We start from the raw sequence: 57671 nt of genomic DNA, 5'->3' as shown, positions 1-57671 counted from the left end.
GACGTCGCTGCGCGAATTCGGCCAGTGGCCGTGGCCGCGGGACCGGATGGCTCTGCTGGTGGACCGGCTTTCCGAGATGGGTGCCTCGGCCATTGCCTTCGATGTTCTCTTCGCCGAGCCGGACCGGCTGTCGCCGCGCAATGTTGTGCGCGACGTTGCTGGTGTGGATCCTTCCTTGGCCGAGAAGCTGCCAGACAATGACGAGATATTCGCCCGTTCGATTGCCGGAAAACCCGTCGTGCTCGGCTTCGGTCTTTCCAACGAGGGCAACTACCGGCCGCCTGTCAAGGCGGGCTTCGCCTTCACCGGCGAAAGCCCTGTCTCGGCTCCGCCCTATCTCGGCGCCTCGACGCCGCTCAGACCGCAATTGGAGGCCAATGCGGCGGGGCTCGGCCATATCAGCCTCAACCCCGGCAATCCCTCGCCGGTGGTGCGGGCGGTGCCGCTGTTCCTGACAGACGGTGAACAGCTCTATCCGAATCTCGCGATCGAGGCTCTGCGCGTGGCGCAGGGGGCGTCGACCTATGTGCTGTCGGGCGCGCCCGATCGCGCCGGCATCATGACATCGGCAAAGATCGGGGATTTCGTCGTGCCGCTGACGGCGGCGGGCGAACTCTGGCTCTATGTCAGCCCCGACCGGGCCGAGCGATACATATCCGCCCGTCAGGTGCTCGCGGCCGACGGGGCCTCTCCCGAGGTCGCGGCCGCAATCGACGGCAGCATCGTCTTCATCGGCACATCGGCGGCCGGCCTGCAGGACATCCGCGTCACCGCGCTCGGCGAGAACGTTCCCGGCGTTTCGCTGCATGCGCAGGCCGTCGAGCAGATCCTCTCCGGCCATTTCCTGTCGCGGCCCGACTGGGCCGACGGGCTGGAAATCCTGCTGATCGCGGTGCTCGGCTGCCTGCTCGTCGTGGTGACGACCTTCGTCAGCCCCGCCGTCGCTCTGATCTGCGGGCTGCTGATCACGGCGATGGCGCTGGTGGCGTCCGGGATCTCGTTTCTTTATGCAGGGCTTCTCTTCGATCCACTGGCTCCGATCGTCAGCGGATCGATCATCCATTTTGCCGCGACCTCGTTCAAGATCCTGGTGATCGATCGAGAGCGACGCGAGGTGCGGCGCGCCTTCGGACATTATCTTTCCCCGTCGCTGCTCCACCGTATCGAGCATAATCGCGACGCATTGCGTCTCGGCGGAGACGACCGCGAGTTGACGATGATGTTCGTCGACGTCAGGAATTTCACCGAAATGAGCGAGCGGCTGGCGCCGACGGATGTCGTCGCTTTCCTGAACACGCTGCTCGATGCGTTGAGCCGCCATGTCGTGGCGAATGAGGGCACGCTCGACAAGTTCATCGGCGACTCGATCATGGCATTCTGGAATGCGCCCGTCGATGTGGCGGATCACGAAGCCAAGGCTGTTCGCGCAGCGCTTGCCATGCGCGAGACACTCGCCGAATTGAACGCCGGCGACGCCTTTGGCTTCGGGCCTGATCAGGAAGTCAGCATCGGCATCGGCATTCATACTGGCCTTGCCTGCGTTGGCAATATGGGCGCCAAGACCCGCTTCAACTATTCGGCTGTCGGAGATGCCGTCAACGTTGCGGCTCGAATCGAGTCCTCCTGCAAGGAGGTCGGCTTCGATATCCTCATTTCCGACAGCACGGCACGGTCAGTGCCGGGAATGGCGCTGATCGAGGCTGGCGCGCTCCCGCTAAAGGGGAAGAGCAGCCGGACACAGATCCTCGCCGTTGTCGGCGATGAGCGGGTCGCAGCATCTCTGGAATTTGCCGCGCTCAAGGTCGTCCACAATCAGTTGATGCAGGCCCTGCAATCACACTCAAGGAATAGCCGAAAGCTTATCGGTACGGCAAAGCTCAGGGCTGTGCAGGTGATCGGCGGTCTGGCTGAATTCTACGAGCGCGTATCCCGCAGGGCCGATCATTTCCGCGAGGTGCCGGAGGAGGTCGAAAAAAGCGCCGCAGATTGACAGGCCTCAGCGGCCGCGATTGAAATTATGACCCCTGTCGCGGTTCCGATCGTTGTCGTGATCTCGATCTCGATCATGGTGGCGCTCGTGCCCCCGATGATCCAAACCGTGATTTCCGGGCTTGCCATCATCGTCATGCCGGCCGTGGCCATCATGCTTGTCGGGCCTATCCGGCTTGTCATGATGGGGCTTATCGTGGTGCGGCCTGTCATGATGAGGCTTGTCGTGATGCGGCTTGTCGGGCTTGTTCGGTCGCTCCTTTTGCGGCTCGGCCTGTCTCTGTGGCGGATCCTGCCTTTGAGGAGCAGGCGCAACTGCCGGCGGAGGCCGCATTCTGTCTTTTCTTTCCGGCGCGGCTGAGGCCATATTGCAGCCGCCGAGCATGCCGATGCCGCCCGCAAGTCGCTGATTGCCGGAGAGGAAGGGTAGGGCGCGCTGATTTCCGAGCGTCGCGAGGATACTGGGGTCAACCCGGCGTGCCGCGGACATATCGCCATTCGGCTTGGCCACCACGCAATCGCAGCGTTGCTGCAAATGCCGGCAGCCGCCCGGGCCGCAGAAACTGGCAGCACCATTCAGCAGCACGACGGCGGTCGTGCCATCCGGGCCGACGTAGAAATCGAAAGCGGTGCCGCGCACGCCGATCGTGCCGGCCGGAGTCAGGATCTGGTAGGCCGAGGAATTGGAATTGCCGCTGACCCAGCGGAATGTGCCCTTTGCCGCCCGGATCGTCAGTTTCTTGACCGATTGGGAATCATCGAACACATATTTGTCGATCACGACCGACGAACCCCAGCCGACCGCGAGCTTCGTGCCGTCACGAAACACGAATTGGCCAAGCCCGGATTGCGATGTCTTGATGCGCTCGTTGCGATGAACGCGGGTGTCGACCTCGATCGGCCCGCTCTGTCCCGTCACCTGCGTCTTGATGACGACAGCCTGGCCAACCGGCTCAGCGGCGAGCGCCGGCCATGCGCCGCTTAACGCGATGCAAAGCATCGCGACTGATACTGAGCGCCAACCCCTCATGATACACGTACCCCGGGAACGTGCGATTGTTAACATTTTAGCAATTGCTTGTCTTCTCACCCTCTTGGGTTAGGGGCGGTCCGGCGGCTCAGCGGAAATGCAGACGCTTGCGTCATCCGCCTGGAACGGCATTCTCGTCTGCGTGTCGAAAGCAAAGCTCTCGCGCGTCGCAAAAGAACCGTTGTGCCGCATTTGGATTTGCGATTTGTATGAGCGCGGAGAACAAGCCCTTTCCCGAAGGAGAAGAAGGCGGATGCGGAAATATTCGGTTTTTGCCGTGGCACGGGAGGCCCTTCGCGGCCACAAGGGCTGGGAGAAGCAGTGGACTTCGCCTGAGCCGCGGGCCGAATACGACGTCGTCATCATCGGCGGCGGCGGCCACGGGCTGGGCGCTGCCTATTATCTCGCCAAGGAGCACGGCATCACCAATGTGGCGGTGATCGAGAAGGGCTGGCTCGGCGGCGGCAATACCGGGCGCAACACCACCATCATCCGCTCGAACTATCTCTATGAAGAGAGCATGCACATCTACGAGCATTCGATGAAGCTCTGGGAGGGGCTTTCCCAGGAGCTCAACTACAATGTGATGTATTCGCCGCGCGGCGTGATGATGCTCTCGCACAATATTCACGACCAGCAGTCCTTCAAACGGCATATCCATGCCAACCGGCTCTACGGCATCGACAATGAATGGCTGACGCCGGAGCAGGCGAAGGCCTATTGTCCGCCGCTCGATATCTCGGCCAGCGCGCGCTACCCGATCAACGGCGCAGCACTGCAGCGGCGCGGCGGCACGGCCAGGCACGACGCGGTTGCCTGGGGTTATGCGCGGGCGGCCTCAGACCGCGGGGTGCATATCATCCAGAATTGTGAAGTGACCGGCATCCGGCGTGGCCCCGATGGACGGGTGACCGGGGTCGAGACCTCGCGCGGCTTCATCGGCGCCAGGAAGGTCGGCGTGTCGGCGGCCGGCCATACGACGACAGTCATGCAGATGGCTGGTGTGCGTGTGCCGCTGCAATCGAGCCCTCTGCAGGCGCTGGTCTCCGAGCCGCTGAAGCCGATCTTTCCCTGCGTCGTCATGTCGAACACGGTGCATGCCTATATCTCCCAGTCCGACAAGGGAGAGCTCGTCATCGGCGCCGGCACCGACCAGTATAATTCCTATTCCCAGACCGGCGGACTGCAGATCATCACCCATACGCTCGACGCCATCTGCGAGCTCTTCCCGATGTTCCGGCGCGTCAAGATGATGCGGCAATGGGGCGGCATCGTCGACAATACGCCGGATCGTTCGGCAATCCAGTCGAAGACGCCGGTTCCCGGGCTTTACGTCAATTGCGGCTGGGGCACCGGCGGCTTCAAGGCGACGCCGGGCTCGGCCAATCTCTTCGCCCATCTGATTGCTCGCGACGAGCCGCACAAATTCAATGCCGGGCTGACGCTGGAGCGCTTCCGCAGCGGCCGGCTGATCGACGAGGCGGCGGCGGCGGCGGTGGCGCACTGATGTGGATGGCGGCTCTCCTGACGATCGGGATCAGCGGCGCGGCAATGCCGGCCGGTGACGTTTTTCCCGGCGTCGGGGATTTCCGCCTGCAGAAGATCCACAGGGCTGCCGGCGAAAGCGAATGGCCCTTCGTTGCCGAGAGCGGCACGCTGCTTTGCGCGATGATCCTGCGCCAACCAGCCGTCTATTTCGTGCCCGAGGTCGGCGGAGAGCCGGGACGTGCCTTCGTGATCGACAACGATATCACCATGATGGCTTTTGCGAATATCGGCATGACCGGTGTGCTGGAGCCCTATGACAATTTCGAACAGCTTCTCAAGCGCCTCGTTCCCTATGTGACGATGGGAAAGCGCCTTTGCAATCAACCTCCCGGAACCAATGTTTCCGGATCGGAACTCTAAGACGGGTAACACATGCTGCAGATCTATTGCCCCTACTGTCAGGAAGAGCGCTCCGAGCTCGAATTTCGTGGCGCGGGTGACGCGCATATCGCGCGGCCCGCCGATATCGCCTCGATTTCGGACGAGGAGTTCGAGTCCTATTTCTTTATCCGCGACAATCCGAAGGGGCTGATCTTCGAACGCTGGCGGCATATTCACGGCTGCGGGCGCTTCTTCAATGCGGCGCGCGATACGGTGACCGACAAGTTCATCGTGACCTACAAGGCGGGTGAACCAAAGCCTGAGATCGGTGCGGCGGCCGCGCAGCATGGGCCTGTCGAGACATATGAAGCCGTGGAAGGAGAGGCGCAATGAGCGGCGTGAACCGTATCGCCGGCAAGGGGCGCCTGACACCGGCCAGGACCGCGCGTTTCAGCTTCGACGGCAAGAGCTATACGGCGCTCGAAGGTGATACCGTGGCCTCGGCGCTGATCGCCAACGGCGTGCATCTTCTGGGACGTTCGTTCAAATATCACCGGGCCCGCGGTATTCTGTCGGCAGGGGCCGAGGAGCCGAACGCGCTGATCGACGTTTCCCGCGATACGGCGCGCAAGCAGCCGAACGTGCGCGCCACCGTGCAGGAAGTCTTCGACGGCATGATCGTCAGCTCGCAGAACCGCTGGCCCTCGCTTGCCTTCGACGTCGGCGCGGTCAACAACCTGATGTCGCCGTTCTTCGCCGCCGGTTTCTACTACAAGACCTTCATGTGGCCGCGCGCCGCCTGGAAACACGTCTACGAACCGCTCATCCGTCGTGCCGCCGGCCTCGGCGTCGCCCCGACGGAGGAGGATCCGGACCATTATGCCAGCCGCTATGCCCATTGCGACGTGCTGGTGGTCGGCGCCGGTGTTGCCGGGCTTTCGGCGGCGCTGGCTGCGGCCGAGACCGGCGCGCGGGTGATCCTTTGCGACGAACAGGCGGAAGCCGGCGGCGCGTTGCGCTACGATGTCGGGGTAAGGATCGACGGACAGGACGGCAATAGCTGGGCACAGAAGGCTGTGGCGCGGCTGAAGGCGATGGACAATGTCGAGGTGCTGGTCCGCACGACCGCCTTCGGCTACTACAACCACAATTTCGTCGGTCTTGCCGAGCGCGTCACCGATCATATCGCCAAGCCTGCCCGCGATCTGCCGCGCGAGCGGCTTTGGCAGGTCCGGGCGAAGCGCGTGATCCTCGCCACCGGCGCGATCGAGCGGCACATGGTATTTCCGAACAACGACCGGCCGGGCATCATGCTCGCCTCGGCGGGGCGGATGTATCTCAATCATTACGGCGTTGCGGTCGGGACCAAGGTCGGCATCTACACGGCGCACGACTCGGCCTATGAGGCGGCTTTCGACCTGAAACGATCAGGCGTGTCGATCGCCGCCATCGTCGATTGCAGGCAGACGCCGGGGGCGGCAGTGCTGGAGGAGGCGCGGGCGCTCGGCATCGACGTTCTGGCCGGCCAGTCGGTCGTCAACACGTCAGGGCGGCTGCGTATCTCGTCGATGACGGTGGCGCGCAACGGCGGCGGTTCGCCGCGCAAGATCGCGGTCGATGCGCTGCTGGTTTCGGCCGGCTGGACGCCGTCCGTCCATCTGTTCTCGCAGTCGCGCGGCAAAGTGGCCTTCGATGCAGAAAGCCAGCGTTTCCTGCCCGGCTCCTATGCGCAGGACTGCCTCTCGGTCGGCGCCTGCAACGGCACCGACGATCTGCAGCGGACGATCGAGGAATCGCTTGCCGCCGGCGAGCTGATGGCGCAGGCCACCGGCAGAAGCAGCGGCGAGAAGATCGCAATTTCGGCCGAACAGGCCTATGACTGGACGGGCGGCATGATCGGCGCGGCCGAAGGCGCCGGGCCGAAGACCAACGCCAAGGCCTTCATCGATTTCCAGCATGACGTCTGCGCCAAGGATATCCGCCTTGCCGTGCGCGAGGGCATGCATTCCATCGAGCATATCAAGCGCTTCACGACCAACGGCATGGCCTCGGACCAGGGCAAGCTGTCCAACATGCATGGCCTGGCGATTGCCGCCGAAATGCTCGGCAAGGAAATCCCGCAGGTCGGGCTTACCACCTTCCGTGCGCCCTATACGCCGGTCACCTATGGTACGCTGATCGGTCATTCGCGCGGAGAGCTGTTCGATCCGACGCGCAAGACGCCGCTGCACGGCTGGGAAGAAGCCCATGGCGCGGTCTTCGAGGATGTCGGCAACTGGAAGCGTGCCTGGTTCTATCCGCAGGCTGGCGAGACCATGCATCAGGCGGTTTCTCGCGAATGCCGGACGGCACGCGAGGCGGCCGGTATCTTCGACGCCTCGACGCTCGGCAAGATCGAGGTGGTGGGGCCGGATGCGGCGGAGTTCCTCAACCTCATCTACACCAATGCCTGGGATACGCTGAAGCCCGGCAAGGCCCGCTACGGCATCATGACCCGCGAGGATGGCTTCGTTTATGACGACGGCGTTGTCGGACGCCTGGCGGACGACCGTTTCCATGTGACGACCACGACCGGCGGTGCGCCGCGCGTTCTGCATCACATGGAAGATTACCTGCAGACGGAATTCCCGCATCTGAAGGTATGGCTGACCTCGGTGACCGAACAATGGGCTGTCATCGCCGTGCAGGGGCCGAAGGCGCGCGAGATCGTCGCGCCGCTGGTCGAAGGGCTCGACCTTTCGAACGAAGCCTTCCCGCATATGAGCGTTGCCGAGTGCACGGTCTGCGGCGTGCCGGCGCGGCTCTTCCGCGTCTCGTTCACCGGCGAAACCGGCTTCGAAATTAACGTCCCGGCCGATTACGGCCAGTCGGTGCTCGAAGCGGTCTGGGCCAATGCCGAGCCGCTCGGCGCCTGCGTCTACGGCACGGAGACGATGCACGTTCTTCGCGCCGAGAAAGGCTACATCATCGTCGGGCAGGATACGGATGGGACGGTGACCCCCGATGACGCCGGGCTTTCCTGGGCGGTTTCGAAGAAAAAGACGGATTTCGTCGGCATTCGCGGGTTGAAGCGGCCGGATCTCGTCAAGGACGGGCGCAAGCAGCTCGTCGGCCTCGTCACCAAGGACCCGAAGCTGGTGCTCGAAGAAGGCGCGCAGATCGTCGCGAGCCCGAACGAGCCGAAGCCGATGACCATGCTCGGCCACGTCACATCAGCCTATTGGTCGGAAAATTGCGGCCGGTCGATCGCCTTCGCGCTCGTCGCCGGCGGCCGGGCGCGGATGGGCGAGACGCTTTATGTGCCGATGCCGGACCGGACGATCGCCGTCGAAGTGACGGATCTTGTATTCTTTGACAAGGAAGGGGGCCGCATCCATGGCTGATGTCGCAATTCGCAAACCGGTGCTGGCCGGACGTCTCGGCGGCTCCGCAGCGGTGCGGCTGACGACCGCTCCCACTGCCAGCCGGGTGGCGCTGCGCGCGCCGGCCGAATCGCGCGCGGCACTTTCCTCTGCTCTCGGTCTGACGTTGCCGGATGCCCCGAAGACATCCGGCCGGGCCGGCGCCCGATCGGCGCTCTGGATTGGCCCTGACGAGTGGCTGGTGATCGATGAGGCCGGCGCCGATCTGATGGCAGCACTTTCCGACGCCGGCACGCTACATTCGGCGACCGACGTTTCCCACCGCAATGTCGCGATCATCGTCTCGGGACCGGGTGCCGAGGCGACGCTTTCGGCCGGCTGCCCGCAGGACCTGTCGCTTTCTTCCTTTCCCATCGGCGCCGCATCGCGCACGATTTTCGGCAAAGCGGAAATCGTGCTTTTCCGTACGGAAGAAGACACGTTCCGGGTGGAGTGCTGGCGGTCGTTTTCGGATTATGTCTTCGGGCTGCTGAACGAGGCGGCCGAAGACGCGGGGCACTGAGTCTCAGCGAATCGCGGGCGCGCGCTCATTCAAGAGGTAAGCGAATGCTGCACCGTGCCTCCCTCGGCGTTTCCGACATCGAGCGATCGGCGGCATTTTACGATGCCGCCCTTGCCGCGCTCGGTTATATCAGGGTCTGGGACGATATCAGGCCAGGACAAACGGGACAGGCCGTCGGCTATGGCCTTCCCGGCGGCGGAGACAAACTGGCGATCAAACATCGCCCGGACGGCCAGCGTGCGCCCGGTCCCGGCTTTCATCTCGCTTTTGCCGCTCCGAACCGGCAGGCGGTCGATCGGTTTCATGCGGCGGCAATCGCGCATGGCGGCGGTGATAATGGCCGTCCCGGGCTGCGGTCCCATTACGGTGAGCACTATTATGCGGCGTTCGTCATGGATCCCGACGGACACGCTCTCGAAGCCGTGTTCAATTCGGCCGAGTAACAAAAGCAACGTTGCTCAGACGTCGTCGGGACGGTCCTTCGGGTCGAATTGGATGATGGTGATCCATTTTGCCGTCAGCGCCGGCTTCTTCTCGTTTTCGATCTCGATCGTGACGTCATAGGTGGTCATCAGCATGCCGGCGCCGCGGAAGCGGGCTTCGGAAAGCAGGAAGCGGCCGCGGACGCGGGCGCCGCTTTTCACCGGCGTCATGAAGCGGACGCGATCGAAGCCGTAGTTGATACCGAGGGTCTGCTCACGCACTTTCGGCAGGCAGTTGTAGTTCATCGTCGACAGCAGGGACAGGGTCAGGAAGCCGTGGGCGATGGTGCCGCCGAAGGGGCTCTCGGCCGCCGCGCGCTCAGGATCGACGTGGATGAACTGATGGTCGTCGGTCGCCGACGCGAAAGCGTCGATCATCGTCTGGTCGACGGTGACCCAATCCGAAAGGCCCGTTTCCATGCCGATCAATCCCCGCACGTCGGAGAGTGAAATTTCCGTGACCATGAATTCCTCGTGAAATAAGCCGCCGCGGCAAAGCCTTATCGTGCATTTGTGACGATTGCGACAAGGATTTGCGCGAGGGAGGGGAGGCGGTCAATTTTCTACGAAAAAGGCAATCGAGCGCGGCTCGACGGTTGCGCGGCCACCAGTTTTCTTCGCTCCATCGGGGGTCAACTGGCGCCAGCCCGGTTCGCCCTCAGACGGCAGCGTGAAAAATTGGCGGCTCCCCGAGCGATTGAAAAGCACACCAAGCCGGGTCTGCCTGCCGCTAGAGGAGCGGTCGCCGGTCGATAACAGCATGCCGAGGGTGGAAAGCGACGGCGTCTCCCATTCGGCAACGGTCATCGGCTCCCCGGAGAGCGAGATCCATTCGACATCGCCGTTTCCTGACAGGAAGTCCCTTTCGGAGAAGACGGTGAAGCGGCGCCGCAGCCCCGCCACGAAGGTGGTGTGGGCGATGAGATCCCCGTCCAGCGCCTTCCAGTCCAGCCAGGTGATCTCGTTATCCTGGCAATAGGCGTTGTTGTTGCCGTGCTGGCTGCGGCCGCCCTCGTCGCCCGCCGTCAGCATGATGCTGCCGCGGGTGACAAAAAGCGTTGATATCAGCGCCATCACATCGTCCCGGCGACGCTTGCGGATCGTCGGATAGACGGTTTCCCCCTCGACGCCGTTGTTCCAGGAGTGGTTCTCGTTATGGCCGTCGCGATTGTGTTCGCCGTTGGCGTCGTTGTGCTTTCCGGCATAGGAGACGAGATCGATCAGCGTGAAACCGTCATGGGCGGCGAGGAAATTGACGCTGCGCGTCTCCTTGCCCTCATTGCGGGAGAAGATGTCGGAGGAGCCGGCGAGTGCGGTTGCCAGCGCGCCGGTCTTCCAACCGTCGCCGCGCCAGTAGCAGCGCAGGTCGTCACGAACCCGGTCGTTCCATTCAAGGAAGTGGGGCGGGAAATTGCCGAGCTGGTAACCGCCCGGGCCGATATCCCAGGGCTCGGCGATCATGATTCGGTCGGCAAGCACATCGTCGGAGAGGATCGCGGCCAGTGTTCCGTCGCGTTCGAAGCCGGTCGCGGTGCGGCCGAGCACCGGGGCGAGATCGAAGCGAAAACCGTCGACGCCGGCGTTGAGCACGAAATGGCGCAGGCTGTCGATGACGAGGCGGCGAACTTCGGGATGATCGCAGGCGAGCGTGTTGCCGGTGCCTGTGTCGTTGACGAGTTCGCCCGGGCAATTCTGCGCATGGCGATAATAATGCAGGTTGTCGAGGCCGCGCAGCGACAGCGTCGCGCCATAACGGTCGCTCTCGCCGGTGTGGTTGAAGACGAGGTCGAGGATGACGGCGATGCCTTCGGCATGGAGGGCCGCGACCGTCTCGCGCAGCTCCGTCATGCCGCCAGGGACGAGCCGCGGATCGAGCGCCATGAAGGCGACGGGATTGTAGCCCCAGCCGTTGGTGAGGCCGAGCGGCGGCAAGTGGCGTTCGTCGATCCAGGCGGTGATCGGCATCAGTTCGACGGCATCGACGCCGATGCGCTTCAGATGCGCGACGACGGAGGGATGGGCAAGCGCTGCGACCGTGCCGCGCTCAGCCTCCGGCACATCTGGATGGAGAATGGTGAAGGGCCGCACCGCCACCTCATAGATAAAGCCGCCCGGCTTGAACAGCGGCTTGCGGATCGCGGCTCGGGTATCGGTGGTGACGATTGCCTTCGGCATCAGATCCTGGCTGTCCTCGCCATAGATGCCGAGGCGGGGATCGTAGCGGAACGGCCGGTCGATCTCCTTGGCGTAGGGATCGATCAGCAGTTTGGAAGGATCGTACCAGAGGCCGTTATCGGGCGCATAGATACCGTCGGCGCGATAGCCGTAGCGCGCGCCCGCCTTCAGTCCGTCGACAAAGAGACGATGGAAGTAGTTGCTGTCGCGTGCCATCGGCAGGCGCGCGAATTCCCTGTTGCCGTCATCCTCGAAGAGGCAGAGTTCGATCTGTGCGGCATGATGCGACCATACGGCAAATTCGACGCCGGTCTCGAAGACGATCGCGCCGGCCTGCGCCGAACTGTTCCCCCGCATGTTCCCCCCGGATCAGGTGATCACGGTTGGCGCATCGCGTCCCGTGCGTTCACGAATGCTGGCAATGCTTTCGGCGGCGGCGATCAGATCGGCGAGCGCTTCCTGCGTTTCGATGTTGTGGCGAGTCGAATCCGGCTCGTAGCGCTCGATATAGACACGCAAGGTTGCGCCAGACGTGCCGGTGCCGGACAGGCGGAAGACGACGCGCGAACCGCCCTCGAAGAGCACACGGACCCCTTGATGCTCACTCACCGATTTGTCGATCGGATCGTGGTAGGCGAAGTCGTCGGCCTTCTCGACCTTCAGGCTGCCGAAGCTCTTGCCGGGCAGGGTGGGAAGCTGGCTGCGGAGATTGTCCACCAGGCCGTTCGCCGCATCGGTGTCGAGGCCTTCATAATCGTGGCGTGAATAATAATTGCGGCCATAGGTCTGCCAGTGCTGGGTGACGATGTCGGCGACGCTCTCGCCGCGCACGGCAAGAATGTTCAGCCATAGCAGCACGGCCCACAGACCATCCTTTTCGCGGACGTGGCTGGAGCCCGTGCCGGAGCTTTCCTCACCGCAGATCGTCGCCATGCCGGCGTCGAGCAGGTTGCCGAAGAATTTCCAGCCGGTCGGCGTTTCATACATGCCGATGCCGCGCTTTTCGGCGACGCGGTCGGCAGCACCCGATGTCGGCATCGAGCGGGCGATGCCGGCGAGGCCGCCGGAATAGCCGGGGGCGAGATTGGCGTTGGCGGCGAGGATCGCCAGGCTGTCGGAAGGTGTGACGAAGATGCCGCGGCCGATGATCAGGTTGCGGTCGCCGTCGCCGTCGGAAGCGGCGCCGAAATCGGGCGCGTCATCGCCCATCATCTCATCGAAGAGTTCCTTGCAGTGCACCGGGTTCGGGTCCGGATGATGGCCGCCGAAATCCGGCAGCGGCATGAAATTGCGCACCGAACCCGAGGGAGCGCCGAGACGATTTTCGAAGATTTCCTTGGCATAGGGACCGGTGACGGCGCTCATCCCATCGAAGGCAATGCGGAAGCCGAGGCTGATCAGGTTGCGGATGGCGCCGAAATCGAACAGCTCTTCCATCAGCGTGGCATAGTCCTCGACCGGATCGATGACCGAGAGGATCGTGCCGCCGGGAAGCTCGTCCTTGCCGATGCGGTCGAGATTGACGTCGGCGAAATCGGCGATCTTGTAGCTGTCGATCGTCTTGGAGCGCGCATAGATCGCGTCGGTGATCTTTTCCGGCGCCGGGCCGCCATTGTTGATGTTGTATTTGATGCCGAAATCTTCGGTCGGGCCGCCGGGATTGTGGCTGGCGGAGAGGATGATGCCGCCGAAAGCCTTGTATTTGCGGATAATGTGGGAAGCGGCCGGCGTCGACAGGATACCGCCCTTGCCGACCATGACCTTGCCGAAGCCATTGGCCGCGGCCATCTTGACCGCCTTCTGGATGACTTCGCGATTGTAGTAGCGTCCGTCGCCGCCGATGACGAGGCACTTGCCCTGATAGCCTTCCAGCGAATCGAAGATCGACTGGATGAAGTTCTCCGCATAGTTCGGCTGCTGGAAGACCGGAACCTTCTTGCGCAGGCCCGACGTGCCGGGTTTCTGGTCCAGATAGGGAGTGGTGGGGACGGACTTGATCATTTTAGGTCACATGCCTTTCGAGACGAGGCTTGAATAGAGGGCAGCGTAGCGTTCGGCGCTCTTCTCCCAGGAGACATCCGATTTCATGCCCTGCTTTTGCAATTGGGTCCAGAGTTTTCGGTCCTGATAAAAATGCATCGCACGGCGGATTGCCTGTAGCATGCCTGTTTCGGTCACGGGGGCAAATTGTATGCCGGTTGCGACTTTCGCTGCAAGTGCGGCATGATTGGCGTCGATCACCGTGTCGTTCAACCCGCCGGTGCGGGCGACGATCGGCACGCAGCCGTAACGCAGGCCATAAAGCTGGGTCAGGCCGCAGGGTTCGAAGCGCGAGGGGATGATGATCGCATCGCAACCGGCCTGCATCAGGTGCGACATCGGCTCGTTATAGCCGATCGAGACGCCGACGCGGCCGGGATGGCGGCTGGCGGAGGCGAGCAGCGCGCCTTCAAGGGCGGCTTCGCCGGAGCCGAGCACGACGAGCTTACCGCCCATGGCGACGATCTCATCGGCGACATTTGCGACGATATCCATGCCCTTCTGCCAGGTCAGACGGCTGATGACGCAGAAGATCGGGGCGTCGTCATTGTCGAGACCGAAGAATTCGGCGATCGAGCGCCGGTTCTCCTCGCGGTTCTTCAGCGTCGTCTGGCCATAATGGGTGTGGACGACAGGATCGGTCGCCGGGTTCCAGATATCGGTGTCGATGCCGTTGACGATGCCGTGCAGATCGTCGACGCGGCTCGCGATGACACCCTCCAGTCCCATGCCGAATTCCGACGTCAGGATCTCATCGGCATAGGTCGGGCTGACCGTGGTGATCGCATGGGCAGTCTTCAGGCCGCCCTTAAGGAAGCCGACAGTGCCGTAATATTCGATGCTTTCGGTGGTGAAGGCGTGGGCAGGCAGGCGCAGGCCGGCAAAGATTTCGGAACCGAACTGGCCCTGGAAGGCGATGTTGTGAATGGTCAGCACGCTCGGCAGTTCCGGCGTCGGATAATAACGCATATAGACTGACGTCAGCGCCGCCTGCCAGTCGTGGGTATGGACGAGATCCGGCCGCCAGCCGGGCATCAGGCCGGCGGCGATCTCGGAAGCAGCGAGCGACAGGGCGGCGAAACGACGCCAGTTGTCCGGATAGTCCTTGCCGAGCGGATCGAGATAAGGCCCGCCCGGCCTGTCGTAATAGGCCGGCGCATCGAGGATGAGCAGATCGAGGCCCTCATGCTGGACCTCGAGCACGGTCGCCCGCTCACCAAGCAGGTCGGGGAATTCGAGCCTGATGACGGCGTCGCGAATGACCTTCATGACGGCGGGATAGCCGGGTAGAAGGGTCTTGGTCTCGACCCCGAAGGCTTTCAGAGCAATCGGCAGGGCGCCGGACACATCGGCCAGACCCCCTGTCTTGATCAAGGGGAAGACTTCGGACGAAACCGAAAGAACTTTCATAAGTCAGATATCCAGCTTGTCGATCATCGGTTGCGTGATCAGGCAGATGCCGCTTTCCGTCCGCCGGAAGCGCTTGGCATCGAGCTCGGCATCCTCGCCGACGACCAGGCCTTCCGGAATGACGACACCATGGTCGATCACCACATTCTTGAGCTGCGCGCGCCGTCCGATCTTCACGTTCGGCAGAATGACCGCTCCTTCCATCTTGGAGAAGGAGTTCGCCCTGACACCGGTGAAGAGCAGGCTGTTGTTCAGCATGGCGCCCGAGATGATGCAGTCGCCTGACACAACGGAGGAGGTGGCCGAGCCGCGGCGATCCTCGTCGTCATGGACGAATTTCGCCGGCGGGGTGATCTCGGCATAGGTCCAGATCGGCCAGGACTTGTCGTAGATATCGAGCTCCGGAACGATTGCGGTCAGGTCGATATTGGCCTGCCAATAGGCGTCGATCGTGCCGACGTCGCGCCAGTAGGGCTCGTGCTCGAAATCCGAACGGACGCAGGACTTGGCGAAGCGGTGGGCGACCGCCTTACCGTTCTTGACGATATAGGGGATGATGTCCTTGCCGAAGTCGCGGCTCGAGTTCGGGTCGGCGGCGTCGCGGCGCAGCGCATCGAGCAGGAACTTGGTGTGGAAGACGTAGATGCCCATCGAGGCGAGGGCGAAATCCGGCTTGTCGGGAATGGGCGGCGGATCGGCCGGCTTCTCGACGAAGGCGATGATCTCGTCCTTGTCGTTGACATGCATGACGCCGAAGCCGACCGCTTCCATACGCGGTACTTCCAGGCAGCCGATGGTGACGTCGGCGCCGGAATCGACGTGCTGCTGCAGCATCCATTCATAGTCCATCTTATAGACGTGGTCGCCGGCAAGAATGACCATGTATTCGACGCCGTAGTCCTGGATGATGTCGATGTTCTGATAGACGGCGTCGGCCGTGCCTTCATACCATTGCGTCTCGGAGACGCGCTGGCTGGCCGGCAGAATATCGAAGCTCTCGTTGCGCTCGGGGCGGAAGAAGTTCCAGCCGCGCTGCATGTGGCGGATCAGCGAATGCGCCTTGTATTGCGTGGCGACGCCGATGCGGCGGATGCCGGAATTCAGGGCGTTCGACAGGGCGAAATCGATGATGCGGGCCTTGCCGCCGAAATAGACGGCCGGCTTGGCACGCCGGTCGGTGAGTTCCTTGAGACGGCTTCCCCTGCCGCCCGCCAGAACATAAGCCATTGCATCGCGGGCAAGTGGCTGAACGCGCTTTTCTACCATTTTCTCCTCCCACCAGTCACTAATTTTCAGGTTCAAGCATGATTGTCGCCAAGGGCGGCAAGGTAATCGAGCAGGTGATGTTGCCGCCGGCATCGACGGCCTGCACGCGCCCGCCATTGCCCTTGCCGCTGCCGCCGTAGATGTCGGCATCGGTGTTCAGGATTTCCCGCCAGCGCCCTGCGGACGGCAGGCGGATCGAGTAATTCTCGCGATAGATAGGGGTGAAATTGGTGATGACGGCGACCGGCTTCTGGCCCGGCGCCTTGCGTAGCCAGGCAAAGACGGAATTCTGGTGGTCGTCGGCGACCAGCCATTCGAAACCTTCGCCCTCGCAGTCACGCGCATGCAGCGCCGGCTTGCTGCGATAGGTGAAATTGAGATCGCGGACCAGGCGCCGCATGCCCTCGTGCATGCGATACTGAAGCAGGTTCCAGTCGAGTGCCTTCTCTTCGCTCCACTCGCTCCACTGGGCGAATTCCTGGCCCATGAACAGCAGCTTCTTGCCGGGATAGCCCCACATATAGGCGTAGTAGGCACGCAGATTGGCGAACTTCTGCCAGTCGTCGCCCGGCATCTTGGCGATCAGCGAGCCTTTTCCGTGCACAACCTCGTCATGCGAGAGCGGCAGGACGAAATTTTCCGAATAGGCGTAGAGCAGGCCGAAGGTGAGTTCGTTGTGATGGTGCCCGCGATAGATGGGATCACGGCTCATGTAGCTCAGCGTGTCGTGCATGAAGCCCATGTTCCACTTGAAGCCGAAGCCGAGGCCGCCTTCATGAACGGGCTGCGAGACCTTCGGCCAGGAGGTCGATTCCTCGGCGATGGTCATGACGTTGGAATTTTTGCCATAGATGCGGATGTTGAGATCCTGCAGAAAACGGACCGCTTCGAGGTTCTCGTTGCCGCCATATTCGTTCGGGATCCACTCGCCGTGCTTGCGCGAATAATCGAGGTAGAGCATCGAAGCGACGGCATCGACACGCAGACCGTCGAGGTGGAATTTTTCGGCCCAGTAGAGCGCGTTGTTGACAAGATAGGAAACGACCTCGGTGCGGCCGAAATTGTAGATCGCCGTGCTCCAGTCCGGGTGGAAGCCCTTGCGCGGATCTTCGTGCTCGTAGAGTGCCGTGCCGTCGAACCAGCCGAGACCGTGTTCGTCGGTCGGAAAATGCGCCGGCACCCAGTCGAGGATGACGCCGATGCCGACCTTGTGGCAGCCGTTGACGAAACGGGCAAAACCCTCCGGCTCGCCGAAACGAGCGGTCGGCGCATAGAGGCCGGTCGTCTGGTAACCCCAGGAGGGGTCGTAGGGGTACTCGGTGATCGGCAGGAATTCGATATGGGTGAAGCCCATGTCTGCGCAATAGGGGATGAGGCTGGAGGCGAGCTCGTCCCAGGACAGCATCGTGCCGTCCTGCCGGCGTTGCCAGGAGGCGGCATGCACCTCGTAGATCGAGATCGGCTGGCGGCGCTTGTCGGTCTCGCGCCAGTGCTTCAGATGGGCCTCGTCTTCCCACTCCTGCTCCAGCTCGGCGGCGGTGACCGAGGCGGTCTTCGGCCGCAGCTCGCTGCGGCGCGCGAAGGGATCGGCCTTCAGCGGCAGCAATACGCCGTCCTGGCCGCGGATCTCGAACTTGTAGGCAACGCCGATCGGTACGTCAGGGGCAAAGATTTCCCAGATGCCGCTATCCGAGCGGAAGCGCATGACGTGGCGGCGGCCGTCCCAATTGTTGAAATCACCGACGACCGAGACGCGCTGCGCGTTCGGCGCCCAGACGGCGAAATGGATGCCCTGCGCGCCGTCATGCTTGATGAGGTGGGCGCCCATCTTGTCGAACAGGCGCAGGTGCGAGCCCTCGCGGGCGAAATAATCGTCCATCGGTCCGAGCACCGGACCGAAGCTATAGGGATCGGTGACAGCCCATTCGGCATCGCCGCGCCGGGCGCGGTAACGCACCGGCTGGAGCTTTGTGAGGGAAACCGGGCCGGCAAAGACGCCGTCGGCATGGAGCTGCTTCAGTTCGCCGATGACGCCGCCGTCGAGCGTCATGGCGGTCACCTCCTCGGCGCCCGGGATGAAGCATCTGGCGACGAAAGCGTCGCCGGCCTGGTGCACACCTAGGACGGCAAAGGGATTGGAATGCGAACCGGCAAGGATTGCCGTGATTTCATCTGCCGAAATTTCCCAGGAAAGCTTTACTTCAGGGACGGTTTTCGGCGTTTTCATCCGGCTCTCCAGATTTCGTCTGCATATTGCCTGATCGTACGGTCGGAAGAGAACCAGCCCATCCGCGCCGTATTGTTGATCGTCTTGGTGTACCAGGCGGACTGGTTGGTCCAGATCTGGTCGACCTCGCGCTGGGCTTGGGCATAGGCGTCAAAATCGGCTGCGACCATGAACCAGTCGTGCGAATAGATGCCGTCGATCAGCGACGTATAGCGGTTGCGGTCATCGGGCGAGAAGACGCCGGAGCCGATAGCGGCAAGCGCCTGGGCGAGTTCGCGCGATCCCTCGATGATGGCGCGTGGATTGTGGCCATCACTGCGGACTTTCGACACCTCGTCGGCCTTGAGGCCGAAGATGACGATGTTGTCCTCGCCGACATTGTCGCGCATCTCGACATTGGCGCCATCGAGCGTGCCGATCGTCAGCGCGCCATTGAGGCCGAACTTCATGTTGCCGGTGCCGGATGCTTCCATGCCGGCGGTCGAGATCTGCTCCGAGAGGTCGGCGGCCGGAACCATGACTTCGGCGAGCGAGACATTGTAGTTCGGGACGAAGACGATCTTCAGCAGGCCGCGTACCGACGGGTCGTTGTTGATCGTGCGGGAGACGTCGTTGATCAGCTTGATGATGAGCTTGGCATTATAGTAACTCGGCGCCGCCTTGCCGGCGAAGAGTTTCACGCGCGGCACCCAGTCGAGCTCGGGATGCGAGCGGATCTGGTCGTAGAGCGCGACGGCTTCGATGATATTCAGCAGCTGGCGCTTGTATTCGTGGATGCGCTTGATCTGGATGTCGAACATCGCCGACGGATCGAGCTTCACGCCCATGCGGCTGGCGACGAGGTTGGAGAGTGCCACCTTGTTGGCGCGCTTTATCGCTGCGAATTTCTGCTGGAAAGCCGGATCGGAGGAATGCACGTCGAGCGCACGCAGCTTCTCGGCATCATCGAGGAATTCGTCGCCGATCGCTTCGCGGATCAGGCCGGTGAGACCGGGATTGCACTGCTGCAGCCAGCGGCGCGGCGTGATGCCGTTGGTCTTGTTGTTGATGCGGTCGGGATAGAGCTTGTGCAGGTCGGCGAAGACCGTGACCTTCATCAGGTCGGTGTGCAGAGCCGAGACGCCGTTGATCGAATGCGAGCCGACGAAAGCGAGGTTGCCCATGCGCACGCGGCGGTCGCCGCTTTCATCGATCAGCGAGATCGAGCGGATTTCCCCATCGGAGAAGTTCTTGCCTTTGCGAGCGTCGATCAGGATCTTGGCATTGATCGCATAGATGATCTGCATGTGGCGGGGCAGCAGACGCTCGAACAGCGGCACCGCCCAGCTTTCCAGCGCTTCGGGCAGAAGCGTGTGGTTGGTGTAGGAGAAGGTGCGGCGGGTGATGTCCCAGGCCTGGTCGAAATCCATCCCGTGCACGTCACAGAGCAGACGCACGAGTTCGGCGACCGATACGGCGGGGTGAGTGTCGTTCAGCTGGATCGCCACCTTGTCCGGCAGCGAGGTGAAATCGTCATATTGCTGCAGATGGCGGCGCAGGATGTCCTGTAGCGAGGCCGACGAGAAGAAGAATTCCTGGCGCAGGCGCAGTTCCTGGCCGGCCGGGGTGGCGTCGGCAGGATAGAGAACCCGGGTCAGGCTTTCGGCCTTGTTGCTTTCGCGCAGCGCCCCGATGTGGTCGCCGGCGTTGAAGGCATCGAGCAGGATCGGATCGATCGGCTGAGCCGACCAGAGGCGCAACGTGTTGACGCGCTTGCCGCGCCAGCCGACGGCCGGCGTGTCGAAGGCGGCGGCGATGACGCGCTCGGCCGGTTTCCAGACGTAGCGCGGCTGGTCGTCATGGGTGGTAATGAATTCGACGGCGCCGCCGAAGCCGATTTCATAGGCGCTTTCGCGGCGCTCGAATTCCCAGGGATTGCCGTGGGCGAGCCAGTTTTCCGGCAGTTCCACCTGCCAGCCGTCGGCCAGTTGCTGGCGGAAAAGGCCGTGGACATAGCGGATGCCGTAGCCATAGGCCGGAACCTCGACCGTCGCCATGCTCTCCATGAAACAGGCAGCCAGTCGGCCGAGGCCGCCGTTGCCGAGTGCGGCATCCGGCTCCAGGCCGGCAATGACGTTGACGTCGACGCCGAGCGAGGCGAGCGCATCGCGCACCTCCTCCATCAGTCCGAGGTTCGAGATGGCGTCGCGCATCAGGCGGCCGATCAGGAATTCGAGAGAAAGATAGTAGACGCGCTTGGCGCCGGTCGCATAAACCTCGCGGGTGGAAGCCATCCACTTGTCGATGATGCGGTCGCGCACCACCAGGATGGTCGCGGTCAGCCAGTCATGCGGCTTTGCCACCTTGGCATCCTTGCCGATGCGGTAGGTCAGACGTTCGATAATTTCTTCAGCGAGAATTTCCGGCCTTGAACTGCGAGGGGCGGGGGAGGGGATGATCGGCTTGGAAACAGTGTTCATCGTCAGGTCTCGCCAATTTTAATTTGGTTTCAGGATGTTATGCCTGATTCAATCAATTTGTCGCTTGCGCCGCCGACAGTTTATGCATCGTTACTAAGCACTTGCAACAAAGGATTTGGACAAACAAAAAATTTGCGAAACCTTCATATTCACGCGGGTCGAGGAGGTTGATTTCAATCGCTTTTCCCGATCTGTTGGGTGAGATAGCAATAACGAAAAGCCGCTCCGGTTTGTTCCGGAGCGGCTTTTTTCTACGTTGAGCTTTGGGCTGGGCAATCAATTGGTCAGCAGTGTGACAGCCTTCGTCGCCTCTTTTGCAATGCTGGTAAAGGATGCCACCAGCTTCTCCATCGTTTCGGCTTCATAGTAGTTTCCGCCCGGCGAAGCGCAGTACTGGAGCAACTGCTTGCCCTTGTCCGGTGCCATGAAGGCGACGGTAAAGATCTTGATGCCGGCTGTTTTGGTCGCGTCGCACTGGTTGCGCACGTTCTGGTCGAACGAACTTTGCCATACGCCTGTGTTGCCGGTCATCTCGCCGTCGGTCATCAGGATGATGTACCGAGATACAATTGTGTTGCCTTTGACAGCATGCGCTTGAGTCTCAACATCCGAGCCGTCCGAGGCTTTGGCAATAGAAAGAGTTGCCTGCCTCATCGGTTCGGTGGCGTCGGTGCCCCCGCTTGCTGTAATTCCGCTTACATAAGTTGCAGTCGTCGCCGTACCCCAGGCCATACCGCTCATGCTTTTGATCTGGGTCTTTTGCGAATTGTAAATGAGACCATTATTGTAGGAATAGGCACCGGTGCGTACGAGGCTGTGATCCGGATCGGCGGTGTCCAATGCATCAAAGAGGGCATCGGCAGCCTTTTTGAGCGCGTCAATCTTCGTGACGTAGGTTTTGCAATTCTTACCATTATAAGTCGCGCAGGTGGTCGTCTTTTCGCCCATCGAACCAGATTGGTCGAGCACCAGTTCCATCGAGAGAGCGGTCTTGGTATCGCTGGTGCCGCTCGAAGTCGAAGTCGAGGCGCCGATATTCAGCGTCTTGTAGCCAAGAACGCTCATGAATGGCGTGGCGGCAATCCCATAAGAGGTCGCGACGGTAACCTTATAGCTCTTGCTTGTTGCCGTCGCGCTGACGTCGATGTCGACGCTTGTTCCAGCCTTAATGCTGCTTATGGCGTCGGTGTCGACATAGTTGGCCATCTGGCCGCTTACGAAATCTTTGGCTATGGCCTCGGCGTCAGCAGTGGTCGAAGCTGCCCCACTGGCGAGTGCGGTCGCTGCCGCGAGAGCGGCCGAGTCGGTGGCTTCCTGCAACTCGCGCTTCGACAGAGCCATGTTCGAATAGTCGATCGCCAGGCCGGCGGCACCGAGCAGGACGGGCATCATGATCGCCGTCATTATACCGAAATTACCGCCACGGTCGCCAAGCATGCGACGCAGGCAGGGATGCAAAAAGGAGGTGCTCATCATGTTCACCCGTATAGGAGGCCCTGTGAGGTGATATACGCACGCTTCTCCTTTCCGCCGTCCTTACGGCGTCAATACAATTTTAACGAATCGTCGGATCTTTCCAGTTTTGGGATTATTTCAGCGGGATCACGTCGACCGCCTGGACGGCGCGTTGGCCGCCATAGCTTTTCAATACGCCGATGACGGGAACGACGTCGGAATAGTCCCGGCCATAGGCGACGACGATGTGGTCCGTGCCGGCGGGGATGTCGTTGGTCGGGTCGAGCTCGATCCAGCCGTTCGTCTCACCGCACCAGATCCTGACCCAGGCATGCATGGCGTCCGCGCCTTCCAACCGTTCCTTGCCGGGCGGCGGGATGGTGCGCAGGAAACCGGAGACGTAGCCGGCCGGAATGCCGAGGCTTCTAAGCGCCAGGATCATGATGTGGGTAAAATCCTGGCAGACGCCGCGCTTCAATCTGAACGCCTCGACCGGCGTCGTGTCCACCGTCGTCGCATCGGGGTCGTAGGTGAAATCCTTGTTGATGCGGGTACAGAGCGCATGGGCGATCTGCAGCGCCGTCAGATCAGGCATGGCGCAGTTTCGCGCATAGTCGGCGATGTCGCGGGCTTGGGTCAGGCGCGGACTGTCACCAAGGAAATGGTGCGGCGAATCCGGGGCCAGCGACCAGATGCCGGCGACCTCCTCCGGCAGGTCGGCAAGCAGCGGCGAGAAATCGGCGGCGATCGGCTGGCTTTCCACCTGCACGCGGGCCTGCATGCGAATGTCGAGCGTCTCATGCGGCGCGCGCAGCAGGAAGGAGGTGGTGGGATGATGGAAGAAATCGACGAAATGCGACTGCTCGTCCGGCGTCGGCGAAATGGCGATCGAGCCGGCGACCAGGCGCTGTCGATTGGTCAGCGACAGCGGCATCAGGCGCATGACGTGGCGGGCGCCGGAGGCCGGCACGTCGTAAATGTAACCCATGTGGAGGGAGAGATCGTAGAGCATCGCCGTCACCCGAGATAAGTCTGGGCGAGCAGATCGGAAAGCTGTTCCAATTCGCGTTCGAGCCGTTGATAGACCTCGACCCCCATGCCCTCCGGCGTCATCACCGCCAGGCCGGAATGGAGCCGCATCGCCTCGCGGTAGAAGGGCGACATCTGGCCGTTGATCAGGGCGTTCGGCAGCTGCTCGACCTCGTGGTGGATCTCGTTCACCTGGAAGAGGACCGAGCGGGGGTTCAGGGGGTCGAGCGCCAAAAGGTCGGTGACGGTCAATCGGGCCGTGTTGACGTTGTAACGGCGACGGTGGGTCATGACGCTGTCGCCGATTTCGAGCAGCATGTCGAGCGCGCCGTCGGGCGCATCCGGGCCGGACATGTGGCCGAGCAGGCGCGTCATGTGCAGGCCGCGCTCGATATAGCGGCCGAGCGAGAGGAAGCGCCAGCCGGTGAAGCGATACATGTTCTCGTGCACGAGGCCGGCGAAGCCCGCAAGCTTGCGCAGAAGGATGGTCATCGCATGGCTGGCGTCGTCGCCGGCAGCGACGGTGACGTGGAAGCGGCGGGCGGTCTTGGCGAGATCGTTGAGTGCCAGCCAGCCGTCCGGCGAGAAACGGTCGCGGATGTTGCTCGCCGAATAAACGGCGCTGTCGATGTTGCGCAGCAGTGTTTCCGGCACGGCCTCGGCGGTATCGATATCGACGGCTGTGAGATACTCGGAGACATCGGCGAGCAGCGGCTGGCTCGGATCGGCAGCTTCGGCGTAACGCGCATGCCAGGCGCGCAGGATGCGCAGCGCCCCTTCGGCACGTTCGATGTAACGGCCGAGCCAGAACAAATTGTCGGCTGCCCGGCTTGGCAGGCTGCCCGGCATGTTGCGGGTAAAGCTGCCCTCGGCCGGCAGCAGTGTGTGGCGCTCGACCGGCTTGTCGCTCACGATCCAGACGTCGGCGGCCGCTCCGCCGGACTGCATGGCGATCGCCGCGACATCGGCGCCGGAGCCGATGCGGGCAAAACCGCCGGGCATGATCTGCCAGCCGTTTGCCGTGCGGGCAGCGAAAACGCGCAGTGACATCGGCCGCGGCACGAGCTTGCCGTTCACCCAGGCGGGCGTCGTCGACAGCGTCACGACTTCCTGGCCGACCAGTTTCGGGCCGTCCGAACTCAGCCAGTCGGTGATGGAATCCTTGGCGGCCGCACGCAGCGACGAGCCGAGTACGGACTCGCCGTTGTCGTCGAAGAAGGGTGCCCGGGAATAGGCCGGGCCGATCACCATCTTCTCGATGTTCTTTGCGACGTGCTCGCGCTCTTCCTTCTGACCACACCACCAGGTGGCGATCGAAGGCAGTTGCAGATCCTCCCCCAGCAGACGGTGGCAGATGGTCGGCATGAAGGCCAGAAGGGCCCGGGTTTCGAGAACGCCGGTGCCGAGCGCATTGACGATGGTGACGCTTTCGGCGCGCAGCGCTTCCACCAGGCCGGGCGTGCCGATATGCGAATTCTGGTTCAGCTCCAGCGGGTCGGCAAAGGCCGAATCGAGACGGCGCCAGAGCACGCCGATCGGCTTCAGGCCGGCGACGGTGCGCACCATGACGCGGCCCTTGACGACGGTCAGGTCCTCGCCCTCGAGCAGCATGAGGCCGAGATAGCGGGCGATATAGGCGTGCTCGTAGTAGGTCTCGTTGGCGGGGCCTGGCGTCAGCACGGCGATGCGGTCGTCGCCCGAATGTTTCATGCCTTGAAGTGCGTCGCGGAAGGCGCCGAAGAAGGAGGCGAGGCGGTGGACCGGGGTTTCGGCGTAGATATCCGAGAAGGCCCGGGTCGTCGCGACGCGGCTTTCCAGCGCGAAACCGGCGCCTGACGGTGCCTGCGTCCTGTCGGCCAGCACCCACCAGTTGCCGTCAGGTCCGCGGCCGATCTCGAAGGCGCAGAAATGCAGATAATGGCCGGAGCCCGGCCGGATGCCGGCGAGCGGGCGCTGGAATTCGGGATTTGCGGCCATCAGCGCCGGCGGCAGGACCCCTTCCTCCACCAGCCGGTTGTCGCCGTAGATATCGGCAACGATCGCCTCCAGCAGGTCGGCGCGCTGGACGAGGCCCGCCGACAGCGTCTTCCATTCGCGCTCGTCGATCAGCACCGGAATATGCGAAATCGGCCAGGCGCGTTCGCCGGTGCCCTTGCTGCCATAGGCGCGGTAGAAGACGCCGGCATCGCGCAGGTAGCGGTCGGCGCGGGCAAAACGTTCAGTGAGATCCTTTTCCGGCATTGCGCTCAGATGCGAGAGAAAACGCTGCCAGACCGGGCGGACCGCGCCTTTGTTGTCGACCATCTCGTCAGCGGTGCCAGGAAGCGGCGCATAGTCGAAGGCCACACCCTTGCCGATGCGGTCCTCTGCCTCTCCGCTGCGCTCCGCTGCCGGCCTCTTACCCATCAAAACTGAAACCCTAACCCCCCGGCCCTAACCTTCGGCCTTAAATTCCGGCGGGCCGCCGCAGATCCAGCGTCAGCGGGAATTCCGGCGAACCCGTCTCGACGCGCGGAATGTATCCGCCCGCCGTATGCCCCCACGGCTCGAAGCGGGTGAGTCGTCTTGCTTCCGCCTCGTTACCGTTGACCGGGAAAGTGTCATAGGTCCGGCCACCCGGATGGGCAACATGATAGATGCAGCCGCCGATCGAACGCTTCGACCATGTATCATAAATGTCGAAAGTCAAAGGCGTGTTGATCGGCAGGACGGGATGCAGACCGGAGGACGGTTGCCACGCCTTGTAACGGACGCCGGCGACCGACACGCCGGCGGTGCCGGTCGGCGTCAGCGGCAGGGTGCGGCCATTGCAGGTGACGGTGTAACGCGCGGTATTGCTGGTTTCGAGCCGCACCTGAAGGCGTTCGACGGAGCTGTCGACGTAGCGGGCGGTGCCGCCCGGCGCGCCTTCCTCGCCCATGACGTGCCATGGCTCCAGCGCCTGGCGCAGTTCCAGCTTCGAGCCCTCGTATTCGACTTCGCCGCAGAAGGGGAAGCGGAATTCGAGCTGGGCCTTGAACCATTCCGGGCTGACGTCGAAGCCGTTTTGGCGAAGGTCGGCAAGCACGTCGAGGAAGTCGGCCCAGACGAAATGCGGCAGCATGAAGCGGTCGTGCAGGGTCGTACCCCAGCGGACGAACTTGCCGTCGACGGGATTGACCCAGAAACGGGCGATCAGCGCGCGCACCAGCAATTGCTGGGCAAGCGACATGCGCGCGTTCGGCGGCATCTCGAAGCCACGGAACTCGATGAGGCCGAGCCGTCCGGTCGGGCCGTCGGGCGAGAACAGCTTGTCGATGCAGATCTCGGCGCGGTGGGTGTTGCCGGTGACGTCGGTCAAAAGGTTGCGGAACAGGCGGTCGACGAGCCAGGGCAGCGGCTGCTGGCCGCGGCCGGGGGCAGCGATCTGCGCCATGGCGATCTCCAGCTCATAGAGGCTGTCGTGACGAGCCTCGTCGATGCGTGGCGCCTGGCTGGTCGGGCCGATGAACATGCCGGAGAAGAGGTAGGAGAGCGAGGGATGGCGCTGCCAGTGGAGGATCACGCTCTTCAAGAGATCGGGACGGCGCAGGAAGGGGCTGTTGTTCGGATTGGCCGCGCCTACGACGACATGGTTGCCGCCGCCGGTGCCGGTATGGCGACCGTCGATCATGAACTTGTCGGCACCGAGCCGGGTGGCGCGGGCCTCCTCGTAGATCGCCGTGGTGATGTCGACGCAGTCCTTCCAGTTCGAGGCCGGATGAATGTTGACCTCGATGACGCCGGGATCCGGGGCGACCCGAATGACGTTGATGCGCTCGTCCTGCGGCGGCGGATAACCCTCGATATGGACGGGAAGCTTGAGCTCGGCGGCGGCGTTTTCGGCTGCGGCGATCAGCTCGAGATAATCCTCGATGCGCTCGACCGGCGGCATGAAGACGCAGAGCCTGCCGTCGCGCGGCTCGACCGACATGGCGGTGCGCACGGCGCCGCGGAGTTCGCCGAGCGTCTGTTCGATCCGGCCGCGATTGCTCTCGTCGGCATGGAAAGAGGCTTCCGGCATGGCCCGACCGGCCGGTACGAAGACATCAGGCAGCGGTTCGCGCGGGATCGTCGGATCGGCTGGGTGGATATAGGGGTAACGCGCCGGGGGAACATAGGGCAGCGTGCCGAGCGGCAGGCGGTAACCGATCGGACTGTCGCCCGGGACGAGGAAGATCTTGCCGCGGCGGGTGCGCCATTTCTCGCTGACCCAGACTCGGCTTTCCGCTGCCTTGGCGTTCCATGCCTGGACCGGAAGGATGTAACCGGTCGCGACGGTCAGGCCGCGGGCGAAGACGCGGGCGATGCGGTTGCGTTCCTCAGGATCCTTCAGCTTCGAATTCGCCGGATCGACATTCTCGGGAAGGTTGCCTTCCTTGATGATCCAGTCGGCCGGATCTTCATAGGCCGGCTGCACCATGTCAGACTTGATCGCCAGTTCCTTAGCGATCGCCGTCAGGAGCTTCTCGGCATCCTCGGCGGTGACGCCGGTATCCTTGCCTTCGGCGGCGACCAGATCGAGGTTCTGCCAGACCGGTTTGCCGTCGCGGCGCCAGTAGAGCGAGAAGGTCCAGCGTGGCAGGCTTTCGCCCGGATACCACTTGCCCTGGCCATAATGCAGGAAACCGCCGGGGGCGAAGCGTTCTTGCAGCTTGCGGATCAGGACGTCGGCCTTTTCGCGCTTGGTCGGGCCGACGGCGGCGGTGTTCCACTCCTCGGACTGAAAATCGTCGATCGAAACGAAGGTCGGTTCGCCGCCCATCGTCAGATGCACGTCCTCGGCTTCGAGGATACGATCGACCTTCTCGCCGAGTTCGTTGAGCTCCTCCCAGCTTTCATCGGAAAAGGGCTTGGTGATGCGCGGGTGCTCGGCGACGCGCGAGACCTTCATGTCGAAGGCGAATTCGGTTTCGGCCTCGCCGAAATAACCGCCGGAAATCGGAGCGGCGTTGCGATAATGCGGCGTGGCGGCAAGTGGGATGTGGCTTTCGCCGGTCAGCAGGCCAGAAGTCGGATCGAGGCCGACCCAGCCGGCGCCGGGCAGATAGACCTCAGCCCAGGCGTGCAGGTCGGTGAAATCGACTTCGGTACCGGAGGGACCGTCGAGCGCCTTCAGGTCCGGCGTCAACTGGATGAGGTAGCCGGAGACGAAGCGGGCGGCGAGGCCGAGATGGCGAAGGATCTGGACGAGCAGCCAGCTGGTGTCGCGGCAGGAGCCCTTGGCGGTTTCCAGCGTTTCCTCCGGCGTCTGCACGCCGGTTTCCATGCGGATGACATAGCCGATCTGTCGCTGCAGGCGGGCATTCAGGCCGACGATCATATCGACCGTCGGCTGGTCGGGCGACCAGTCGAGCGTCGGCAGCAGCGCCTTGAGGCGCGGACCGGCCGGCTCCGGTGTCATGTAGATCGACAGATCCTCCTGGATCGTTTCAGGGTATCCGAACGGCCACTTGGTCGCCTCTTCCTCGACGAAGAAGTCAAAGGGATTGTAGACCGTCATGTCGGCGACGAGATCGACCTCGATCTTGAACTCGGTCACCGGGTCCGGAAAGACATAGCGGGCCAGGTAGTTGCCGTATGGATCCTGCTGCAGGTTGACGAAATGGTTGGAGGGCGTGACCTTCAGCGAGTGGCTGAGCACCCGTGTCTTCGAATGCGAGGCAGGTTTCAGCCGGATGATCTGTGGGCCGAGGCGGACCGGCTTGTCATAGGTGTAATGCGTCAGATGATAGATGCTGGCTTTGATCGACATATTTCTCTTTTTATCCGGCTCGCATCATCGTGCGGCTTGCTGTTCCCGGAAATCAGTGTGTGCAATGCAGCGAAAGAAAGCAAGGCGGAAAGGTCGACGGCTGTTACGCCGCCTTGGCAAAGGTGACGGCCGCCTTCAGGCCTTTGCCATCCGTGCCCGGCTCCAGCGTCAGCGCGGCATTGAAAAGATTGGCGATTTCTTCGACGATCGGCAGACCGAGACCGGCACCGGGCGCACCGGACTCATTGCCGCGCGAAAAACGCCGGCGTACTGCTTCCAGCTTCTCGGGCGGGATACCGGGACCGTTGTCCTCGACTTCGAGGCGGATCGTCTCTGACGCGGCAATGATACGGACGGTGACCTCGGCCCCCTTGCCGGCATAGGCGATGGCATTGCCGGCAAGGTTGCGCAGCATTTCGCCGATCAGCAGCGGCTCGGCGCGGACCATCGCCGGGCTCTCGCCCTCGAAGCCGAGATCGATGCCGGCGACGGCGGCCGTCGGGATCTGCTCGCCGGTGATTTCCTGGGCGATGGCGGCGAGATCGATGGCGGAAGCGGTCAGCGCCTCCTTGGCGGTGGCGGCATCGATCTTGGCCATCAGGAGAAGCTGGGCGAGGATGCGTTCGGCATGCGCTACCGCCTGGTCGCCCTTCAGTGCTGCCGCCTGCGCCTCATCAAGCGAGCCGGCACGGGCGGAAAGGGCGAGCTGGGTGCGGATGATCGCCAGCGGGGTGCGTAGCTGATGGCTGGCATTGCCGGTGAAATGGCGGAGCGCATCCAGCGCCGATTGCAGGCGGACCATGAAGGAATTCACCGTGTCGACCAGCGGCTCGACCTCGCTCGGCACGGTCTGCTTGATCGGATGCAGGTCATCGGGACTGCGTTCGCCGATGGCGTCGCCGAGCTTGTAGAGCGGGCGGAGCGCCACCGTGACCGAGATCCAGACGATGACGGCCGCGCCGGCGATCATGAAGGCGAGACGGAGTGCGGAGCGGACGAGGATCGCCTGCGCCAACTGCCGGCGGGCAATGGTGGTTTCGGCGACCGTCACCACGAAGGGCACCGAGCGGATGCCCGTCGAGGCGGAGCGTTCGAGTGTGGCGATGCGGATCGGTTCGCCGCGGAAGCTATCGTCGGCGAAGGCGGCGGCATTGCCTGGCGTCTTCTTGAGGACCGGCAGGGACTGGTAGCCGGTGATGAATTGACCCGGCGGGCCGTCGACGCGGTAGAAGACGCGATCCTGCGCGGCCGAGGTCAGCATCTCAAGTGCGACATAGGGGATATCGACCTGCAGCGTGCCGTCCTCGGCGACGACGACGCGCTCGGCGATCGCCAGCGCGGAACCGGCGAGCACGCGGTCGGAGACGATATTGGAGGTCTGGACCGCCTCGCGATAGGTATCGGCGAGTGCCAGCGTGCCGATGACGGCGGTGGAGACGAGCAACCAGAAGAGCAGCCGGCGCCTGAGGGAATAGGCGGCTTTCATGAGGCCTCGGGCAGCTTGTCGAGATAATAACCGATGCCGCGGGCGGTCTTGACGGTCAGGCCGTACGGCGACAGGCGCTTACGCAGGCGGCTGACATATTGCTCGATGGCGTTTGCGGAAATGTCGTCGTCGAAGGCTGTCAGCGATTGAATGATCGCCTCCTTTGCGACGACCTTGCCGGCCCGCATGAAGAGGATTTCGAGCAGGCCGAGCTCGCGGGCGGGAATATCAAGCGGCGTGTCGCCTGATGAAAAGGTGCGGGAATTGAGATCGAAGGTGATGCCGCCGAAGCCGACTGTCGCCGATCGCAGCCCGGCCTGGCGGCGCAGCAGCACGCGCACGCGGGCCTCGAATTCGGCGATATCGAAGGGCTTGATCAGATAATCGTCAGCGCCGAGATCGAGCCCCTTCACCCGCTCTTCCGGCGTGCCGCGCGCCGTCAGGATGAGGACGGCCGCCTGGTTCTGCCGGGCGCGCATGGCGCGCAGCACGTCGAGCCCGTCCATCTCCGGCAGGTTGAGGTCGAGGATCACCAGATCGAAATTTTCCGCTGCGATGACCGCATTGGCAGACGCCCCGTCATGGACGACATCGACGGCATGGCCCGTGCCGCGCAAAATCGCCGACAGGCCGTCGGCCAGCGCGATATTGTCTTCGGTGAGTAGGATGCGCACGGATGTTCCCCCTGTTTTTCAAGGGAGATTACAGAGACGAAGCAGGGATGTCACAGCGATTTTCAAGCTTACAGCACCGCGCGTCCTTCAGACGCGCAAAGGACGCTGTAACACTTTGGATCGACGCATCGTGCTTTCCGAAAATCGATTCCGATTTTCGGGCCGATGCGCCAGTGAACGGCCGGGAAAAGTTCGACCTCAGCTCCCGGTCCTTTCGACCCGCTCGCGCTGCATCATTGCGGCGGTGAGCAGCTTCCGGAAGCGGGGATCGTCGCGGATGTTGTCGAGATCGGAATCATTGTCGAACCATTTGATATGGTAGACGGAGCTGTTCGGCAGCAGCTTCTCCAGCAGATCGATCGACTGATCGACGTCGCCGAGGACGGAGTAGACGCAGGCGAGATTATACTGCGCGACGATGTCGTCGGGATCGATGGCGATCGCACGGGCCGCCCAGTCGCGTGCCCTTGCCGCGTCGCCGAGATGGGCAAGCGCCAGCGCGCCGCGATGGGCGGGGCCTGAATTTTCCGGGTTGACGTTCAAGGCCCGTTCGGCGCGCAGCAGGCCGAGGCGCGCCCAGTTTTCCGTATCCAGCACCCGGCCGAGCGAGCGGTAGGCCGACATCAGATGGATCGGCGAGACGTAATCATCAGGGCGGATTGCGGCGGCGCGGGTGAAATATTGCACGGATTCGGCGAAGTTGCCGTGCATGAAGAAGAACCGGGCATAGTGGAAATTCGCCTCGAAGAGGTTCGGGTCGAGCGCCAGGGCACGTTCGAAGGCTGCCGCCGCCCTGTCGTCATAGCCGCTCTGATGCAAAGCGAGACCATGGGAGGCGTGGGCTTCGGGTAGGTCAGGATCGAGCGCCAGGGCACGGGCGCTCATCTGGAGGATGCGCCTCAGCGGCACGTCGTCAGGCGCCCAGTCACGGATCGCCGCGTCGCAATCGGCGATGCCGGCATAGGCGCGGGCATAATCCGGATCGAGCTCCACCGCCTTGCAGAACATGCGCCTTGCGAGCTGGAGATAAGATTTGGTCCAGGTATGGGAGAGCTGGCGGCCTCTGAGATAATAGGTATAGGCCTCGACATTGGCGGTCGGCTCAGTCGCGATCGCCTTCTTCTCTTCCGGCAGCAGGCGCACCTTCAACTGGCCGACGATCGCATGGGTGATCTCGTCCTGGATGGCGAAGATGTCGGTCATGTCGCGGTCGTAACGCTCGGCCCAGAGATGGTCGCCATTGGCGGTGTCGATCAACTGGCCGGAAATGCGCACGCGATTGCCGACGATGCGCACACTTCCCTCGAGCACGTAGCGTACGCCAAGCTCCTGGGCGAGCCGCTTCACCTTCACCGATATGCCCTTGTAGGTGAAAATGGTGTTGCGCGGCACGACGTGCAGGCTGGAGATCTTGGAGAGATCGGTGATGATGTCTTCGGTGATGCCGTCGGAGAAATAATCCTGGTCGGCATCGCCGCTCATATTGGTGAAGGGCAGCACCGCGATGAAGCAGGTATTGCGGTTCTGCGCCACCAATCTGGCGGAGGAAGGCGGCGCCAAGCTGACGGTGTAGACCTGAACGGGCTGCCTGATGTTCTTCAGCATATGTTCGCCGATGAATTCGAAGCCGAGATTGAGGCGCGAACCGACCTGGTCGCGCACCGAGGCCGACACGGCGATGCCGCCCGGCGCTGCGATGCGCTCGAGCCTGGCGGCGAGATTGACCCCGTCTCCGAATATGTCGCCGTTCTCGACCACGACGTCGCCGAGATTGATGCCGATACGGAATTCGACGCGCTCGTCCTTGGGCACGTTCTCATTACGGGCTGCCATGCTGCGCTGGATTTCGGCGGCGCAGGCGACCGCATTCACCACGCTCTGGAATTCGGCAAGGATGCCGTCGCCTGTGAGTTTGACGATCCGGCCCTTGTAGTCCGAAATACGAATGTCGACCAGCTCGCAGCGATGGCGGTTCAGCGCCTGCAACGTGCCGGATTCATCGATGCCCATCAGTCGGCTGTAGCCGACGACGTCTGCAGCAAGAATAGCGCTCAGTCGTCGTTCCATGACCCCTCCCATGGATCTTCACAGTTTAGTCTAGCTTTTTATAGAGTTTTTGTCGCGAAGAGTCGTCCCCCGAATAAGAAATTCGGGCGGTCTCGACGTTTTTACGCGGCAGCGGACCGTATAAACGTCGTCGATCTTCATCAATACTCTAAACGGGCGAAGGATGGGGTCAATCTCTAATCCTTTGTGATGAAAAGACAATTCACATCGGAGAAAGCCGAGTGTTCTGCTTTGGTCGACACTTTCTGTATCTGCATCATAAAACCGATCGCCGATCGATTTAGGGCTTGAGCCGGACCCAGGGGCGTGGCCTGGAAGACGAATCGCGAGCATATCCAACGCGGTATGCAATGTGATTCGCGGTTGCTTCGACGATTGCCGTGAGGCCAGCGAAGGGTATTGTGGCGGCGTTTCATGCCTGACGGAGATTTTGGATGACAGGTTCTGCCCGGAGTTTTCTGGAGTTTCATGATATTCCGGAGGCCGGGCTTCGGTCGATCATCGATCGCGCCGGTGAGCTTGCCAAAGCCTGGGATGAGCGCGCGATGCCGCAGAGCCTTGCGGGCAAACGCGTCGCGCTGATTGTCGATGATGGCGGCTGGCGCAATACCACCGCCTTCGATCTCGGCATCCAGGCTATGGGCGGTATCTGCGTGCATGTGCCGATCGGCTTCAATGCCAGGGAGGAAACCGGCGATATCCAGGGTTATCTCGGCAATTGGTTCGACATGCTGGTGATCCGCACCAGGGAACTCGCGGCATTGAAGGCGGTGGCGGCAGCTTCGCCGGTGCCTGTCATCAATGCGCGCACAGGCTCCAACCATCCCTGCGAGACGCTCGGCGACCTTGCCTATATCAAGAACCGGCGCGGCTCGATCGACGGATTGAAGGTCGTTGGCGTGGCGGCGGACGCAAATATCCTCCGCTCCTGGGCCGAAGCGTCGATCGCATTGCCGATCGAGGTGGTACAGGTCTATCCCGAACGCTGGCACATCAGCGACGCCGCGTTGCTAAATGGACGCTTCCGCGTGAGCACCGATATGAGCGAGCTATCGGATGCCGACGTCGTCATCACCGATTCATGGCCGGGCGATGCCGCCTCGGACGCGCTCGCCGGCTACCGGATCGGGACCGATGTTTGCGGGAGGATGCGATCTTTCTGCCGTGCCCGCCGGTTACGCGCGGCCAGGAGGTGACGGCGGAGGCGATGGCGCATCCGTTCTGCCAAAGCCGCGCCGCCAAGGCCTTTCTGCTGCATGCGCAGAATGCGCTGATGGAGTGTGTCGCTGCCTAGTCCGGCGCCCTTGCTCCTCCCGATGCGCTCAGGCATTGTTGCGGCATGAGGAGAGTTTTCATCTTGCTGCTGGCGTTCTGGCCGGGCTTTGCGCTCGCCGATCAGGCCTTCTATCCGGCGAAGTCGGGCAACGCCGATGCGCCGGTGTTGACGGTTTATTCCTCGCTCGACGAGCCGCTGGCGCAGCCGATGATCCGGGGTTTCCAGGACGCCAATCCCGATGTCGCGGTCAAATATGAAGATATGCTGACCGGCGACATTTACGACCGGATCGTCAGGGAGACGGATGCCGGCAAGAAGACAGCGGATTTCGCCTTCTCCTCGGCGATGGACCTGCAGGTGAAGCTTTCCAACGACGGATATGCGCAGGTCAGCAACCTGCCGATGAGTGCTGCATGGCCGAAATGGGCGAACTGGCGCAACACCGCCTATGCGCTCACCTTCGAGCCGGCGGTGTTCGTCTATCACAAGCCGAGCTTTGCGCATGAGCCGGTGCCGAGTTCGCGGGCTGAATTCGTCGACTATCTGAAGCGCAAGGGCAACGAGGTCTATGGGCGGATCGGCACCTACGACATCGAGCGTTCCGGCGTCGGCTTTCTTTTCATGGCGCGCGACCAGGAGCAGTTCGGCGACATCTGGTCGGTGATCGGGGCGATGGGGGCTGCCGGCGTCAAGCTTTATTCGACGAGTTCGGCGATCCTCGAACGCGTTGCCGACGGGCGCTTCGTGCTCGGCTACAATATTCTCGGCTCCTATGCGGCCGATTGGGCCTCACGCTATCCTGATGTCGGCATCGTGCTGCCGAAGGATTATACCGTGGTGATGTCGCGGATCGGGCTGGTGCCGCAGGCCTCCGCCGAGCCGGAACTCGGCCGGCGTTACCTCACCTTCTTCATGTCGAGGGAAGGGCAGACGATCATGGCGCGCGAGCTGCAGATCCCGGCCGTCAGCCCAGAGGTCGCGGGGGAGAATACCGCCAACACGCTGCAGGAACTGCTCGGCGCCCAACTGCGGCCGGTGCCGGTCAGTCCCGGGTTGATGGTCTATCTCGACCAGGTGAAGCGGGCGCGGCTGATCGCGCACTGGAATGAGGTGCTGCGGACGCAGTGAAGGCGTCAGCTTTCAGCCGGTTCACCCTTCTTGCAGAGCTTTGGATCGCTCCGCCTGTAGCTCTCGCCAGATCAGGCTCGCGGCCATACTTCGCTGCGGCTGGAAGTACTGGCCATCCGGCAGCGAAGAACCGGGATTTAGATCCGCGCCCGCCAATTACGGCAAAAAAGTGTCTTCTCCTTCTGGATATCTCGCCGATGTCAGCTAAATGACAGGTTGTTGTGGTCGCTTTGGCTACTTCTTCTCCGTGGAGGCGGAGAGCTGAAGCCTTGGGAGGTATTCCGCTCGTCATTCAGGACGCTTGCGTCCGCTGGCCGGCCATTCCTCCCGATTCCCTTGAGAATAACAGGCGGTTTGCTCAGCCGCCGACGGAGGACACATCGTGAAGCATACGTTCATCGCAACCCTTCTTGCAGCGACCATCGCGCTGCCGGCCTATGCGGCCGATTACACCATCATCGCGCCCGCCGCTCCCGGCGGCGGCTGGGACCAGACGGCCCGTTCGCTGCAGACCGCGCTGCAGCAGGAGAAGATCTCCGGCAACGTGCAGGTCCAGAACGTCCCGGGCGCCGGCGGCACCATCGGCCTTGCGCAATTCAGCAGCCAGGCTGCCGGCAACCCGAATTCGCTGATCGTCGGCGGCTATGTCATGGTCGGCGCGATCCTCACCAACAAGTCGCCGGTGACGCTCAAGGATGTCACGCCGATCGCCCGCCTGACCGGCGAGTATGAGGCTGTCGTCGTTCCTGCCGCGTCCGAGATCAAGACCATGGCCGATCTGGTCGCGGCTCTGAAGAAGGATCCGGGTGCGGTTTCCTGGGGCGGCGGCTCTGCCGGCGGCACCGACCACATCGCCGTCGGCCTGATCGCCAAGGCTTCTGGCGTCGATCCGACGAAGATCAACTATGTCGCCTTCTCCGGCGGCGGTGAAGCGCTCGCCGCTATTCTCGGCGGCCAGGTAACGGCCGGCGTCTCGAGCTATAGCGAGTTCGAATCGCAGGTGAAGTCAGGCACGCTCCGTCTTCTCGCCGTATCCAGCGAAAAGCGTATCGACGGTGTCGATGCCCCGACACTGAAGGAAGCCGGCACCGACGTCATCATCCAGAACTGGCGCATGGTTGCTGCTGCCCCCGGCCTGTCGGCAGAGCAGGTGGCAGCCGTCACCGCCGATTTCGAGAAGCTGCACAGCTCCGCCACCTGGCAGGAAACGCTGAAGACCAAGGGCTGGGCCGACACCTATCTGTCCGGCGATGCCTTCAAGGCGCAGCTCGAAAAGGATGTCTCGGCCACTGAAGGCATTCTCAAAGACATCGGACTTGTTCAATGAGCGAGGATAACACCTCCTCGGCAACCGAACGCCGCCCTGATTGGGCGGCGTTCATCATTGCCGTTTTCCTCTTCGCCATCGCCGGCGTGATGGCCTGGGATGCGTCGCATCTGAAAACGATTGCGCAGTACGACCGCATCGGTCCTGCGACAGTGCCTCAAGTGGTGGCGTTCGGCCTCTTCTGTCTCGGGATCTGGACCGCCTTCGAAGCCTGGCGCGGCGATTTTCCCGAACGTGACCGGCAGGAAGTCGCACCCGTCATCTGGATCGTCGCCGGTCTTGCCGGCCAGATGCTGCTTTTGCGCGTCGCCGGCTTCTCGATTGCGACAGGCGTGCTGTTTGCGCTGACGGCACGCGGCTTCGGCAAACGCAAGCTCTGGATCTCGCTGCCGCTTGGCATCGTCTTCAGCTTCGTCGTCTGGGCGATCTTCTCGCAGCTGCTGCAGCTGACACTGCCGGCCGGCCCGCTCGAACATCTGTTCTTCTGACCGCGCGGGACGCGCTGTCAGCTCTTTTGATTTTGCGCGGCGCCCGGTTGCGAAACGCACGGCCGGAAATGCCGCTTGGGACACCAAGATGAGCACATTCGAATTCCTATGGCAGGGTATCCTGGTTGCGATGCAGCCGATGAACCTGATTTATGCGATGGTCGGCGTCACGCTCGGCACCGCCGTCGGCGTGCTTCCCGGCATCGGCCCGGCTCTCACCGTGGCGCTGCTGCTGCCCGTCACCTACAAGCTCGATCCGGGCGGCTCGCTGATCATGTTCGCCGGCATCTATTACGGCGGCATGTATGGCGGTTCGACGACCTCGATCCTGCTCAACACGCCGGGCGAAAGCGCCTCGATCGTCACCGCACTCGAGGGCAACAAGATGGCGCGCGCCGGACGCGGCGGACCGGCGCTGGCGACAGCGGCGATCGGCTCCTTCGTCGCCGGCCTGATCGCCACGCTCGGGCTTGCCTTCATCGCGCCTTACATCGTCAAGCTGGCGCTGGTCTTCGGGCCGCGCGAGTATTTCGCGCTGATGGTGCTTGCCTTCGTCACCGTTTCATCGGCCTTCGGCGATTCGGCATTGAGGGGTCTGACCTCGCTGTTCATCGGCTTTGCGCTCGCCATGGTCGGCATCGATCAGCAGACCGGACAGGCCAGGCTTTCCTTCGGCATTCCCGACCTGCTCGACGGTATCGAGGTGACGACGCTGGCCGTGGCGATGTTTGCGATCGGCGAGACGCTTTATATCGCGGCGCAGGGCAACCGGATCGCCGAGAAGGTCGAGGCGGTCAAGGGTTCGCTCTGGATGAACGCGGAGGACTGGTCACGCTCGTGGAAGCCGTGGCTGCGCGGCACGCTGATCGGTTTCCCGATCGGCGCGATGCCGGCGGGCGGCGCCGAAATCGGCACGTTCCTCTCCTATGCGACCGAAAAGCGGCTGGCGAAAAACCCGGAAGAGTTCGGCCATGGCGCGATTGAAGGCGTAGCCGGTCCCGAGGCGGCGAACAACGCATCTGCCGCCGGCACGCTGGTGCCGCTTCTGACGCTCGGCCTGCCGACGACGGCGACGGCGGCGATCATGCTTGCCGGCTTCCAGCAATACGGGCTGCAGCCGGGGCCGCTGCTGTTTGCCACCAATCCGCAGCTCGTCTGGGGGCTGATCGCCAGCCTGCTCATCGCCAATGCGATGCTCTTGGTGCTGAACCTGCCGATGATCGGGCTCTGGGTGCGGCTGCTGACCGTTCCGAAGCCGTGGCTCTATGCCGGCATTCTGCTGTTTGCGACGCTCGGGACGATCGGCGCCAATCCGTCGGTGTTCGAGCTCGGCATGCTGCTCGCCTTCGGTCTGCTCGGCTATGTGATGCGGCTCTTCGGCTATCCGATCGCGCCTGCCGTGGTCGGCCTGATCCTCGGGCCGCTTGCCGAACAGCAGCTGCGCCGGGCGCTGGCGATCAGCCAGGGCGACGTCACGACGCTGGTGATGTCGCCAATCGCGGCAGGCCTGCTCATCGTTGCAGCGGCCGCCTTCCTCATCCCGCTGATCCTGCGGCTGCGCGGCAGGGGACAGGTGCTCTCGCAGCTGGCGGCGAACGAAGACTAGCGCATCGGCCCGAAAATCGGTTCCGATTTTCGGAAAGCACGATGCGCAGATTTCAAAGTGTTGGAGCGTCCTTTGTGCGTCCGAAAGGACGCACGGCGCTCTAAGAATAAAACGACCACCCACCCCCTCCCTCGAGGTCGGCCATGGAGACATGCGCCGGCCTCCTGTTTTTGCATGGCTGAGGTGATTTTCTGAGCATTGTGGAGGTCTGTGCGCGATGCCATCTATGAGTGGTCAATCATAGAGCAAGAGGAAAAGGACAATGTCCGCACTTCGCAATTCAGTCCGTACTGGCTTCTTTGGCCGCGCATTCGCCGTTCTTGGTGCTGCAAACGCCGTCAGCGCTGCTGTCGAAGCCGGTCGCCGCCCGCGCGCCAATGACCTCACCACACTCGGTATCGACCCGGCCTCCTTCGGTCAGGTCTCCCGCTAAAATCTTCAAGTCATGCATGAATGAATTAGCCCGCAACCGGATGGTCGCGGGCTTTATTTTTAGCTGCAAGGGTGTCGCACACTGCTTGCTTCGTCAGGCGTGAAGTTCCTCCTGCCGAGCGCCGTGATCCTCCACCTTTTCGCGTCTGTTGTGGCGGATGGACGACCAGAGGGACAGGCCGATCAAGGCCGCGCCGCCGAGCCCGGTGATGACCTCGGGGATGTGCACCAGGGTCTGCGCATACATGATCACCGAGAGGATCAGGATGGCGTAGAAGGCGCCATGCTCGAGATAGCGGTATTCGGCAAGCGTTCCCTTCTCCACCAGCATGATCGTCATCGAGCGCACGTACATGGCGCCGATGCCGAGACCGATCGCGATGACGAAGAGGTTCTGCGTCAAGGCGAAGGCGCCGATGACGCCGTCGAAGGAGAAGCTGGCATCCAGCACCTCCAGATAGATGAAGGCGCCGAGGCCGCCCTTGGCGGCAGCACTCATCGTCTGCTGCGACGCATCGAGCAGCTCACCGACAACCTCGACCGCGAGGAAGGTGAGCAGGCCGTAGATGGCGCAATGGACGAAGACACTGGCTTCCTCGCCACCGATCAACCAGGAGAACACAAGCATCAGTGCGAGCACGAAGGCGATCTCGATGCCCCTGATGGTGGCCGAGCGCGCCATCACCTTTTCCAGGCCGCGAAGCCAATGGATTTTCTTCTCGTGGTCGAAGAAATAGCTGAGGCCGACCATCATCAGGAAGGTGCCGCCGAAGGCTGCGATCGGCAGATGCGCGTCGTTCATGATGCGGGCATATTCGGCCGGCTCGCGTGCGGCAAGCACCAGAGCGTCCCAGGGGCCGATCTGTGCCGCGATCGCGACGATTGCCAGCGGGAAGACGATGCGCATGCCGAAGACGGCGATGATGATGCCCCAGGTGAGGAAGCGCTGCTGCCAGACCGGCGTCATCTCCTTCAGCTTGTTGGCGTTGACGATGGCATTATCGAAGGAGAGCGAGATCTCCAGCACCGCAAGCACCGTGCAGATGAAGAAGACGGTCGCCATGCCGCCGATCGTGCCGGTCGTCTGCCAGCCGAGCACCGCGCCGAGAACGAGGCCAAGGGCAGTGACGATGAAAGCCCAGCGGAAATAGCTGAGCGAGGATTGGGTCACAGGTTGATTCATGGCCGCACCTCGCGGCCGCAAATCGTGTCGAGGAGGGTCGATATAGTGGAAAAACGCGGCACGCCACAACGGGCACGCGGGTCAGGCATGGTGAGCTTGTTCATCGATGAAAAATCCGCCGGCTAAGCTGCAGGCGGTACCGACATCACGAGAGCGCCGTAAAAACTCTCGCCAGAGGGGCCCGGCACCAAAGTTCCCCGTCAGCCGATGTCTGGAAGGCTGCGGGATAGGCTCTAGGTAATGAACTTCGCGGGCCAGTCAAGGCCGGTCGTCACACCGCGATTGGGTGATTTTTTTTGGAACCATCCTGATGCCCGCCCGTTAGGCTCTGGTTGAGCTTAAAAGGAGGCCGATGATGCACACTTCGACCCATCTTCCCGATAAACGCACGGAGGCGTCCGACCGCATGAAGCGGGCGAAGCCGAACCGCATGCAGAAGGCGCAGGTGCTGCCGCCGCATCATGTCGACCTGACGCTGACGCCCGGCGTCTACCACGACATTCACGTGCCCGCTCATGTTACCGGCGCCGATCTTTCCAAGGGTGGCCCCGATATCAAGGGCAATGCAGAGACCAAGAAATAACGGGTATTCCGGAAGCCTCCGGCGCTGACGGGAGATTTGAAACAGGGTGAGAAACATATGACGATCAACTTTGTGCCCCGCGAGATCTTCATCCGGCACGAAAATGAATGGCAGGCCGTACGCGAGGCGGCGGACGAGCGTATCGATATCGGCAAACGCCAGAAGCCGCTCGCGGCCATCGGCGGCACGGCATCGGTTGGAAAAAACGATCCTTCGGCCGCACGCTCCGAATGACCAACAGCCAAATGACCAACAGCCAAATGACCAACAGAAGGGCATGCTGACACGAGCGCCCGGCATGATGCCGGGCGTTCTATTTTCTATTTGTGTTCATCGCGATCGACACGCTGTCCGGAATTAAAGCCGAACCGTTGTTCGAGCTTGCCGAATGCGAAGAGTACGCAGATGGCGACGATCGTCGTGAAGAAAGCGATCGGCCAATAGCCGAAGCCCATGGCGAGGCCGATCGCGCCGGAGAGCCACATGCCGGCGCCCGTCGTCAGCCCGTGCACCCGACCTCTTGCAAAGACGATCATGCCGGCGGCAAGAAAGGCGACGCCGGCGGTGACGGCTTCTATGACGCGCAGCGGATCGATGCGCACCTGCTCGTCGGTGAAACCCGGCATGTGCACGGCCTCGATCGAGATGATGGCGAAGAGGGCAGCGGCAAGACTGATCAGAATATGGGTGCGGAAGCCTGCCGGGCGGTCGCGGGCCTCACGCTCGAAACCGATCAGCCCGCCGAAGACGATGGCGCCGAAGAGGCGGGCGAAAATGACGGGATAGTGGATACGCGACTCCGGTATTATGTCGGCGATAATAAGATCCATGGATTTTTCCCCCAGAAAGATGGAATTTTTCGCTGGCTAACGTCTGAGCGCGGAATTTGTTCAGCTTTTTCCCCGCTTGCGTTTCGGCGGTGTCGTTGGCCTTCCCGGTGCGCGCCGGCGTGTTCATGTCATTGGAGGGAAAGTTTGGCGAACCAAGCATCATCCTGTCGCCGCGCCAACCTTTCGGAAAGGATTGGGCAGCGATAATCCCGGCCTCACGGGAATCGGACAGATGGCCAAGACAGCGACACGCGGCCGCCGCAAGGCGCCGGCGAGAGGAAAGACCAAGGCGCGCAGCAGCGGTGGCGGATTGCTGCCCTGGGCGGTGATCGGCATTGCCGCGATTGGCGGCATCGTCGCCCACGACCATTGGAAGAGCATCCAGCCGATGCTTGCAAGGCAATCGACGCCGACCACGCGGGAAACGGCGGAACTGAGACCCGTCGTCAGGAAGGACGTGTCGGCGAAGCAGGTGGCGCTTGCCGCACCCACGCCGAAAGCCGCCGTGCCGGTGCCGCAGTCGCAGCCGCTGCCGCCGGCCGCGATCCCGACGCCGATGATCCAGCCGATAAAGGCAGTGCAGCCGCCGGCTTCTGCTGCCGTTTCGCAAACCGGGACAGTCGCCTTCGGCTATTGCGGGCAGGGCGCCCATATCAATTGCGTCGGTGACGGTGGCGTATTCTGGTACAAGGGCGAGAAGATTGTGATTGCCGACATGGCAAGTCCGGTGGTCGACCAGGCGCGCTGTGACGGCGAGCGCCGGGTGGCCTTTGCCGCCAAGTCGCGGCTGCTGGCGCTTCTGAACGCCGGGCCCTTCACCATGAATGCGGCGGGTAAGGCCGAGCCCTCCGGCGCGCCGCGCGTCGTCTCGCGCGACGGGCGCTCTTTCGGCGCGCAGCTGATCAATGAGGGCCTAGCACGCAAGCCAGGGGCAGCCGGCAGCGCCTGGTGCGCCTGAGGGCGGCTACTTACCCTTTTTCACCTGCTTGCCGCCGGTGCGGAAGCTGCCGGTGAAGGAGGAGTCCTTGCTTTCGGCGGTGCATTCGATCGCGATCGGCTTGCCGGCATAGGGATTGCCGAAGGTGCAGAAGCCGGCGACCTTGACCTCTCCGGTCATCTTGTTGCCGACACCCGTGGTGACGAGGCTGAGCGGCAGGCGGGCATTGCCGTTGGAGGCAGGCTTGATGCCGCTGCCGTCGCCCTGAAAGCCCAGCGCCTTGCCATCCGAGGTGAAGATGAAGGTCACCACGCCATTGGCCAGCGTGACGCTGGCAAGCTCGTTCTTGCAGCCCTTGGTGGCGTCGAATTTGGCGACGACCAGCTTGGCGCATTTGCCGGAAAGCGTAATGACGCCGGGCGCACCAGGAAAGGTCTCGGCGGGCGCGGCCGGCGCGGCAGAGGCCGGCAAGGCGAGGACGGCGGAAAAAATTGCGGCGGCTGCTGGTACGAAAAGTCTCATTCTCTGTCTCAACCCCATCTGTCTGCGACGGCGAATCGGCCATGCGCTGGATAGTTAGGCAATGGCACGGTTCTGTGACTTATTTTGGTCTTACCCGGCGTCGAACGGGTGTCGAACAGGGCGTTAGGAACTTTTGAAGTCGTCCCAGAGGATTGCTGCCCCGGCCGCGAATATGGTGATCGGAATCAGCCAAAACTTGATGCTGACGGGTTCGACGACATGAAACTCCATATATCCGAAACCGAAGAGGCCAGCCCCAACCAGGGCGAGGCCGAGGATTATGGATATCGCTTTACGTGTCCGCGTCCTTTGCGTCACACCACCCCTATTTCCCACGTGTGGGGCTATCCCACCGCCATCAAAATCCTGCCCGGATCATGGTCGCGGACCAATCACGTGCTAGCCCTCGCTCCGCAAAGTGCCGGATCTGGAGCACGTGCCAGGCTCTGGGAACAGATATTCCCCAAGGCGGGGTTTTACCAACGATGTCAGGGAGATCGGATGGTGGGCGTGACAGGGATTGAACCTGTGACCCCTACGATGTCAACGTAGTGCTCTCCCGCTGAGCTACACGCCCATCCGATGGCGGCGCATAGATCACAAAACCTTCGGAGCCGTCAATAGGCTTTTTTCAGTTTTGTGACGCGCCGCCCGGCAAGCCTTACGCGGCAAGCATCTTGTTGACCTCGTCGACGAGATCGCGCAGGTGAAAAGGCTTCGAAAGCACCTTGGCATCCTTCGGCGCCTTCGAATCAGGGTTCAGCGCCACGGCGGCAAAACCGGTGATGAACATCACCTTCAGGTCGGGGTCGAGTTCGGTGGCGCGTCGCGCCAGCTCGATGCCGTCCATCTCGGGCATGACGATATCGGTCAGCAGCAGGGAAAACGGCTCCTCGCGCAGCCGGTCATAGGCGCTGGCGCCATTGTCATAGGAAAGGACCTTGTAGCCGGCCTTTTCGAGCGCTTTCACCAGGAAGCGGCGCATGTCGTTGTCGTCTTCGGCGAGAAGTATCTTCTGAGTCATCAATCCAGACCGCGATCCATAGGTTTTTGGTGGGCTGCCAGCCGTTTACACTAGTCTTTACCCGGTAAACAACCGGTGAATTGCCTGTGCGTGACCGCCGTCCCTTCTACATAGTATGGACTTGCGGCCGGGCAACTGGCAACATGGGCCAAGCAGTCAGTTCATGACATGGTAAAGAGGGCCGAAAGTGCCGGAAATACGCGAATACGAGCTTTTTGAGGTCCATGAGCCCGTGTCGCAGACCATTCCCTTCGTCTACAACTCCCCCCATAGCGGTCGCATTTATCCACCGGAATTTATCGCCCAGTCCAGGCTCGAGGGCATCGCTATCCGCCGTTCCGAGGATCACTATGTCGACGAACTCTTTGGTTCGGCCGTCGCACTCGGTGCGCCGCTTCTGGCGGCCAACTTCCCGCGCGCCTATCTCGACGTCAATCGCGAGCCCTACGAACTCGATCCGCGGATGTTCGACGGGCTGCTGCCGCCCTATGCCAATGTCAATTCGCTCAGAGTCGCCGGCGGGCTCGGCACCATTCCGCGCATCGTCGCCGAGAACATGGAGATCTATGCGCGGCGCCTGCCGGTGCAGGAGGGGCTCGACCGCGTCGAAGCGGTCTACAAGCCCTATCATGCGGCGCTGCGCCGGCTGATTGCGCGAACGCATGTGCAGTTCGGCTTCGGCGTGCTGATCGACTGCCACTCGATGCCCGGCAATGTGCGCGTTGCCGGCAGCACTGCGCGACCTGATTTCATCATTGGTGATCGCTACGGCACCAGCGCTTCGGCTGAACTTTCGCGCGCGGCCATCGCCATCCTCGAGGAAATGGGCTTCGCGGCGATCCGCAATAAACCCTATGCCGGCGGCTTCATCACCGAACATTACGGCCGGCCCTCGCGCGGACTGCACGCGCTGCAGATCGAGGTGAACCGGGCGATCTATGTCGATGAGCTGACGCTGGAGAAACGCGAGGATTTCGCCGCGGTGGCTGATGCCGTCACGGACTTCATGCAGCAAATGGCGGAATACGTCGAGAAATTTGCCGGCGAGCGGGCGCTGGCCGCCGAATAGCTCTCTTTTTCGATTTCGCTGAAGTGTGGCCTTTCCCGGCCAAAAAAAACCGCGCTTGTGAGCGCGGCTAAGTCTAGGGAGGAAACACCCAAGGAGGGTATTTACAGTCAGAAGACTGTATGAAAACGCTACTATTGCATTGCACAAATGTCAAGCAATATATTGCATTGCGATATCTTTGGGCAGTTAGAGCCAAATTGCCTGCTGCGTTTGCATTCCCGTTGCTTTTCGCTATGAAAAGCGCCATTCCCGCCAGCCAAACGGATCCATCATGTTTCCTGACCGTTCGTTCTTCAACCGCCTGGCGGAAGCCGCCCGAGCCGAAACGCTGCCGCGCTTCCGCTCCGGCCTCGATATCACGAACAAGCTTTCCTCCGGTTTCGACCCGGTGACGGAGGGCGACCGGGCGGCCGAACTCGCCATCCGGGCGCTGATCGAGGAGAGTTTCCCCGGCCACGGCATTCTCGGCGAGGAGCACGGTAATGTCGGGCTCGACCGCGAATATGTCTGGGTGATCGATCCGATCGACGGCACGCGCGCCTTCATCTCAGGTGTGCCGGTGTGGGGAACGCTGATCGGCCTGCAGAAGGAAGGCATGGCGATCATGGGCATGATCGAGCAACCCTTTACCGGCGAGCGTTATTTCGCCGACCAGAACGGCTCGATCTACACCGGGCCGGAGGGCGAGCGGCGTCTGGCGACGCGCCAGTGCGATGCGCTTTCGAACGCCATCCTGTTCACCACCTCGCCGCATCTCTTTGCCGGCGAGGAGATGGAGAAATACCGCGAGATCGAGAGCCAGGTACGGCTCTTCCGCTACGGCTGCGACTGCTATGCCTATGCGCTGCTTGCCGCCGGTCATGTCGACCTCGTCGTCGAAAACAGCCTGAAGCCCTATGATGTCGGCGGCATCATTCCCGTCATCGAGGGGGCGGGCGGCATCATCACCACCTGGGACGGCGGACGGCCGGAAAACGGCGGCTCGATCATCGCCGCCGGCAGCCGGGCAGTCTACGAACAGGCAATCGCCATCCTGCAGCGCTGATCCCTCGGTCAGCAAGCTGATCCCCCGGTCGGCAAAGCCGATCCGGCTCACGTGCCGAGGGCGGCGACGTCCTGGTTTTCTTCGGCATCGCTGCCGGGAATGAAGGCGTGGAAGGCCGCAAGGGCGGCGGCGCGGTAGATATCCCGTTCCTGGAAGATCTCGTGACGGGCGCCGTTGATCGGCACTAGCTGGCCGGCGCGGAAATAACGTGAAAGCCGCTCCTGCGCCGTGTAGGGCACGACACCGTCGCGCGTCGGGGCGATGACGATGGTCGGGATGGTGATCGAGAAGAGATGATTGGGTGAGGTGACCCGGTCCATCGTGCGGAAAGCCTCGATCAGCCAGCGGGCCGTTGGCGGTCCGAGCGTCAATTCCGGATGGGTCTTCATCATCGCGACATTGCGCTCGAATCGGTGTTCGTCCGAGGTCAGCGGGTTGTCGCTGAAGTTCGGCTCCTTCAGTTTCGAGGTCAGCGGCAGGAAGCCGAGGCCGAGGGCGGTCAGCGTGCCGGCGAGAGCGCGGATGACGCGGGGCGAGGCCGACTGGCCGGTCAGGCCGATGAAGGGCGCCGACAGCACCATGCGATCGATACGGGTGGTGAGATAGGGGGCGGCCGAGAGTGCGATCAGGCCGCCGGTGGAATGCGCCAGCAGATAGAAGGGCAGGCGGGTATCCGGCAGCACTACCTTTTCCAGGAAGGTATCGAGATCACGCTCGTAATCGACGAAGCGGCGGATGTGGCCGTGGTTGCGGCTCTTCAGGAGCCGCGGCGAACCGCCCTGGCCACGCATATCGAAGGTCGCGACCCAGAGGCCTTTGGCCGTGAGGTCGCGGATGGTTTCGAAATATTTCTCGATATATTCGTTTCGGCCGTGCAGGATGACGACGGTGCCCTTGGCAATCTGGCCACTCGAGCGGAAGACGGCGTAACGCAGCTGGTGGCCGTCATGGGTTTCGAAGAACCCCTCCGTGCGGTTTTCCGGGGCGGGATTATCGGGCGTCGAATAGAGAACCTGATCCATGACTTTGCCAATGCGCCGCTGCTGACTGCTTCGCATCAGGGATAGCGCATGGCATCCGGCTTGGAAAGCGGTGGGGGAAAAGGGCCGGCGGGAGCATGAGGGTGCTCGCGGCCGGCCGAAGTTGAGACTGAAGAAGAAGGGACGATGCACTTCAGCCATCGGGACCAGATTCACCCGACGCCGAAATTTCTAGGCGAATGCGCCTGAACGCGTTCCGAACCGGTCGTTCATGCGGGGTTCACGGGCCGATCAAGGCGATTCCAGAAAGGTCTTGAACTCCTCGAATCCCATCACCATCTCCTTTCTGCGGGTGCCGAACAGGGCCTGCGCAACCGTCCCAAGGCCGCCAAATATGGGGTCTCAGGGGCATTTCATCGCAACACGTCGCTTCCACAGGAGGACATCATGCGTCACGTAGACTTCTCTCCCCTTTATCGTTCGACCGTCGGTTTCGACCGGCTCTTCACCATGCTCGACAGCCTTGCTCAGCCGGAGCAGGCGCAGACCTATCCGCCCTATAATATCGAGCGTACCGGTGAAAACACCTATCGCATCACCATGGCGGTTGCTGGTTTCGACGAGACTGAACTTTCGATCGAAGCCCATGCTCATGTGCTGTCCGTGAAGGGTGAAAAGAGCGAGGAACCTGCCGAAAGCGGCGAATTCCTCTACCGCGGCATTGCCAAGCGCGCCTTCGAGCGCCGCTTCCAGCTTGCCGACCATGTCGAGGTGACCGCCGCTTCGCTGAAGAACGGCCTGCTGCACATCGACCTTCTGCGCAATATTCCCGAGGCCATGAAGCCCCGCAAGATTACGATTGCCGCAGAACCGGTCGAGGCTCCGAAGGCCATCGAAGCGCAGATCATCAACGGCTAATCACATCCTTATCGGATAAAACGAACGGCGCTCCATCGGGGCGCCGTTTTTCATTGCCGCTTTGCGCAACATGCTTCATGCCGGGCTGGCGGCTTCGTCGATTTCCTTGTCCGTTGCGCGGCGGGCCGCGGCGGCGGCGTATTTCTGGGCAATAACGGCGCAGACCATCAGCTGGATCTGGTGGAACAGCATCAGCGGAAGCACGATCGCGCCGATCGACTGGCCGGCGAAGATGACGTTCGCCATCGGCACGCCGCTCGCGAGGCTCTTCTTCGAGCCGCAGAAGGTGATGGTGATCTGGTCGGCCTTGTTGAAGCCCAGCCAACGGCTGCCGAACATCGTCAGCACCAGAACAATTGCCAGCAGGACCATGTCGGCGACGATGACGACGGCGATATCGGCGATCGAGAAGGTGTGCCACAGGCCCTCGACGACAGCCGTGCTGAAGGCAAGATAGACGACCATCAGGATCGAACCGCGGTCGACAGGCATCAGGATCTTCTTCTTGGCGCGGATCCAGTCGCCGATCCAGGGCTGCAGGATCTGGCCGATGATGAAGGGGGCAAGCAGCTGCAGCAGGATCTGCTCTAATGCGTCGAAGGAGAAGCCGCCATGGCCGCCGACGGAAAACAGCAGGCCGACGAGCAGCGGCGTCAGGAACATGCCGAAGATGTTGGATGCCGAGGCCGAGCAGATGGCGGCCGGTACGTTGCCGCCCGCCATCGAGGTGAAGGCGATCGACGACTGCACCGTCGACGGCAGCACGCAGAGGAAGAGGATGCCGAGATAAAGCGGCTGCGGCAGGATGGTGTCGGGAATCAGCCCGAGCGCCATGCCTAGTAGCGGGAAGATGCCGAAGGTCGTCAGCAGGATGACGATATGCAGGCGCCAGTGCAGCAGGCCTGATATGACCACGTCGCGCGACAGGCGGGCGCCATGCAGGAAAAACAGCAGCGCGATGGCGAGATCGTTGGCGATGCCGAAATAATCCGCAAATGTGCCGCGTGCCGGCAGCAACGAGGCAAGGATGACGGTGCAGACCAGCAGGATGGTGAATGTATCGGGCAGAAAGCGGCGCATGGCGGTCTCGCGGCTTGATAAAACAGTCATTGTTCTGTCGTGCATTATGATCCAGGATGCAAGGAATAACAGTTATCGAGAATCTGGATTATGCTGGACCTTTCGCAATTGCGCAGTTTCGTCGCCGTCGAACAGATGGGCAGTTTTACGCTCGCCGCAGAAAGGCTGGGCCTCGGGCAGTCGACGGTCAGCCAGCACATCCAGCGGCTCGAGGCAGCGCTCGGGCGCAGGCTGCTGGCACGCGACACGCATAAGGTGATGTTGACCGGCGATGGCGAAGCGCTGCTGTCGCATGCGCGCGCCATGCTTTCGATCGAGGGGCAGGTGCAGTCGCTGTTTAAGAGCCACAGCCTGCGCGGCAGTCTGCGGCTCGGCGTGTCGGAGGATTTCGTCACCAGCCAGCTGCCGGCGGTGCTCGAGGATTTCGTTCGTTCGCACCCATCGGTCGACCTCGAACTGACAGTGGCGCTGTCCGGCGTGCTTTACGAGATGCAGGACAATGGCGAGATCGATCTGGTGCTCGCCAAGCGCCGGCTCGGCGATGCGCGCGGAAAGCTCGTCTATCGCGAGCCGCTCGTCTGGCTGGCGCGCGATCCCGAGCGTGTGCTTGCCTCCGGCCCTTTGCCGCTGATCGCCTTTCCGCCGCCGAGCGTCACACGGGTGATCGCGCTCGAAGCACTCGGACGAAACGGGGTGCCGTGGCGGATCGTCTGCACCTGCGGCAGCCTCAGCGGGCTGACGGCGGCGGCGCGGGCCGGGATGGGCGTGCTGGTGCAGCCGCGCAGCATGGCGCCGTCCGGCCTGAAGGAGATCCCTGCGGGAAAACTTCCGGTGCTGGAGGACGTGGAATTCGTGCTGGTGCCGCGTAAGGGCGCTGACCAGGCTCTGGTTTCAGCACTGTCGGAGGATATTCTGCAAAAGGTGAGGGGACTGAGGTCGGCGTGAATCCTTGCCCGTCACCGAAAGGCCTGCCAGCCTGGCGGGCCTTTCGGGGGATCAGGCGGCCAGGCATTTCAGAAAACCATCCACGTCCGCTTCGGTGGTCGCGAAACTGGTGACGAGGCGGATCAGGGTTTCGCTTTCGGAAACAAGTTCGGGCGTTGCCGCCGGGACCGGCCATGCGTAAAATTTCGCGCCCTTTTCCTCCGCAGTTTTTGCGGCACTTTTGCTGACGACGGCAAAGACTTCGTTGGATGCGGTCGGCCAGGCGAGGCGGGCGGAGTTGCTTGTGCCGATGCCGGAGCGCAGCCGGTCGGCCATGCCGTTCGAATGGCGGGCGAGATCGAGCCAGAGGCCGTCTTCGAAATAGGCATCGAACTGGGCGGCGATGAAACGCGACTTGGAGAAGAGCTGGGCGGCGCGCTTGCGGATGAAGGGCATTTCCCGGGCCTGATCCGGATTGAAGAAGACGATCGCTTCGGCACACCAGCAGCCGTTCTTGGTGCCGCCGAAGGACAGCATGTCGACGCCGCGCTTCCAGGTCATTTCGGCCGGGGTGGCGCCGAGTGCGACCAGGGCGTTGGCGAAGCGGGCGCCGTCCATGTGGAGCGGCAGATTGCGCTTCCTTGATATGGCGGCGATCTCGCCGATCTCCGGCAGGGAATAGACGGTGCCGATCTCCGTCGCCTGGGTGATGGTCACCGCGCTGGCGCGGCCGTGATGGACGGCGTCCTCGGGAAAGCTTGCGATCTTCGCCGAAAGCTTTGCCGGATCGATCTTGCCGGCTTCGCCGTCAACGGCAACGAGGCGGGCGGAGCCGGAGAAAAATTCCGGCGCGCCGCATTCATCCTCGATCACATGGGCCTCCGAATGGCAGAAGGTGATGCCACCGGGGCGCTGGACGCTTGCCAGCGACAGCGAGTTGGCGGCCGTGCCGGTGGCGACGAAGAAGATCGAAACCTCGCGCTCGAAGATCTCGGAAAAACGGGCCTCGACCTTCCTGTCGAGATCGCCGGCGCCATAGGCGGCGGCAAAGCCGGCCGATTCCGTCAGCAGACGTTCGGCAATGGATTTGTGGGCGCCGGCCCAGTTATCGGAAGCAAAGAACATGTGGGGAAACCGTGAGAAAGGAAGGGGTTGGCAAAGTCCGCAGCGGACATTACGCCAAAGCTTCACAGGATCAAGGTTGTCGCCCGCGACACATCACGGAAATTGAACTACGCAATCAATAAACAAAATAATACGTCATAGCGTAATTTTCTTTCGTCATCGCCGCTACCCAGGCAATCTTCCGTCGCAAATTGACGTTTTTTGACGGAGCGCTCTTGCAGAGCCGGATGCTTTCTGGCATAGAACTGATGAATTAGGACAGTGTTGCTGTCCTATTTTGGCCTTTATGACCGAAGAGGCGCCGAAAGCCCTGGAACAGACCGGCTTTCACGCTATAGTTCTTCCGAGCGTCAAGCCTCAAGGGCGGCGCGCGGAGGCGAATGGCAGGCGCGGAACGCGACGGTTTGCTTTCCTTTAAAGCAGATGTCTGCGGCCGATCTTCACAATGCAACAGCGCTGTCATGCGCCGAACCTATCTTCGGGTTGCGGCGCGGGACGAAAAGCCGCCCGCGGCCCCGCGGGCTTCGACAGGAGGAAAGATGATGACGAAGACGCCATCCATGGAAGTTGACCGGTTTGCTGCTGCAGAGCTGCGCGCGACGGCCAATATCTCCAAATCCGCCTCCGGCCTGCCGAAGAAACAAGGCCTCTACGATCCGCGCAACGAACATGATGCCTGCGGCGTCGGCTTTGTCGCGCATATGAAGGGCCAGAAGTCGCACCAGATCGTCAAGGATGGCTTGTTCATTCTCGAGAACCTGACGCATCGCGGCGCTGTCGGCGCCGATCCGCTGATGGGTGACGGCGCCGGCATCCTGGTGCAGATTCCCGACCGTTTCTTCCGCGAGGAGATGGCCGAGCAGGGCATCACCCTGCCGCCGGTCGGCGAATATGGCGTCGGCCATATCTTCATGCCGCGCGATGAAAAGCAGATCGAGCACTTCAAGAAGGTGATCAAGGACGTCATCACCGAGGAAGGTCAGGTCTTCATCGGCTTCCGCGACGTGCCCGTCGACAATTCCTCGCTCTCCAAGGCGCCGGCCATTGCCGCCACCGAGCCGCATCATGTGCAGGTCTTCATCGGCGCCGGCGAGGATGCCGAAAACAACGACGAGTTCGAGCGCCGGCTGTTCACGCTGCGCAAGGTGATCTCCAACCGTATCTATGACGAGTTCGACGGCGAGGAGAGCAATTTCTATCCGGTGTCGCTGTCGTCGGCGACGGTGGTCTACAAGGGCATGTTCCTGGCCTATCAGGTCGGCGTCTATTACAAGGATCTGTCGGATCCGCGTTTCGAAAGCGCGGTCGCCCTGGTGCACCAGCGCTTCTCGACCAACACCTTCCCGTCGTGGAAGCTGGCGCATCCCTACCGCATGGTCGCTCATAACGGCGAGATCAACACGCTGCGTGGCAACGTCAACTGGATGGCGGCGCGCCAGGCGTCGGTCTCCTCGCCGCTGTTCGGCGAGGACATCTCCAAGCTCTGGCCGATCTCCTACGAGGGGCAGTCGGACACGGCCTGCTTCGACAATGCGCTCGAATTCCTGGTGCGCGGCGGTTATTCGCTGGCGCATGCCGTGATGATGCTGATCCCGGAAGCCTGGGCCGGCAACCAGTCGATGGCGGCCGAACGCAAGGCCTTCTACGAATATCATGCGGCGCTGATGGAGCCCTGGGACGGGCCGGCTGCCGTCGCCTTCACCGACGGCAAGCAGATCGGCGCGACGCTCGACCGCAACGGCCTGCGGCCGGCGCGCTACCTCGTCACCGATGACGATCGCGTCATCATGGCGTCCGAAGCCGGCGTGCTGCCGGTTCCGGAGGAGAAGATCATCCAGAAGTGGCGCCTGCAGCCGGGCAAGATGCTGCTGATCGATATGGAAGAAGGCCGCATCATCTCCGACGATGAGGTGAAGTCGCAGCTGGCGACGGCGCATCCCTATCGCAGCTGGCTCAACCGGACCCAGCTCATCCTCGAAGATCTGAAGCCGGTGGAGCCGCGGGCGCTGCGCCGCGACGTGTCGCTGCTCGACCGCCAGCAGGCCTTCGGCTACACGCTCGAGGACACCCGCATCCTGATGTCGCCGATGGCGACGACGGGCCAGGAAGCGATCGGCTCGATGGGCACGGATACGCCGATCTCGGCGATGTCGGAAAAGCCGAAGCTGCTCTACACCTATTTCAAGCAGAACTTCGCGCAGGTGACCAACCCGCCGATCGACCCGATCCGCGAGGAACTGGTCATGAGCCTGGTTTCCTTCATCGGGCCGCGGCCGAACATTCTCGACCACGAGGGCGCGGCGAACGCCAAGCGGCTCGAGGTTCGCCAGCCGATCCTGACCAATGGCGATCTCGAGAAAATCCGCTCGATCGGCCATACCGAAGACCGTTTCGACACCAAGACGCTCGATTTCACCTATGATATCGAGCGTGGTGCCGAAGGCATGCCCGAGATGCTCGACCGGCTCTGCGAGCGCGCGGAAGCGGCCGTCAAGGGCGGCTATAACATCATCGTGCTCTCCGACCGCCAGATCGGGCCGGACCGGATCGCCATTCCCGCGTTGCTCGCCACAGCTGCCGTGCATCACCATCTGATCCGCAAGGGGCTGCGCACATCGGTCGGTCTTGTCGTCGAGACCGGAGAGCCGCGCGAAGTCCATCATTTCTGCCTGCTCGCCGGCTACGGCGCCGAGGCGATCAACCCTTATCTCGCCTTCGACACGCTGCTCGACATGCATGCCAAGGGCGAATTCCCGAAGGAAGTGGATGCTTCCGAAATCGTCTACCGCTACATCAAGGCGGTCGGCAAAGGCATCCTCAAGGTCATGTCGAAGATGGGCATCTCGACCTACCAGTCCTATTGCGGCGCGCAGATCTTCGATGCGATCGGCCTGCAGTCGGAACTGATCGACAAGTATTTCTTCGGAACCGCGACGATGATCGAAGGCGTCGGCCTCGAGGCAATCGCCGCAGAAACCGTCGCCCGCCATAATGCGGCCTTCGGCACCGATCCGCTTCTTGCCACGACGCTCGACATCGGCGGCGAATATGCTTACCGCATGCGCGGCGAAAGCCATGCCTGGACGCCGGATGCGGTTGCCGCCCTTCAGCATGCCGTGCGCGGCAATGCCGAGGACCGCTACCGCGAATTCGCCGATATGGTGAACAATTCGGCGCTGCGCATGAACACGATCCGCGGCCTCTTCAAGATGAAGAGCGCCGAGGCGCTCGGCCGCAAGCCGGTATCGATCGACGAGGTCGAGCCGGCGGCCGATATCGTCAAGCGTTTCTCGACAGGGGCGATGTCCTTCGGCTCGATTTCCAGGGAGGCGCATACGACGCTGGCGATCGCCATGAACCGGATCGGCGGCAAGTCGAACACCGGCGAGGGCGGCGAAGAATCCGACCGCTATATACCGCTGGCCAATGGTTCGATGAACCCGGAACGTTCGGCGATCAAGCAGATCGCCTCGGGCCGCTTCGGCGTCACCACCGAATATCTCGTCAATGCCGACGTGTTGCAGATCAAGGTGGCGCAAGGCGCCAAGCCTGGCGAAGGCGGCCAGCTGCCGGGTCACAAGGTTGACGCGACGGTTGCCAAGACCCGCCATTCGACGCCGGGTGTCGGCCTGATCTCGCCGCCGCCGCACCACGACATCTATTCCATCGAAGATCTGGCGCAGCTGATCTACGATCTGAAGAACGTCAACCCGACAGCCGATGTCTCGGTCAAGCTGGTCTCGGAAGTCGGCGTCGGCACGGTTGCTGCCGGCGTCGCCAAGGCGCGCGCCGACCATATCACGGTCGCCGGCTTCGACGGCGGCACGGGTGCGTCGCCGCTGACCTCGCTCAAACATGCCGGCAGCCCCTGGGAAATCGGCCTTGCCGAGACCCAGCAGACGCTGGTGCTGAACGGCTTGCGTTCGCGCGTCGCCCTGCAGGTGGACGGCGGCCTGAAGACCGGCCGCGACGTCATTATCGGGGCGCTGCTTGGAGCCGACGAGTTCGGCTTTGCCACAGCGCCGCTGATTGCTGCCGGCTGCATCATGATGCGCAAGTGCCATCTCAACACCTGTCCGGTGGGCGTGGCGACCCAGGATCCGGTGCTGCGCAAGCGGTTCAAGGGCGCGCCGGAGCACGTCATCAACTACTTCTTCTTCGTCGCCAACGAAGTGCGCGAAATCCTCGCTTCACTCGGCTTCACCCGGCTTGACCAGATCATCGGCGCCTCGGAGCTGCTGGAGAAGGACGAGATGCTGTCGCACTGGAAGGCGAAGGGCCTCGACTTCAGCCGTATCTTCCACAAGGTCGACGCTCCCAAGGAAGAGACCTTCTGGACGAGCCGGCAGAAGCACCCGATCGACGATATTCTCGACCGCGTGCTGATCGAGCAGGCGCAGCCGGCACTGACCGCCAAGACGCCCGTCGCCTTCGAGGTCGGCATCAAGAACGTCGACCGTTCGGCGGGAGCGATGCTTTCCGGCGAGGTCGCCAAGCGCTTCCGCCACCGCGGGCTGAAGGAAGACACGATCAACGTGACGCTTCGCGGCACGGCGGGGCAGAGCTTCGGCGCCTTCCTGGCGCGCGGCGTCACCTTCAATCTGATCGGCGACGGTAACGACTATGTCGGCAAGGGCCTTTCGGGCGGCAAGATCATCATCCGGCCGCCGGAGAATTCGAGGATCGTGGCCGAGGACTCGATCATCGTCGGCAACACCGTGCTTTATGGTGCGACCGAGGGCGAATGTTACTTCCGTGGTGTGGCGGGCGAACGTTTCGCCGTGCGCAATTCGGGCGCGATCGCTATCGTCGAGGGTGTCGGCGACCATGGCTGCGAATACATGACCGGCGGCGTCGTCGTCGTGCTCGGCGCCACCGGCCGCAACTTCGCGGCCGGCATGTCCGGTGGTGTCGCCTACGTGCTCGATGAAACCGGCGATTTCGCCAGCCGCTGCAACATGGCGATGGTCGAGCTCGAGCCGGTGCCCGAGGAGGACGACATGCTGGAGAAGCTGCATCATCACGGCGGGGATCTCATGCACAAGGGACGGGTCGACGTCTCAGGCGACATGACGCGCCATGACGAGGAGCGCCTTTACCAGCTGATCTCCAACCATCTGCACTATACAGGCTCGGCCCGCGCCACTGAGATCCTCGACAACTGGGCCGATTACCGCCCGAAATTCCGCAAGGTCATGCCGGTCGAATACCGTCGTGCGCTCGAGGAAATGGAGCGCAGCCGGATGGGCATCGCCGCGGAATGAATTGCACCGGACATCTGTCACCTGCTGACTGCAGGTGACGGGTGACGAAAATATCTCGATGACCCGTGACGATCACACCGACGGCGAAAGCTGTACAGATCGCCCGGATGTCTTTCAGGGGATATGGTCCAATGACGGTCAAGACAAGCAACTTGCCCCGGGTACCGGGACTGACGATAGACAGATTGGCTGCGGTGAGGCGGTCATGAGGGTAAGGGACGAAGATATGGGTAAGGTAACAGGGTTTCTGGAAATCGACCGGCAGGTGGCAAAGTACCAGCCGGCGTCGGATCGTATCCGTCATTTCCGCGAGTTCACGATCCCGATGTCGGACCCGGAAGTGCAGAAACAGGCCGCGCGCTGCATGGACTGTGGCATCCCCTATTGCCACGGTCCGACCGGCTGCCCTGTTCACAACCAGATCCCCGATTGGAACGACCTCGTCTACAACAACAACTGGGAAGCGGCGATCCAGAACCTGCATTCGACCAACAACTTCCCCGAGTTCACCGGTCGCGTCTGCCCGGCGCCCTGCGAGGAAGCCTGCACGTTGAACCTCGAGGATGCGCCGGTCG

General features: G+C 62.4%; 44 protein-coding genes, 1 tRNA gene and 1 pseudogene (2 of these 46 running past the window's edge). 22 read left to right on the top strand and 24 right to left on the bottom strand.

All coding sequences use genetic code 11. The features are described from left to right. A protein-coding gene (locus RL_RS21290; protein ID WP_041936612.1) for a CHASE2 domain-containing protein crosses the window boundary here: on the top strand, positions 1-1990 show its 3' portion. The gene continues 182 nt to the left of window position 1, outside the view; only the last 1990 of its 2172 coding nucleotides appear in the window; the start codon falls outside the window, past its left edge; its stop codon occupies positions 1988-1990. Positions 1991-1996: 6 nt separating this feature from the next. Here the strand turns inward: RL_RS21290 and RL_RS21285 are convergent, their stop codons facing one another. Further along, on the bottom strand, positions 1997-3019 hold the full coding sequence (locus tag RL_RS21285) for a FecR family protein (protein ID WP_041936468.1): 1023 nt from the start codon (positions 3017-3019) through the stop codon (positions 1997-1999). Positions 3020-3272: 253 nt separating this feature from the next. Between RL_RS21285 and RL_RS21280 the strand changes: the two genes are divergently transcribed. From RL_RS21280 to RL_RS21255, 6 genes are read left to right on the top strand one after another with little or no spacing between them, the layout of a single operon-like run. Next, on the top strand, positions 3273-4526 hold the full coding sequence (locus tag RL_RS21280; protein WP_011653534.1) for a sarcosine oxidase subunit beta family protein: 1254 nt from the start codon (positions 3273-3275) through the stop codon (positions 4524-4526). Then, entirely contained in the window at positions 4526-4927 is a 402-nt protein-coding gene (locus RL_RS21275) for a hypothetical protein (RefSeq protein WP_011653533.1), read from the top strand. The genes RL_RS21280 and RL_RS21275 overlap by 1 nt, the downstream gene beginning before the upstream one ends. 12 nt (positions 4928-4939) lie before the next feature. Beyond that, positions 4940-5281: a sarcosine oxidase subunit delta gene (locus RL_RS21270; protein ID WP_011653532.1), complete on the top strand. Its 342-nt coding sequence runs from the start codon at positions 4940-4942 to the stop codon at positions 5279-5281. Continuing rightward, positions 5278-8271: a sarcosine oxidase subunit alpha gene (locus RL_RS21265; RefSeq protein ID WP_011653531.1), complete on the top strand. Its 2994-nt coding sequence runs from the start codon at positions 5278-5280 to the stop codon at positions 8269-8271. Before RL_RS21270 ends, RL_RS21265 begins: the two co-directional genes overlap by 4 nt. Then, complete coding sequence (locus tag RL_RS21260; protein WP_011653530.1) at positions 8264-8812, top strand: sarcosine oxidase subunit gamma; 549 nt, start codon at positions 8264-8266, stop codon at positions 8810-8812. The genes RL_RS21265 and RL_RS21260 overlap by 8 nt, the downstream gene beginning before the upstream one ends. A gap of 44 nt (positions 8813-8856) precedes the next feature. Continuing rightward, positions 8857-9255 carry a VOC family protein gene (locus tag RL_RS21255; RefSeq protein ID WP_011653529.1) on the top strand — a complete coding sequence of 133 codons (399 nt, stop codon included), beginning with the start codon at positions 8857-8859 and terminating at the stop codon, positions 9253-9255. 15 nt (positions 9256-9270) lie between these two features. Here RL_RS21255 and RL_RS21250 read toward each other — a convergent pair whose 3' ends face one another. The 14 genes from RL_RS21250 to RL_RS21185 all read right to left on the bottom strand — a co-directional run bounded on the left by RL_RS21250 (position 9271) and on the right by RL_RS21185 (position 33355). After that, positions 9271-9759, bottom strand: a complete 489-nt coding sequence (locus tag RL_RS21250) for a MaoC family dehydratase (RefSeq protein ID WP_011653528.1) — start codon at positions 9757-9759, stop codon at positions 9271-9273. Between the two features lie 90 nt (positions 9760-9849). Continuing rightward, positions 9850-11826, bottom strand: coding sequence for a glycogen debranching protein GlgX (gene glgX, locus RL_RS21245; RefSeq protein WP_011653527.1), 1977 nt, complete (start codon positions 11824-11826; stop codon positions 9850-9852). Between the two features lie 12 nt (positions 11827-11838). Next, the gene (locus tag RL_RS21240) at positions 11839-13470 is read right to left on the bottom strand and encodes an alpha-D-glucose phosphate-specific phosphoglucomutase (RefSeq protein WP_011653526.1); all 1632 of its coding nucleotides are present in this window, start codon (positions 13468-13470) and stop codon (positions 11839-11841) included. A 6-nt stretch (positions 13471-13476) separates the two neighbouring features. After that, positions 13477-14919 carry a glycogen synthase GlgA gene (glgA, locus tag RL_RS21235; RefSeq protein ID WP_011653525.1) on the bottom strand — a complete coding sequence of 481 codons (1443 nt, stop codon included), beginning with the start codon at positions 14917-14919 and terminating at the stop codon, positions 13477-13479. 3 nt (positions 14920-14922) lie between these two features. Further along, on the bottom strand, positions 14923-16185 hold the full coding sequence (gene glgC, locus RL_RS21230; RefSeq protein ID WP_011653524.1) for a glucose-1-phosphate adenylyltransferase: 1263 nt from the start codon (positions 16183-16185) through the stop codon (positions 14923-14925). A gap of 19 nt (positions 16186-16204) precedes the next feature. After that, positions 16205-18412: a 1,4-alpha-glucan branching protein GlgB gene (gene glgB / locus RL_RS21225; protein ID WP_011653523.1), complete on the bottom strand. Its 2208-nt coding sequence runs from the start codon at positions 18410-18412 to the stop codon at positions 16205-16207. Beyond that, positions 18409-20871 carry a glycogen/starch/alpha-glucan phosphorylase gene (locus RL_RS21220; protein ID WP_003542904.1) on the bottom strand — a complete coding sequence of 821 codons (2463 nt, stop codon included), beginning with the start codon at positions 20869-20871 and terminating at the stop codon, positions 18409-18411. Before RL_RS21220 ends, glgB begins: the two co-directional genes overlap by 4 nt. 276 nt (positions 20872-21147) lie before the next feature. Beyond that, positions 21148-22344, bottom strand: a complete 1197-nt coding sequence (locus RL_RS21215; protein WP_011653521.1) for a vWA domain-containing protein — start codon at positions 22342-22344, stop codon at positions 21148-21150. Positions 22345-22459: 115 nt separating this feature from the next. After that, complete coding sequence (locus tag RL_RS21210) at positions 22460-23338, bottom strand: transglutaminase family protein (protein ID WP_011653520.1); 879 nt, start codon at positions 23336-23338, stop codon at positions 22460-22462. Between the two features lie 5 nt (positions 23339-23343). Next, the gene (locus RL_RS21205) at positions 23344-25761 is read right to left on the bottom strand and encodes a circularly permuted type 2 ATP-grasp protein (protein ID WP_011653519.1); all 2418 of its coding nucleotides are present in this window, start codon (positions 25759-25761) and stop codon (positions 23344-23346) included. A gap of 40 nt (positions 25762-25801) precedes the next feature. Then, positions 25802-29128, bottom strand: coding sequence for a DUF2126 domain-containing protein (locus tag RL_RS21200; protein WP_011653518.1), 3327 nt, complete (start codon positions 29126-29128; stop codon positions 25802-25804). Positions 29129-29231: 103 nt separating this feature from the next. After that, complete coding sequence (locus RL_RS21195) at positions 29232-30614, bottom strand: sensor histidine kinase (RefSeq protein WP_011653517.1); 1383 nt, start codon at positions 30612-30614, stop codon at positions 29232-29234. Further along, the gene (locus RL_RS21190) at positions 30611-31288 is read right to left on the bottom strand and encodes a response regulator (protein ID WP_011653516.1); all 678 of its coding nucleotides are present in this window, start codon (positions 31286-31288) and stop codon (positions 30611-30613) included. Before RL_RS21190 ends, RL_RS21195 begins: the two co-directional genes overlap by 4 nt. Before the next feature lie 198 nt (positions 31289-31486). Further along, complete coding sequence (locus RL_RS21185; protein WP_011653515.1) at positions 31487-33355, bottom strand: TPR end-of-group domain-containing protein; 1869 nt, start codon at positions 33353-33355, stop codon at positions 31487-31489. 434 nt (positions 33356-33789) lie between these two features. On the opposite strand from RL_RS21185, the pseudogene RL_RS21180 reads away from it, so the two are divergent. From RL_RS21180 to RL_RS40230, 6 genes and pseudogenes are all read left to right on the top strand, one after another. Then, positions 33790-34649: pseudogene (locus RL_RS21180) on the top strand (ornithine carbamoyltransferase). Between the two features lie 63 nt (positions 34650-34712). Continuing rightward, complete coding sequence (locus RL_RS21175; protein ID WP_011653513.1) at positions 34713-35759, top strand: ABC transporter substrate-binding protein; 1047 nt, start codon at positions 34713-34715, stop codon at positions 35757-35759. Between the two features lie 382 nt (positions 35760-36141). After that, positions 36142-37086, top strand: coding sequence for a Bug family tripartite tricarboxylate transporter substrate binding protein (locus RL_RS21170; RefSeq protein ID WP_011653512.1), 945 nt, complete (start codon positions 36142-36144; stop codon positions 37084-37086). Continuing rightward, a complete protein-coding gene (locus RL_RS21165) occupies positions 37083-37574 on the top strand; it encodes a tripartite tricarboxylate transporter TctB family protein (RefSeq protein ID WP_011653511.1) in 492 nt (163 codons plus the stop codon). The genes RL_RS21170 and RL_RS21165 overlap by 4 nt, the downstream gene beginning before the upstream one ends. Before the next feature lie 88 nt (positions 37575-37662). Beyond that, positions 37663-39180, top strand: a complete 1518-nt coding sequence (locus RL_RS21160; protein ID WP_011653510.1) for a tripartite tricarboxylate transporter permease — start codon at positions 37663-37665, stop codon at positions 39178-39180. 262 nt (positions 39181-39442) lie between these two features. Beyond that, on the top strand, positions 39443-39613 hold the full coding sequence (locus RL_RS40230) for a hypothetical protein (RefSeq protein WP_003542890.1): 171 nt from the start codon (positions 39443-39445) through the stop codon (positions 39611-39613). A gap of 93 nt (positions 39614-39706) precedes the next feature. Here the strand turns inward: RL_RS40230 and RL_RS21155 are convergent, their stop codons facing one another. Further along, positions 39707-40795 carry a DUF475 domain-containing protein gene (locus RL_RS21155; protein WP_011653509.1) on the bottom strand — a complete coding sequence of 363 codons (1089 nt, stop codon included), beginning with the start codon at positions 40793-40795 and terminating at the stop codon, positions 39707-39709. 352 nt (positions 40796-41147) lie between these two features. On the opposite strand from RL_RS21155, the gene RL_RS21150 reads away from it, so the two are divergent. Further along, positions 41148-41378 carry a hypothetical protein gene (locus tag RL_RS21150; protein ID WP_011653508.1) on the top strand — a complete coding sequence of 77 codons (231 nt, stop codon included), beginning with the start codon at positions 41148-41150 and terminating at the stop codon, positions 41376-41378. A 57-nt stretch (positions 41379-41435) separates the two neighbouring features. Next, positions 41436-41612 carry a hypothetical protein gene (locus RL_RS40225; RefSeq protein ID WP_165422419.1) on the top strand — a complete coding sequence of 59 codons (177 nt, stop codon included), beginning with the start codon at positions 41436-41438 and terminating at the stop codon, positions 41610-41612. Positions 41613-41698: 86 nt separating this feature from the next. Here the strand turns inward: RL_RS40225 and RL_RS21145 are convergent, their stop codons facing one another. Beyond that, on the bottom strand, positions 41699-42208 hold the full coding sequence (locus tag RL_RS21145; protein ID WP_011653506.1) for an MgtC/SapB family protein: 510 nt from the start codon (positions 42206-42208) through the stop codon (positions 41699-41701). A gap of 232 nt (positions 42209-42440) precedes the next feature. Between RL_RS21145 and RL_RS21140 the strand changes: the two genes are divergently transcribed. Continuing rightward, entirely contained in the window at positions 42441-43166 is a 726-nt protein-coding gene (locus RL_RS21140) for a hypothetical protein (RefSeq protein WP_011653505.1), read from the top strand. Between the two features lie 6 nt (positions 43167-43172). Here RL_RS21140 and RL_RS21135 read toward each other — a convergent pair whose 3' ends face one another. The 4 genes from RL_RS21135 to cpdR1 form a co-directional block, all read right to left on the bottom strand. Then, complete coding sequence (locus tag RL_RS21135) at positions 43173-43667, bottom strand: hypothetical protein (protein WP_244432345.1); 495 nt, start codon at positions 43665-43667, stop codon at positions 43173-43175. A 123-nt stretch (positions 43668-43790) separates the two neighbouring features. Continuing rightward, positions 43791-43985: a hypothetical protein gene (locus RL_RS40655; RefSeq protein WP_028742292.1), complete on the bottom strand. Its 195-nt coding sequence runs from the start codon at positions 43983-43985 to the stop codon at positions 43791-43793. A gap of 184 nt (positions 43986-44169) precedes the next feature. Then, positions 44170-44244, bottom strand: a tRNA-Val gene (locus RL_RS21125). 84 nt (positions 44245-44328) lie between these two features. Next, positions 44329-44691: a response regulator CpdR1 gene (gene cpdR1, locus RL_RS21120; RefSeq protein WP_003542883.1), complete on the bottom strand. Its 363-nt coding sequence runs from the start codon at positions 44689-44691 to the stop codon at positions 44329-44331. 187 nt (positions 44692-44878) lie between these two features. Between cpdR1 and RL_RS21115 the strand changes: the two genes are divergently transcribed. Together RL_RS21115 and hisN are read left to right on the top strand one after the other, a co-directional pair. Further along, complete coding sequence (locus RL_RS21115) at positions 44879-45760, top strand: N-formylglutamate amidohydrolase (protein ID WP_011653502.1); 882 nt, start codon at positions 44879-44881, stop codon at positions 45758-45760. Positions 45761-46031: 271 nt separating this feature from the next. After that, the gene (hisN, locus tag RL_RS21110) at positions 46032-46805 is read left to right on the top strand and encodes a histidinol-phosphatase (protein WP_011653501.1); all 774 of its coding nucleotides are present in this window, start codon (positions 46032-46034) and stop codon (positions 46803-46805) included. A 47-nt stretch (positions 46806-46852) separates the two neighbouring features. On the opposite strand, the gene RL_RS21105 is transcribed toward hisN, so the two are convergent. Next, positions 46853-47827: an alpha/beta fold hydrolase gene (locus RL_RS21105; protein ID WP_041936465.1), complete on the bottom strand. Its 975-nt coding sequence runs from the start codon at positions 47825-47827 to the stop codon at positions 46853-46855. A 405-nt stretch (positions 47828-48232) separates the two neighbouring features. Between RL_RS21105 and RL_RS21100 the strand changes: the two genes are divergently transcribed. After that, entirely contained in the window at positions 48233-48703 is a 471-nt protein-coding gene (locus RL_RS21100; protein ID WP_011653499.1) for an Hsp20 family protein, read from the top strand. 75 nt (positions 48704-48778) lie between these two features. Here RL_RS21100 and RL_RS21095 read toward each other — a convergent pair whose 3' ends face one another. Continuing rightward, positions 48779-49828: a bile acid:sodium symporter family protein gene (locus RL_RS21095; RefSeq protein ID WP_041936464.1), complete on the bottom strand. Its 1050-nt coding sequence runs from the start codon at positions 49826-49828 to the stop codon at positions 48779-48781. A gap of 45 nt (positions 49829-49873) precedes the next feature. On the opposite strand from RL_RS21095, the gene RL_RS21090 reads away from it, so the two are divergent. Next, positions 49874-50728 carry a LysR substrate-binding domain-containing protein gene (locus RL_RS21090; RefSeq protein WP_011653497.1) on the top strand — a complete coding sequence of 285 codons (855 nt, stop codon included), beginning with the start codon at positions 49874-49876 and terminating at the stop codon, positions 50726-50728. A 51-nt stretch (positions 50729-50779) separates the two neighbouring features. Here RL_RS21090 and RL_RS21085 read toward each other — a convergent pair whose 3' ends face one another. Next, a complete protein-coding gene (locus RL_RS21085) occupies positions 50780-51832 on the bottom strand; it encodes a threonine aldolase family protein (RefSeq protein ID WP_011653496.1) in 1053 nt (350 codons plus the stop codon). Between the two features lie 539 nt (positions 51833-52371). Between RL_RS21085 and gltB the strand changes: the two genes are divergently transcribed. Further along, positions 52372-57096: a glutamate synthase large subunit gene (gene gltB / locus RL_RS21080; protein WP_173364447.1), complete on the top strand. Its 4725-nt coding sequence runs from the start codon at positions 52372-52374 to the stop codon at positions 57094-57096. Between the two features lie 226 nt (positions 57097-57322). After that, a protein-coding gene (locus RL_RS21075; RefSeq protein WP_011653494.1) for a glutamate synthase subunit beta crosses the window boundary here: on the top strand, positions 57323-57671 show its beginning. 1106 nt of this gene lie beyond the right edge of the window; 349 of the gene's 1455 nt are visible here — the first part of the coding sequence; the start codon lies at positions 57323-57325; its stop codon lies beyond the right edge, outside the window.

The sequence above is a fragment of the Rhizobium johnstonii 3841 genome (assembly GCF_000009265.1).
GTDB lineage: Bacteria > Pseudomonadota > Alphaproteobacteria > Rhizobiales > Rhizobiaceae > Rhizobium > Rhizobium acaciae.
Note: the sequence above shows the minus strand (reverse complement) of the source record. Positions and strands in the feature narration are given on the sequence as shown.

Excerpts from the sequence above, each read along its gene's own strand:
- RL_RS21285 (WP_041936468.1), bottom strand. The coding sequence starts at position 3,019 with ATGAGGGGTTGGCGCTCAGTATCAGTCGCGATGCTTTGCATCGCGTTA.
- RL_RS21280 (WP_011653534.1), top strand. The coding sequence starts at position 3,273 with ATGCGGAAATATTCGGTTTTTGCCGTGGCACGGGAGGCCCTTCGCGGC.
- RL_RS21275 (WP_011653533.1), top strand. The coding sequence starts at position 4,526 with ATGTGGATGGCGGCTCTCCTGACGATCGGGATCAGCGGCGCGGCAATG.
- RL_RS21270 (WP_011653532.1), top strand. The coding sequence starts at position 4,940 with ATGCTGCAGATCTATTGCCCCTACTGTCAGGAAGAGCGCTCCGAGCTC.
- RL_RS21265 (WP_011653531.1), top strand. The coding sequence starts at position 5,278 with ATGAGCGGCGTGAACCGTATCGCCGGCAAGGGGCGCCTGACACCGGCC.
- RL_RS21260 (WP_011653530.1), top strand. The coding sequence starts at position 8,264 with ATGGCTGATGTCGCAATTCGCAAACCGGTGCTGGCCGGACGTCTCGGC.
- RL_RS21255 (WP_011653529.1), top strand. The coding sequence starts at position 8,857 with ATGCTGCACCGTGCCTCCCTCGGCGTTTCCGACATCGAGCGATCGGCG.
- RL_RS21250 (WP_011653528.1), bottom strand. The coding sequence starts at position 9,759 with ATGGTCACGGAAATTTCACTCTCCGACGTGCGGGGATTGATCGGCATG.
- glgX (WP_011653527.1), bottom strand. The coding sequence starts at position 11,826 with ATGCGGGGGAACAGTTCGGCGCAGGCCGGCGCGATCGTCTTCGAGACC.
- RL_RS21240 (WP_011653526.1), bottom strand. The coding sequence starts at position 13,470 with ATGATCAAGTCCGTCCCCACCACTCCCTATCTGGACCAGAAACCCGGC.
- glgA (WP_011653525.1), bottom strand. The coding sequence starts at position 14,919 with ATGAAAGTTCTTTCGGTTTCGTCCGAAGTCTTCCCCTTGATCAAGACA.
- glgC (WP_011653524.1), bottom strand. The coding sequence starts at position 16,185 with ATGGTAGAAAAGCGCGTTCAGCCACTTGCCCGCGATGCAATGGCTTAT.
- glgB (WP_011653523.1), bottom strand. The coding sequence starts at position 18,412 with ATGAAAACGCCGAAAACCGTCCCTGAAGTAAAGCTTTCCTGGGAAATT.
- RL_RS21220 (WP_003542904.1), bottom strand. The coding sequence starts at position 20,871 with ATGAACACTGTTTCCAAGCCGATCATCCCCTCCCCCGCCCCTCGCAGT.
- RL_RS21215 (WP_011653521.1), bottom strand. The coding sequence starts at position 22,344 with ATGAGCACCTCCTTTTTGCATCCCTGCCTGCGTCGCATGCTTGGCGAC.
- RL_RS21210 (WP_011653520.1), bottom strand. The coding sequence starts at position 23,338 with ATGCTCTACGATCTCTCCCTCCACATGGGTTACATTTACGACGTGCCG.
- RL_RS21205 (WP_011653519.1), bottom strand. The coding sequence starts at position 25,761 with ATGGGTAAGAGGCCGGCAGCGGAGCGCAGCGGAGAGGCAGAGGACCGC.
- RL_RS21200 (WP_011653518.1), bottom strand. The coding sequence starts at position 29,128 with ATGTCGATCAAAGCCAGCATCTATCATCTGACGCATTACACCTATGAC.
- RL_RS21195 (WP_011653517.1), bottom strand. The coding sequence starts at position 30,614 with ATGAAAGCCGCCTATTCCCTCAGGCGCCGGCTGCTCTTCTGGTTGCTC.
- RL_RS21185 (WP_011653515.1), bottom strand. The coding sequence starts at position 33,355 with ATGGAACGACGACTGAGCGCTATTCTTGCTGCAGACGTCGTCGGCTAC.
- RL_RS21165 (WP_011653511.1), top strand. The coding sequence starts at position 37,083 with ATGAGCGAGGATAACACCTCCTCGGCAACCGAACGCCGCCCTGATTGG.
- RL_RS21160 (WP_011653510.1), top strand. The coding sequence starts at position 37,663 with ATGAGCACATTCGAATTCCTATGGCAGGGTATCCTGGTTGCGATGCAG.
- RL_RS40230 (WP_003542890.1), top strand. The coding sequence starts at position 39,443 with ATGTCCGCACTTCGCAATTCAGTCCGTACTGGCTTCTTTGGCCGCGCA.
- RL_RS21155 (WP_011653509.1), bottom strand. The coding sequence starts at position 40,795 with ATGAATCAACCTGTGACCCAATCCTCGCTCAGCTATTTCCGCTGGGCT.
- RL_RS21150 (WP_011653508.1), top strand. The coding sequence starts at position 41,148 with ATGATGCACACTTCGACCCATCTTCCCGATAAACGCACGGAGGCGTCC.
- RL_RS40225 (WP_165422419.1), top strand. The coding sequence starts at position 41,436 with ATGACGATCAACTTTGTGCCCCGCGAGATCTTCATCCGGCACGAAAAT.
- RL_RS21145 (WP_011653506.1), bottom strand. The coding sequence starts at position 42,208 with ATGGATCTTATTATCGCCGACATAATACCGGAGTCGCGTATCCACTAT.
- RL_RS21140 (WP_011653505.1), top strand. The coding sequence starts at position 42,441 with ATGGCCAAGACAGCGACACGCGGCCGCCGCAAGGCGCCGGCGAGAGGA.
- RL_RS21135 (WP_244432345.1), bottom strand. The coding sequence starts at position 43,667 with ATGAGACTTTTCGTACCAGCAGCCGCCGCAATTTTTTCCGCCGTCCTC.
- cpdR1 (WP_003542883.1), bottom strand. The coding sequence starts at position 44,691 with ATGACTCAGAAGATACTTCTCGCCGAAGACGACAACGACATGCGCCGC.
- hisN (WP_011653501.1), top strand. The coding sequence starts at position 46,032 with ATGTTTCCTGACCGTTCGTTCTTCAACCGCCTGGCGGAAGCCGCCCGA.
- RL_RS21105 (WP_041936465.1), bottom strand. The coding sequence starts at position 47,827 with ATGGATCAGGTTCTCTATTCGACGCCCGATAATCCCGCCCCGGAAAAC.
- RL_RS21100 (WP_011653499.1), top strand. The coding sequence starts at position 48,233 with ATGCGTCACGTAGACTTCTCTCCCCTTTATCGTTCGACCGTCGGTTTC.
- RL_RS21095 (WP_041936464.1), bottom strand. The coding sequence starts at position 49,828 with ATGCACGACAGAACAATGACTGTTTTATCAAGCCGCGAGACCGCCATG.
- RL_RS21090 (WP_011653497.1), top strand. The coding sequence starts at position 49,874 with ATGCTGGACCTTTCGCAATTGCGCAGTTTCGTCGCCGTCGAACAGATG.
- RL_RS21085 (WP_011653496.1), bottom strand. The coding sequence starts at position 51,832 with ATGTTCTTTGCTTCCGATAACTGGGCCGGCGCCCACAAATCCATTGCC.
- gltB (WP_173364447.1), top strand. The coding sequence starts at position 52,372 with ATGATGACGAAGACGCCATCCATGGAAGTTGACCGGTTTGCTGCTGCA.